A 55575-nucleotide genomic window follows, 5' to 3' on the forward strand; every position below is an offset into this window, starting at 1 on the left:
CGAGCAGGGCGCTATTCGTCCTCGGACAGCCCATATCCTGCAGCCACGCTCGCGGTCCTAAGCTCGGCCGTCGTCGCAGTGCTGGCATTTGTACGCCAGTGATTTCCGCTCGTCCAATGACAGAAGCCCATTCTTGTCTGTGCTGATCGCGATAAACTCCTGGCACTTCATCGGCGCAAGGTCATGGCGTGATCAGAGAAATCAAAACCTTCATCAGCGTCGCACGACGCGGTTCGTTCGCGGCGGCCGGACAAGAGGTGGGGCTGAGCCCATCGGCGGTGAGTGCGCAGATTCGCACCCTGGAAGACGGCCTGGGCGTGAAGTTGTTCGAGCGTTCTGGCCGCGCGATTTCGCTCAATCCGGCAGGCCAGCGGGCCGTTCCGCTCGCCGAGGAGATGCTGCAACTCTATTCCCGGATGGGCACGCCGGATGCCGACAACGACTTTCGCGGCGCATTGCGCATTGGTGCGATTGGCACGGCGCAGACCGGGATCCTGCCGCAGGTGCTGGTGGCGCTGAAGGACCGTGCGCCGTTCATCGAGGCCAGTGTGGTGCCCGGCGTGTCGCTGCATCTGCTGAGCCTGGTGGATTCGGGCGATCTGGACCTGGCGATCATGATCACGCCTCCTTTTGCATTGCCCAAGGACCTGCGCGCTGAAGTCATAGCCCGTGAACCCTTCGTGCTGATCACGCCCCCGGACGTGGAGGGCGACGACCCCCTGATGTTGCTGCAAGACCATCCATTCATTCGTTACGACCGGAATTCTTTCGGTGGTCGCTCAGTGACGCGCTTCCTCCGTGAGCACCGGTTGCAGGTCCGCCAAACGCTGGAACTGGATGAACTGGATGCCATTGTCAAAATGGTGGGCAGCGGATTGGGTGTCGCTCTGGTGCCGATGGCAGGGGTGTGGCTTGAAAACAGCTCGGCGGTGCGAATGCTGCCATTGGGCGAACGGGTGTTTTTCCGCGAGATCGTTTTGCTGAGCCGCTACGCACATCGCGAAGCACCGCTTTTTCGTCTTTTCAGGACGTGTGTCATGGATGCGATGGCGAGCCTCAGGCCTGCGCACCCATCCATTGACGTCGGCGAATGAAGCGCCAAGGCTGCCGATGCAACGAAATTATCGTTGCTCAGCCCTCAGGATATCCGCTTTCCATCCACCGCTTTTGCGACAAGAATCACTGCACACAACCATTGGCAGGATCCTACCGTGAGTCTTTCTCCCTTCCATCTCGCTATTCCCGTGTACGACCTTGCCGCGGCCCGGCATTTCTACGGCGAGGTCTTCGGACTGTCCGAGGGCCGGTCGAGCGCTCAGTGGGTAGACTTCGATTTCTATGGCCATCAGTTGGTCATCCACGAGCACCCACAGACCGCGTCCCAGGCGTCGGCGCACTCGAATGCGGTCGACGGGCACGACGTGCCTGTACCGCACTTCGGCGTGGTGTTGAAGTGGGATGAATGGGAGGCGTTGGCGGAGCGGCTGCGCGCCCGACAGACCCCATTCGTGATCGAACCCTATGTGCGTTTCAAGGGGCAGGTCGGGGAGCAGGCGACCATGTTTCTGTTCGACCCTTGCGGCAATGCGCTGGAATTCAAGGCCTTCAAGGACATCGGGCAACTGTTTGCCAAGTAGGGGCGTGACAGGTCGTTGCTAGCGCAGAACCGCCAGTCTCAGCGGACGTTGTCGCTGAGAAATGCTTTGACGATGGATTTGGCGGCTGGGTTGACCTTAAGGTTACCCAGCTCCTTGGCGGTGAACCATCGGCAATCGGCGATTTCGTTACGTGGGGCCGGGGTCGCCATGAAGGTGACCGAGACCTCGAAAACGTGGTGAAGCACCTCGCCACCTTCGAAGCGGGTAACGAAGTCCAACTCCTCCAGGATCAACCCGGTCTCCTCGCGCAACTCTCGCGCTGCGGCTTGGGCAGGCGATTCATTGGCCTCGACTTTGCCGCCCGGCAGTGTCCAGCGAGACTTGGGTTTGCGCACGTACAGAATGTGGTTATCCCGTCGGCAAATGACTGTGGCGCGTTCTTTCATTGGATGTCCCTCCACCGTACAACCTGTGAGATGCGCGTGCCGGAGCGATCGTCACGCGGATGTCACAAAAGCTTCATATAAGGCTTCGAAGCACTAACGGTGCCAATGTTCCCCAGCCCTCGAATTGAGGGCTCATTTTCTTCCGGATGACCCCAAGCTTAGCGAACCGCACGGTAGAGAACGCTGCAATACCGTTACGGTTTCTTGACCGTCGATTTCTCATGGGGGGCGCTGTTCGCGTCCACCGGGACGCGTGGGGCACTTGTCTTTGACTTGGGTGAAATCTTCTCTGCCGAGCCTGGCGGGTCGGGCACAGCGGATCGCTTTTCGTAGCCTTGAGCATCCCCGCCATTGCCTCCGGCCGGAGAAGAAGGGTTCACACCCGGCGGCAACGCTGAGCCTTCCACGTCGCCCGCGGCCATGGCTGTGCTTGATATCAACGCGTAGGTGCTAACCAGGACGGCTGCGGTCAGCAAACGCTTGAGTGTGTGAGTGCGCATGATCGATCTCCGTTAGTAGCGATGGTGACAAAGTCACTGTCGTCAAATCTTGGGCACCGGTCGGGAAAGTAATGTGCCCCTGCAGTGACGAGTGGCTCGGCTCCAATGCTGACGCATGTGCGCTCAGTTGTGGCGCACCGCGCACAACCCTGGGGCTTCGTGACACGCCATGGGGTAAACGGTAGCGCAACCGGGTACGGCTACGCGGTTACAAGAACCGGCCGAGGATTGCTAGCCCCTTGATATTGCTGGCCTTTCGCTGTGTGTTGCGTTCTGGCCATTCTGTGGCACACTTTCTGCTGTCTATTCCGCTGTTACATACACGTTTCCGCTATAGCGGAATATTACATCATCTCGGCGGAGTTCATTCCATGAAGCGCGGACCCTCTTTCTTGAAAGCCTGTGCATTCGTTCTGGTAGCAGCAGGGCTGGCAGCCACTGCCCAGGCGGCGGACAGCAAGCTCGACAGCGTATTGCAGCGTGGTCATTTGGTGGTCGGCACCGGCAGCACCAATGCGCCTTGGCATTTCCAGGGGGCCGATGGCAAATTGCAGGGCTTCGATATCGACATCGCACGCATCGTCGCCAAAGGCTTGTTCAACGACCCCAATAAAGTGGAGTTCGTGGTGCAGTCTTCCGATGCGCGGATTCCCAACCTGCTGACCGACAAGGTCGACATGAGCTGTCAGTTCATCACGGTCACCGCCAGCCGCGCCCAACAGGTGGCGTTTACCCTGCCGTACTACCGCGAAGGTGTGGCACTGCTGCTGCCTGCCAACAGCAAATACCAGGAAATCGACGATCTCAAAGCGGCGGGCGACGGCGTCACTGTCGCGGTGCTGCAAAACGTGTATGCCGAAGAGCTGGTTCATCAGGCCCTGCCCAAAGCCAAGGTCGATCAATATGACAGCGTCGACTTGATGTACCAGGCCATCAATTCCGGGCGTGCCGACGCGGCCGCTACTGATCAGTCTTCGGTCAAATACCTGATGGTGCAGAACCCAGGCCGCTACCGCTCTCCAGCCTTCGCCTGGAGCCCGCAAACCTACGCCTGCGCGGTCAAGCGCGGCGATCAGGACTGGCTGAACTTCGTTAACACTGCCTTGCATGAAGCCATGACCGGTGTTGAGTTCCCGACCTACGCAGAGTCGTTCAAGAAGTGGTTCGGCGTTGAGTTGCCGACGCCACAGATCGGTTTCCCGATGGAATACAAGTGATCCGCGTGGCGGGCTCGACATCCGCTGCTTGCTGATCGCGGCTGCCACTGAATTGACGGGGGCGGTGAAGGCCACGGCGCCTTCCTGCCTCAGGTGCCCTTGACCATGAATTATCAGTTGAACTTTGCAGCAGTCTGGCGGGACTTCCCCAGCCTGCTGGCGGGACTGGGATTAGGGCTTGAATTGGCCCTGGTCTCCATCGCCATCGGCTGCGTGATCGGCCTGATGGCTGCGTTTGCGATGCTGTCGAAATACCGCGCGTTGCGCGTCGTGTCGTCGGTGTACGTCACGGTGGTCCGCAATACGCCCATCCTGGTGTTGATCCTGCTGATCTACTTTGCCATGCCGACACTGGGCCTGCGCCTGGACAAAATCCCTTCGTTCATTGTCACCCTGTCGCTGTACGCAGGGGCGTATCTGACCGAGGTGTTCCGTGCAGGGTTGCTCAGCATCCACAAGGGCCAGCGCGAGGCCGGGCTGGCGATCGGCCTGGGCGAGTGGCAGGTGCGGGCTTACATCATCGTGCCGGTGATGCTGCGCAACGTACTGCCCGCGCTCTCCAACAACTTCATCTCGTTGTTCAAAGACACCTCGCTGGCTGCGGCTATCGCGGTTCCCGAGCTGACTTATTACGCGCGCAAAATCAACGTCGAGAGCTACCGGGTCATCGAAACCTGGCTGGTGACTACGGCGTTGTATGTCGCGGCTTGTTACCTCATCGCCATGCTCTTGCGCTACCTCGAACAGCGCTTGGCGATTCGCCGCTAGGAGGGCTGGGGCATGTACCAACAACCCACATGGCTACAGGAGTTGTGGATTGCGCGGGAGGCGCTGTGGAATGGATTTCTGACCAGCGTGCAGTGCGCCGGGCTGGCGATTGTCTGCGGCACGGTGATTGGCGTGTTCGCCGGGTTGATCCTGACCTATGGCAAATGGTGGGCGCGCCTGCCGTTTCGCGCCTACGTCGACCTGATTCGCGGCACCCCTGTGTTCGTGCTGGTGCTGGCCTGCTTTTACATGGCTCCGGCACTGGGCTGGCAGATCTCGGCCTTCAATGCGGGAGCGTTGGGCCTGACCTTGTTCTGCGGCTCCCACGTGGCGGAAATCGTCCGCGGCGCGTTGCAGGCCATTCCGCGTGGTCAACTGGAAGCGGGCAAGGCCATCGGCCTGACGTTCGGCCAGTCGCTGAGCTACGTCTTGCTGCCTCAGGCGCTGCGCCAGATGCTTCCGACCTGGGTCAACTCGTCCACCGAGATCGTCAAGGCCTCGACTCTGCTGTCGGTGATTGGCGTGGCTGAATTGCTGCTCAGTACCCAGCAGGTGATCGCGCGCAATTTCATGACCTTGCAGTTTTACCTGTTCGCAGGCTTTCTCTTCTTCGTCATCAACTACGCCATCGAGCTTCTCGGGCGGCGCATCGAAAAACGGGTGGCTTTGCCATGACACAGATTCAAACCGCGACCGTCGCCCCGGCCCTGCTGAGCATCGAAGGGCTGCACAAATCCTATGGCCCTGTAGAAGTGTTGAAGGGCGTTGACCTGAAAATGAACAAGGGCAACGTGGTGACCCTGATCGGCTCAAGTGGCTCGGGCAAGACCACGCTGTTGCGTTGCGTGAACCTGCTGGAAGAGTTTCAGGGCGGCCACATTCGCCTGGAAGGCCAGGACATCGGCTACAGCGAGGTCAATGGCAAGCGGGTGCGACATCCCGAAAAAGTCATCGCCCAGCACCGCGCGATGACCGGCATGGCGTTTCAGCAATTCAACCTGTTTCCGCACCTGACCGCCCTGCAGAACGTGACCCTGGGGCTGCTCAAGGTCAAGAAACTGCCCAAGGACCAGGCCATCGCGCTGGCGGAAAAATGGCTCGAGCGAGTCGGTTTGCTCGAGCGCCGCAATCACTATCCGGGCCAGTTGTCCGGCGGCCAGCAGCAGCGCGTCGCCATCGCCCGTGCCATTGCCATGAACCCGAGCCTGATGCTGTTCGACGAAGTCACTTCGGCACTGGATCCGGAGTTGGTCGGCGAAGTGCTCAGCGTGATCAAGGGGTTGGCCGAGGAGGGTATGACCATGCTGCTGGTCACTCATGAAATGCGTTTTGCGTACGAAGTTTCGGACCAGATCGTGTTCATGAATCAAGGCCGCATCGAGGAGCAAGGCCCGCCCAAAACCCTGTTCGAGCAGCCAAAGTCGGCTCGGCTCGCAGAATTTTTGAAGAACATCCGTTTCTGAACGCTCAACCAAGGAGTTATGACATGAGCATTACCCGTTACGGCGCCGGTAGCACCGCAGGTGGCGGCCAGCCACGTCCGTTCGCTCGCGCTGTAGAGGCTGACGGCTGGCTGCATGTGTCCGGCCAGGTGCCCGCTGAGAACGGCGAGATCATCGTCGGGGGCATCGTCGAGCAGACCCACAAGACCATGCAGAACCTGATTGCGATCCTCGATGAAGCCGGTTACGGCCTCGAAGATGTGGTTCGGGTCGGTGTCTGGTTGGAAGATCCCCGGGATTTCTGGAGTTTCAATAAGGTGTTCGGTGAGTATTTCAAACCGGAGCACGCCCCGGCGCGGGCCTGTGTGCAAGCGAGCATGATGGTGGACTGCAAGGTCGAGATCGACTGCATCGCTTACAAGAAAAAGTCGCTTTAAGCCTCGAGCCCGCCGCGTGGTTGGCCACTTGCGGCTCAACGCGTGCGGCTTGAAACTGTCGCCCTCTTTTTCTAGGCGTGAGGTGCTCTTCGCCCCACGCCACTCAGCTCGGAACTGCTGCTATGACAGAAGACACCATCAAACGCCGGGCCCGAGGTTTAGACCGGGCGTTCGATATTCTGGATTTCCTCAAGGTGACGGGCTCGCCGTTGCGCCCCAACGAAATCGCCAGTGGTATCGGCAGCCCGAAATCGACGGTGTATGAGCTGGTCGCTTCATTGCTGGAACGGCGCATTCTGGAAAACGTCGGCAAGGACGGCCACGTCTACCTGGGGCGGCAGTTGTACTTCCTGGGGCAGGCGCACCTTCGGCATTTCGATTTCACCCGCGAGGCGGAAATCAGTCTGGGAGAAATCGTCGAGCAGACTCGCGAAACCGCGCAGATGTGTCTGCTCAACGGCCGCAAATACACGGTCGCCCTGATGAAAGAGGGCGCCCGGCACTTCCGCATTTCCTCGGACGTCGGCGAAGACGCGCCCATTCCCTGGACCGCTTCCGGCCGCCTGCTGCTGGGCCACCTGACCGATCAGGCGATCATCGACTTGATCGACCCTGACGACTTCATCCTGCCAGATGGCCAGCGGCTGGCAGTGGACACGTTCATTCAGGAAATCCGCAAGGCCCATGAAGATGGCTTTTTTTCCTTCAACAGCATTGCCGACACCTTTACCCACTGTTTCGCCGCCCCCGTGCGTGACAAGCAGGGCATCTGTATCGCCACGCTGTGCATCGTCGCCCCGCGGGCCGATGCCACGGCCCATTACGAGCATTACCGGCGCGTACTGATCGACAGTGCGAACGGCCTGGCTCGCAGGGTCAACGATTAACGGTTCGTTACTTCGAACAGAACACGCATTCAGGAGAACATTCATGCACATCGCCGCCCTCGAAAAAGGCGCCGCCCAACCGGGCGATCAACTGGTCCGTGACGTCAGCCTGCCGGCGCTGGTCATCCACGATGCGGCACTGGAACACAACCTGCGCTGGATGCAGAAGTTCGTCAACGACAGCGGCGCCGAACTCGCGCCCCATGGCAAGACCAGCATGGTGCCGGTCCTGTTTCGCCGTCAGCTCGATCACGGGGCCTGGGGCATGACCCTGGCGAGTGCGACGCAGACCCGGGCGGCCTACGTCAATGGTGTGCGGCGCGTGCTGATGGCCAACCAACTGGTTGGGGCGCCGAACATGGCTATCATCGCTGAGATGCTCGCCGACGCCACCTTTGACTTCCACTGCATGGTCGATCATCCGGACAACGTCGAAGCCTTAGGTCAATTCTTCGCCACTAAAGGCGTGCAGCTCAATGTGATGATCGAGTACGGCGTGGTGGGCGGTCGTTGCGGTTGCCGCAGTGAGGCCGAGGTCATGGCCCTGGCAGACGCCATTGCGGCGCAACCCGCCCTCAAACTGACCGGTATAGAGGGTTACGAAGGCGTGATCCATGGCGACAAGGCCATTGCCGGGATCCGTGCATTCGCGGCGTCGTTGGTGAAGCTGGCCATCGACCTTCAGGACAAGGGCGCGTTTGCGCTGGCGCGTCCGATCGTCACCGCTTCCGGGTCGGCCTGGTACGACCTGATCGCTGAGGAATTCGACAGGCAGGACGTGCGCGAGCGCTTTCTTGCCGTGCTGCGGCCCGGCAGTTATGTGGTGCATGACCACGGCATCTACAAGCAAGCGCAATGCTGCGTGCTCGACCGCCGACAGGACTTGAGCGAAGGCTTGCAGCCGGCGCTGGAAGTCTGGGCACATGTGCAATCACTGCCAGAGCCGGGCTTTGCCGTCATCGCCATGGGCAAGCGTGACGTCGCTTTCGACGCAGGCATGCCCAATCCGATCAAACGCTACCGGGCCGGTGTGGTGCCGGCGCAGGGCGATGATGTCAGCGCCTGCACAGTGACCGCAGTGATGGACCAGCACGCGTTCATGACCGTCGCCGAGGGCTGCGAGCTGAAGGTGGGGGATATTATTTCCTTCGGCACCTCGCATCCGTGCCTGACCTTCGACAAGTGGCGCACCGGTTGCCTGGTGGGCGACGACCTGGGCGTCATCGAAACCTTCAGCACCTGTTTCTGACGAGAGCCCGCCATGAGCGAATTGATCCGTCACGACCACCCGCGTATCGCCTTGATCGGCGAATGCATGATTGAGTTGCAGCAGTCCGCCGATGGAACCCTCAAGCAGAGTTTCGGCGGTGACACGCTGAACACAGCGATCTACCTGTCGCGGCTGCTGGGGCCGCAGGCGCGTGTGGATTATGTCACCGCGTTGGGCGATGACAGTTTCAGCGACGCGATGTGCGCGGTCTGGGCCGAGGAGGGCATCGGTCTGAGCCAGGTCCAACGCCTGCCCGGGCGCTTGCCCGGCCTGTACTGCATCCAGACCGACGCCCAAGGTGAGCGGCGTTTTCTGTACTGGCGCAACGAAGCGGCCGTGCGGGAGTGCTTCACCACGCCGTCCGCTGATGCGGTCCTCACTGCATTGCTCGATTACGACGTGCTGTATTTTAGCGGCATCACGCTGGCGGTGCTGGGGGAGGTGGGGCGCGCACGGCTGTTGTCCGCGCTGGGCGACGCCCGGGATCGCGGCGCCAGGGTCGTGTTTGACAATAACTACCGCCCGCGTCTGTGGCGGAGCGTCGATCAGGCCCGGCAGGCCTATCGGGCGATCCTGCACGAGGTCGATGTGGCGTTGCTGACCGAGGAGGATGAGCAGGCGCTGTTCGGCTATGTCGAGAGTGAGCAGATCATGCAGGCCTATGCTCGCCAGACGGAAGTGGTCATCAAACGTGGCGCCCGCAGTTGCTGGGTGCGCCTGGGTACGCATCGCCACGAGGTGCTTGCGCACCCGGTGGAACGGGTCATCGACACCACCGCGGCGGGGGATTCGTTCAGCGCGGGCTATCTGGCACAGCGTCTTCGAGGAGGCTCTGCCGAAGAGGCGGCCGAAGCAGGCCATCGCTTGGCCAGCCGCGTCATCCAGCATCCGGGAGCGGTGATTCCCAAGGCGGCCATGCCGGATTGAAATGCCTTATCGTCGGTGGCGAGCTGGGAAAGGTCGACATCGGCGCTAGGTTGATTCGCTTTGTTGCGCTATTTTGGTGCGATTGACAGGTCCTCCCTGGACCCAGTCGGTCGTTCGAAAGCGCTTCGACCCATGTGCACCCGCAGTTGCAAGGATGCCGGGCGAGCCGTCGTGAGCACAGGTGCTCAACGAAGCTCGACCTGCCAACGCAGTTTCACAGTCAAACAACAAAGAGAGTCGACCCATGAAACATGAACCCTTGTCCCGGTCGCTGATTGCGATCGCGTTCACCCTCGGTTGTTCCTCCTCGTATGCGGCCTCCGTCGCCCCGGTCGCTGCCGAAAACGGCATGGTGGTCACTGCACAGCATTTGGCTACCCATGTGGGGGTCGATGTGCTCAAGGCCGGGGGTAATGCCGTGGATGCAGCAGTTGCCGTGGGTTATGCCCTGGCAGTGGTGTACCCCGCCGCGGGCAATTTGGGTGGCGGCGGGTTCATGACCATCCAGTCGGCAGACGGACGCAAGACGTTTCTCGATTTCCGGGAAAAGGCCCCACTGGCTGCGACAGCCAACATGTACCTGGACAAGGACGGCAATGTGGTGCCAGACCTGAGCGCCAAAGGCCATTTGGCGGTGGGCGTGCCCGGGACTGTCTCCGGGATGGAGCTGGCGCTGAGTCGATACGGCACCCAAAAGCGGTCGCAGGTGATGGCCCCGGCGATACGCCTCGCCGAGAACGGGTTCGCGCTGAAGCAGGGCGACATCGACTTGTTGCACACGGCGACCGACGAATTCAAGGCTGACAAGGACATGGCCCCGATTTTTCTCAACAAAGGCGAACCGATGCGAGTCGGTGACATGCTCGTGCAGAAGGACCTGGCAAAAACCCTTAAGGAGATTTCCGAAAAGGGCACTGACGGCTTCTACAAGGGTTGGGTGGCCAAGGCCATCGTCGATTCCAGCAAAGCGGGCAAGGGCATCATCGAGCAGGCCGATCTGGACCGGTACAAGACCCGCGAATTGGCGCCCATCGAATGCGACTACCGCGGGTATCACGTCGTGTCGGCGCCGCCACCCAGCTCGGGCGGTGTGGTCATCTGCGAGATCATGAACATTCTCGAAGGCTACCCGATGAAAGCGTTGGGCTATCACTCTGCCCAAGGTCTGCATTACCAGATCGAAGCGATGCGCCACGCTTACGTCGACCGCAACAGTTACCTGGGCGATCCGGATTTTGTGAACAACCCGATCGCCCACTTGCTGGACCGCGATTACGCCGCCAAGCTGCGCGCCGCCATCGAGCCACAGAAGGCAGGCGATTCCCAGGCCATCAAGCCCGGCGTCGCACCCCACGAGGGCAATAACACCACGCATTATTCCATCGTCGATAAATGGGGTAACGCAGTGTCGGTGACCTACACCCTCAACGACTGGTTCGGTGCCGGTGTCATGGCCAGCAAGACCGGCGTGATTCTCAACGACGAGATGGATGATTTCACGGCCAAGGTCGGAGTTCCCAACATGTACGGCCTGGTGCAGGGTGAAGCCAATGCCATCGCGCCGGGCAAGACGCCGCTCTCTTCCATGAGCCCGACCATCGTCACCAAGGACGGCAAGGCGGTGATGGTGGTGGGCACGCCGGGTGGCAGTCGGATCATCACCGCCACCTTGCTGACCATGCTCAATGTGATCGACTACGGCATGAACATTCAGGAAGCCGTCGATGCGCCGCGCTTCCACCAGCAATGGATGCCGGAGACCACCAACCTGGAGAAATTCGCGGTCAGCCCCGACACGCAAAAGATTCTGGAAAGCTGGGGCCATAAATTTGCCACCCCCCAGGACGCCAACCACCTCGCTGCCATCCTGGTGGGCGCGCCGTCTCTCGGCGGCAAGCCGGTAGGCAACAACCGCTTCTACGGTGCGAACGATCCACGGCGCAATACGGGACTGGCGCTGGGCTATTGAAACGCTGAGGCGCTCCGGGGCAGGGGGGATCCGCTGCTCCGGTTCGACGCCGGGTCCGGCGATCATTGGAGGGCCAAAACGGATGTGAGTACGGATGCGAAGTGTTATGTTATAACTAAGTTAAACATCATGCTTCGAGCTCGTATTGCCTCATGACCACCTCGCTTCCCGACGTCGCTTCCTCCGAACCGTCCTACACCTCGCTGCCCCTCGATTGGGTCGGTATGCAAGGCATCGACATTCCCTTGAACCTGGACGAACCGGGTATTGCTCACCTGGTGCATGCCTTGGCCGATCTGCAGGTGGACCTGCCTGTCCCGCAGATCAAGGGCATCCACATGTCTCGGCTGTACACCTTACTCGACCGCTTCGCCGAGCATCAGGCGGTCAGCCCGGCAAGTCTCGCCGCGCTACTGGAATTGATGGTGGCCAGCCATGCGGACTGCCATTCGACTCGGGCGCGATTGCGCCTGGCATTCCAGTTGCTGTGCAAACGCCCCGCACTGGTGACGGAGGGCCTGAGTGGCTGGAAGTCCTACCCGGTGACGGTCGATGCGCAGTGGCAGCAGGGCGCTCTGACGCTGGAGGTCAGCGTCGATGTGACGTATTCGTCGACCTGCCCCTGTTCGGCGGCGCTGTCTCGTCAACTCCTGGAACAGGCTTTCGTCGCACAATTCGGTGCGGGCCCCGTGGACAGCGGACAAGTGGCGCAGTGGATTGGCCAGCACGGCTCATACGCGACGCCCCACAGCCAACGCAGCGTGGCGCGGGTTCAGGTGCCGGTGCATCCGCAGGCAGACCGCCTGGGTTTGCTCCCGCTGATCGAGCTGATCGAAGACGCGCTGGGCACCCCTGTACAAACGGCGGTGAAACGCGCCGATGAGCAAGCCTTCGCGCGGCTCAATGGGCAGCACCTGATGTACGTCGAAGATGCGGTACGCAAGGTGCAACAGGCCGTGAGCGGCAAGTTCCCCGTCAGCCACGTCTCGGTCGTTCACCGAGAGAGTCTGCACCCTCACGATGCCGTGGCTTCCTCTTCCACGCGCCCGGTGCGCAACGTTCAACCTGACGCAAAGGGGCGCTGGGCATGACGTCCGTATCATTACCGCCTGTCGACGCCCCGCTGAACCTGGTGCATCAGGCTCGCTTGCAGTCCATCGACGCGCTGCGTGGGTTGATCATCCTCTTCATGTTGCTGGACCACGTGCGGGAGACGTTTTTTCTACATCATCAGGTGACGGATCCGATGGACGTCACCACCACCAGCGTCGCGCTGTTTCTCAGCCGCACGTTGGCGCATTTCTGTGCGCCGCTGTTCGTTTTTCTGACGGGGCTCTCGGCCTTCCTATACGGAGAACGCCATCGGAGCACGGCTGAGGTGGCGCGCTTTCTGTTCGTTCGTGGATGGGTGTTGGTCGTGCTGGAGTTGACGCTGGTCAATTTCGCCTGGACGTTCGAGCTGCCGCCCTCGGTGATCTACTTGCAGGTGATCTGGGCAATCGGTCTGAGCATGTTGGCGCTGTCGGTGCTGGTGATGCTGCCTCGCGGCTCGGTGGCCATCATTGGCATTGCCATTCTTGCCGGTCACAACCTGCTGGACAGCCTCCACTTCGGCCCGGACAGTTGGATGCACATTCCATGGGCAATCCTGCACGATCGTGGTTGGATCGAGATCACCGAGGGACTGCGTCTGCGCACGTCGTATCCCGTGTTGCCGTGGATCGGTGTCATCGCGGTGGGCTACGCGGCTGGGCCCTGGTTCGCCAGAGGCGTCGCGCCGCAAGTCCGCGAAATCAACCTGATCGCCTGGGGTTTCGGGTTGTTGGCGGCGTTTCTGGTACTGCGCAGCTTCAACGGCTACGGGGAAAAGCCATGGGCCCCAGGGGACACCACGACCCAGACGCTGATGAGCATCTTCAACATCACCAAATACCCCCCGTCGCTGCTATTCATTTGCCTGACCCTAGGGGTGGGCCTGTTGATGCTCGCGTGGCTGGAGCGCGGGAGCGAACGCCGCTGGTTGAAACCGCTGGTCATCTTCGGGGCTGCGCCGATGTTCTTTTACCTGCTGCACCTTTACGTCCTGAAGGTGCTGTACCTGATCGCGGTGGCCATCTGGGGGACGACCCAAGGCCGCTATTTTGGCTTCGACTCGGTGGCGGCGTTGTGGCTGTGCGCAGCAGGGCTGACGGTCGCGCTGTTCCCCGCGGTTCGCTGGTTCGCTGCGCTGAAAGCACGACGTCGGGACATCGCCTGGCTGAAATATTTTTGAAAGGGGGCGCCCGGTGAGCCGGGCGCACGGCAACCCGCAGGACTAACGACGCTGAAGGCTGCGCTCCATGCGTGCCAGGGCTTCCTCGAGCATGGAGCGTGGGCAGCCGAAGTTCAGGCGCACGAACTGGCCACACTCGGCGCCGAATTCCAGACCATCACTGAGTGCGACGCGGGCGTGCTTCAGGAAAAACTGCTGGGGATGCTCGATGTCCAGTGCCGAACAGTCCAGCCAGGCAAGGTAGGTGCTCTGCGGGAGGTTCATGCGAATGCCCGGGAAACGGGTCTGGAGAGTTTGCGCCAGGTAGTCGCGATTGCCCTGCAGGTAGGCGTTGACCTGCGCCAGCCAATCGGCACCCAGCCGGTAAGCGGCTTCGGTGGCTTCCAGTCCCAGCGCGTTGACGCTGTCTACCAGGCCCAGGCGACCGTTATTGAAACGTTCTCTAAGGGCCGCGTTCTGCACCACGGCGAACGCCGTTTTCAGCCCAGCGATGTTCCAGGCCTTGCTGGCAGACATCAGGGTGATCGTGCGCTCTGCGATCTCGGCGCTCAGCGATGCGATTGGGGTATGTCGACGCCCGTCGAACAGGATATCGGCATGAATTTCATCGGAGACGATCAGCACGTCCCGCTGCACGCAGGCCTCACCGATGGCGCGCAACTCCTCAGGTTCGAAGACTTTGCCCAGCGGGTTGTGCGGGTTGCTCAGCAGCAAGGCTCGGGAACGAGCCAGGCCACGCTGCAAGGCCTCAAGATCGGTAGGGTATTCGCCGTTGGCATCAGCCCGAAATGGCAGGTCGACGCGCGGCAACTTCCAGTGTGCCGGGGCGTGCAGCAGCGGTGAATAGTTTGGCGTCTGCACCAGCACGCCACCGCCAGCCGGCACCAGTGTGTTCAGCGCCATGTTTACGCCGGGCTCGACGCCGGGCAGAAAGACCAGATCCTCAGGCTCGATGACCCAGTCGTAGTGGCGAGCGAGATGGTCCACCAAGGTCTGGCGCAAACTGTCCTGCGCGACGCAATAGCCGAGCAGGGGATGCTCCAGGCGGTTTCTCAGCGCCATCACGATCGGTTCGGCCACCGGGAAATCCATGTCAGCCACCCACATGGGCAACACGTCTTCCGGGTATTGGCTCCACTTCTTGCTGCCGGTGTTCAGGCGCTGGTAAACGCTGTTCAGGTCCATGCCGAAAACGGTCTCGAAAAAAAGAGCCGCGATTGTGCCAGAGACCGTCCGGCAACATCACCCATTTGCTGCGTCCGCCTTACCAGAATGGGCTCGAAGTGCTGTTCAGCCGCTCACTGATCACGGCAATGGCCTTTTCAACGTCGGCGACCTCGGTGTAACGGCCCAGGCTCAGTCTCAGGCTGCTGCCGGCCAGCTCTGGCGACAGTCCCATCGCCAGGAGCACGTGGGACGCGCCGCTGTGGGCAGAGTTGCACGCCGAAGTGGAGGACACCGCCAGGTCGCTGGCCAGGCTCAGGGCATTGAAGCCGGGCTTGGCGACGCACAGGTTCAGGGTGTGCGGAATGCGTTGGCGGGCGTCGCCGTTGAGGCTGACCCCAGGCAGTTGCAGCAGCCCCGTGCGCAAGCGATCCGACAGCGCGCCAATCCGCTCGACCTCCGCCTGCATTTCGGCACTGGCCAAGGCATACGCGGCACCCATCCCGACGATCTGGTGCGTGGCCAGGGTCCCGGAACGCAAGCCCTGTTCGTGCCCGCCACCGTGAATCTGGGCGTCCAACATGCCCCGCGCCCGATCCCCCACATACAGTGCACCGATGCCTTTGGGACCGTAGATTTTGTGCGCTGAAAACGACATCAGATCGACCGGCAGCGCGTTCAGGTCTATCGCCACCTTGCCTGCGCCCTGTGCCGCGTCGACGTGAAAGAGTGCGCCGCGCTCACGGACCGACTGCCCGATGGCTGCAATGTCGGTCAACGTGCCCAACTCATTGTTCACCAGCATGAGTGACACGAGAAGCGTGTCGTCCCTCAGCGCCTGGCGGACCGCCTCGGGCTGGATCAGCCCCTGCGCATCGGGGTCGAGCCAAGTGACCGGGAAGCCTGCCAATTCCAGTTGACGCACGGTGTCCACCACCGCCTTGTGTTCGATGCGGCTCGTGATCAGGTGCCGCCGGGCGCCTGTTGCGCGCTGCGCGATCCCTTTGATGGCCAGGTTATTGGACTCGGTGGCCCCGGACGTCCAGATGATGTCGTCGGCCCCGCAGCCAACCAGTTCGGCGACCTGCCGACGGGCGAGCTCTACAGACTGACGCGCCAGGGTCCCGTAGGCGTGAGAGTTGGACGCCGGGTTGCCGAAGGTCCCGTCTCGCCCCAGGCAACTGACCATGGCGTGAATGACGCGGTCATCGACTGGGGTCGTGGCGGCGTAATCGAAATAACAAGGAAGTGTGCTCATGGGAGAGAAATCCGCGCTGTCCGTAATGGAGAAAATCTTACGGCGGTCTGGCCGAAAAAAAATTGATTAATCCACGCTGATTAGCCAGCTAGTTAGAATAATTTCCTCTTTGTAGGCATGATCTGGGAATATCATTCCGCTTGAAGCGCTTGTCTCGCTTCGGCAGCTCGCGTCTCAGCGCTCACTCCTTCGAGGTTTCAAGGGTCATGGACAAATTCGATCAAGCCATCCTCGGCATCCTGCAGGCCGACTGCACACGCGCTATCGCCGACATCGCTGACAGTGTCGGGCTGGGCAGCACGGCCTGCTGGCGCCGCGTACAAAAACTCGAAGAGCAGGGGATGATTCGGGGGCGCGTCGCGTTGCTGGAGCCCGCGTTGCTGAATGTCGCGGTAACGGTCTTCGCCGCGATACGTACCAACCAGCACAATGCCCAATGGCTGGAACGCTTCCACGACCTCATGGAAACCCTGCCCGAAGTGGTGGAATGCTATCGCATGGCGGGAGATACGGATTACATGTTACGTATCGTCGTGCCGGACATCGCTGGCTACGACGCGGTGTACAAGAAACTGATCCGCCTGGCGGGCATTACCGACATCAGCTCCAGCTTCGCCATGGAGCGAATCAAATCCACCACCCAATTACCGCTGAGCTACGCCCCGTGAGGCGCGCGGCGAGGCAAAAAAAAAACGGCAACTCTGGGTTGCCGTTTTTTGATCCGGGCGGAGCGCGCCGTTAAAAGCGCGCCTTGTCGATCCACTCCAGCGATGTGCGCCAGATGCAGATCCCCAGAAAATACGCCGACATCGCCAGCCACAGGCTGAGCACCCATGAGCCGTTGTAGGGGTGATTGAGCACCAACAGAAAGCTGCACAGAAACCACACGGTGGTCACCGCGATATTGATCGGCATGAACCGCCGCACCCGGAAAGGGTGGAGAAACTTCATTCGGGTCACGGTAAGCAGCGCCAGGCAGATGACCGTGATGAACGTCAACCACGGCGCCGGTGAGAGTATGTACACACAGAGCGCGACCACGTTCCACGCCGCCGGGAAGCCTTGGAAGTAGTTGTCCTTGCTCTTCATCTCGGTATTGCAGAAACAGAACAGCGAGGACACGAGAATGATGGAAATGGTCAGCAGCAGCGTGTAATCCGGCAGTGGGATGTAGCGGTAGATGAACAGTGCCGGGATGAAGACATAGGTCAGGTAGTCGATGACCAGATCCAACACCGAGCCGTCGAAGTGCGGCAGCACGGACTGCACATTGACCTTGCGCGCCAGGGAGCCATCCAGCCCGTCCACGATCAGCGCGATGCCCAGCCACAGCAGGCAGGCCTTGGGCTGATTGTCGAACAGGGCGATGGTCGCCAGAAAGGCGAGGACGACGCCAGTGGCCGTGAAACCATGGGCGCCCCATGCTTTGAGCCAGGCAATACGTTGAATCGGGATCATGGACGGTCCTTCTGGAAATGAAGCCAGTCAGGTCGACGTCACCGCAGAGTGCCCTCGACCTGACCACAGGTGCAACTATCGACCGGCTGTGGGTCGATAAGGTTCACGTTAGACCCTTACACGGTAGCAGGCATGGGCCGGTTGGTGGACGGATTTTCTGCCGTCAGGAAGCGTCATCACGCGCACACTTCAAGCGGTCATTGGTCGGGTCGTGGCCAAAGCAGGCGATATGCTGGCCCCTCAGCAGATGCCGAATCGGCAGAATTCCAGCTTCGTCAGTAGGTTAGGCAAGGAACTGCATGCGATTTATCACCGGCTTTCTGATGTTTGCGTTATTGGCAGGTGGCTCAGGTAGCGTTTGGGCCAGGGATTTGAGCAAGCAGGAAAGAGACCTGTGCACTTGGGGGGCGGGTATCGCCGCCACGGCGCAGCAATACAAACTGGCCGGGCTGACGTTGTACGGTGCGCGAAACAAGTTGCAGGCCCGACGGTTTCCCCAACAATGGATGCGAATCAGCGCGCTGGGCATTACCGAACAGACCTACGACAGTCCGTCGCGTCTGCGACCGGAGAGCGTTCGGCAGGTGTATTACGAGGGGTGCACTCGCCATGAGTTGGCGCGGCGATAGGCGGGACGGCGCCAACGAGGTCGAAGCGAGCGGGTTTGGCGCCATGGGGCACGTGTGTCTGGCCCCCATGACGCCCAGCTTCTCTCAGTGCGGCGCCCGAGGGATGGTTTTCAGCAGGTCGGCAGGGCTGATATGACCGACGACCGGAGCGCTGCCAGGCTGCGGCAGATTGAGGATGTGCGGCTTCATCTTGCCGATGATGTGCATCTCGCACGGCTTGCAGTCGAATTTCAGCGTCAGGACTTCATCGCCGTGAATCAATTGCATCGGTGCGACCTTGGTGCGCACACCCGTGACCCCCTTGGCCTGTTTCGGGCATAGGTTGAACGAGAAGCGCAGGCAGTGTTTGGTGATCATCACGGGCACTTCGCCCGCTTCCTCATGGGCCTCGTAGGCGGCGTCTATCAGCTTGACGCCATGACGGTGATAGAAATCTCGGGCTTTCTGGTTATAGACGTTGGCCAGAAACGACAGGTGCGCCTCGGGATACACCGGCGGCGGGCTGGTCTCAGCCTTGCGGCCGCCACGAGGGTGAGCGGCGACACGCGCTTCGGTCAGGGCTTCGATGACTTCGCGGCGCAGGGCCTTGAGTTGCGAGTTCGGAATGAAGAAGGCCTGTGGCGCGTCGAGCTTGACGTCAAGGGCGTGGTACTGGGTGGTGCCGAGCTGGCAGAGCAGGTCACGCAGTTGCTCCAGCGCCTGTTCCGGTTTGTTGGCGACGCCGAACGGGCCGTTCAGGAACACGCTGGCGCGGATACCTTCTTCGCTGATGGCGGTCAGGTCCAGTCGTTGCTCACGCAACTGAACCTGCCATGACAGCCCGACGCGGCGCTCCGCCGACGTTTTCAGCAGCGCCTGCTGCCAATTGTGGTCGAGGTTGCGGTTCAGCGGATGATTGGGGCGGGCCTTGTAGAGGTCGGCTGGCATTTCATTCGGCTCGACGCGATAGCGGTAGCGTTTCTCGCCGTCTTCCTCGAACTCGCCTTTGGGTTCGGCGATGTTCGCGCGAAAGCCCACCACTTCCCGCTTGATCAGCACGTTGAGGCCGTCGCCGTTGGTCAGCGGATCATGGGTGACGACCTGCAGATCACGCTTGCCCACCTTTTCCACGACGCCCACCGGCAGCCCGGTGAAGGTTGGGGTATCGAAGGCGCCGATGTCGATCTTGCGGTCGGTGACGAAGTAATCGGTGCTGCCACGGTGGAACGTCTTTTCCGGATCGGGCAGGAAGAAATGCGCCGTGCGCCCACTGGAGGCGCGAGCCAGGTCCGGGCGGTCTTCGAGGACATCGTCCAGGCGCTGACGGTAATAGGCGGTGATGTTTTTCACATAGCCCATGTCTTTGTAGCGGCCCTCGATCTTGAACGACCGCACCCCGGCTTCGACCAGGGCGCGGATGTTGGCGCTCTGGTTGTTGTCTTTCATCGACAGCAGGTGTTTTTCATAGGCGATCACCCGGCCCTGATCGTCCTTGAGGGTGTACGGCAAGCGGCAGGCCTGGGAGCAATCGCCGCGGTTGGCGCTACGGCCGGTCTGGGCATGGGAAATGTTGCACTGGCCGGAAAACGCCACGCACAGCGCGCCGTGAATGAAGAATTCGATGGCGGCGTCGGTGGCGTCGGCGATGGCGCGGATTTCCGACAAGTTGAGCTCGCGAGCAAGAACCAGCTGGGAAAAGCCGGCCTGATCGAGAAATTGGGCGCGTTCCAGGGTGCGGATATCGGTTTGCGTGCTGGCATGCAGTTCGATGGGAGGAATGTCCAGTTCCATCACACCCAGGTCTTGCACAATCAGGGCGTCGACGCCTGCATCGTAGAGCTCGTGAATGAGCTTGCGCGCCGGCTCCAGTTCCTGGTCGTGCAGGATGGTGTTGATCGTTGTGAACACCCGTGCGTGGTAGCGATGGGCGAATTCGACCAGCCCGGCAATGTCACGGACCTCGTTGGCGGCATTGTGGCGGGCGCCGAAGCTCGGGCCGCCGATGTAAATGGCGTCAGCGCCATGCAGAATGGCCTCGCGCGCGATGTCGACGTCGCGGGCAGGGCTGAGCAATTCCAGGTGATGCTTGGGTAGGGACATGGCGTTCTAGTAGGTCTTCACGGTCAAGGCGCGCATTGTAGCGGCGAAACGTGTGACCGGCACCCCTGAGCTGCCCGATGGGCGAAGACTCCCGGTGCAAAAGCAGCCGGTGGGAATCGAAGACCTGCCCGCAGGCCTTCGATCGGTACTGCGTTCAGCGGGTGGCTGCCATGGCCGTCACTTCGACCCGCATGCCTTCGACCGCCAGCGCCGCGACGCCGACCGCTGCCCGCACTGGCCAGGGCTTGGCGAAAAAGCGCTTGTAGACGTCGTTGAATGCGGCGCGGTCGGCCATGTCGGTCAGGTAGATGGTCAGGTGCATCACCCGGTCCAGCGAACTGCCTGCACGTTCCAGGGCATCCTTCAGTGCGCGCAGCGTGCATTCGCTTTGCACGGTGATGTCTCCCAGCTCCAGGCTACCGTCCGGGCGGGTAGGCACCTGGGTCGAAACCATGATGCCGCCGAAAGTGGCCACGTCGGAGGAAATGGAGTCTGCGTCGGGATCGGGGGTAAAAACAACGTCTTGAGTGGACATAAGCATCTCTTGCAGGGAAGGGAATCTGCGGCGCGCCCTTATGGAGCGACACGGCGCCACCATCATACCGAGGTTGGACTGTCCTGCCGACCGACGGGGCGTGCACAGGGCCCGCCTGATTTCCCGCAGTCACTGATCGCACACGCGGATAGCCAAAGGCTTACACGCAGTTCAGCAAAGCGTCCGTTTACAGGGCTCAGCCATCGGAATAGATTGGATCCATCGACTGAGGCGCAGGGAACGCTTCAGAGGTCAGGGACGATCTGCCATTCGCCGGGAACGCTGCCGACAGGACGTTGGAATGGTTTTGATAGAAAAGAACCCGCTTCGGCGGGTTTTTTATTTTTGTCAGGCCTGCGGGCTGCGCTTCTGGGCACACGCGTGGCCTGAAGTATCGAAGGCCAGCTCAGGCGCCATGCCGTGATGTGTGTCGGTGAGGCGTGCAAGGATTTCAGCTTTGCCGCGGCGTCGATCGGCCCCTGCCTCGTCACTGGCAGCGTCCTGACAATCCGTGGATCCACCCCCCCCGGTTCGGGAAAGCGCTGCGTCGGAAAACCTCATTGCGGCCCCTATGACCTTCTGATATACCGGCTCCGTAGCTGTTAAGACATCGAGACAGCGTGATGGGCTCGAGGTCCTCAACGTGAACAAACCGTCAAATTCCCAGCTCTCGGTGGAAGAGCTCAATGCTATCGCCGAGATCGAGGCGACCACCAATATCTTGAAGCTGATCGTGCGCCTGACCGGTCTGCGGTTCGCCGCAATCGTGAAGTTCTGCGAAAACGACTGGGTCGCCTGCAGCGTCAACGACGAAATTTGCCTGGGTATCAAGGATAGGGAAAACTTCCCCCTAGAATATTCAATGTGCAGCAACCTGCTGGCGGACCCTTCCAACCTGGTAGTGGGTTGCGTCAGCCAAAGCCCGGCTCACAAAGGCAATGTGGCCTCTCAGCGCTATGGTTTCGAGAGTTCGATCTCGATACCCATCTTTCTTCGCGACAACAGCCTGTTCGGCTCGCTCTGCGTGCTCGATCCAGAAGCCAACCGGCTAGAAGAGCGCGAGGCGATCGATGTGTTGGTGATTTTTGCGAAGCTGGTGGGCAGTATCTTCCAGTGGCACTACGACCATGCCAACGTCCATCGGCATGCCGAAGCGGACATGGTCGTCTAAGCCCGCTTGCACAGACCGCCTGAGGGTGGTCTGTGCCTTCCCACGTGCCGCAACGTCAAAGCGCGACGGGCTCAACGCCCATCACTTGGCCGCTCGGCTTACTCTTTAACGTCCATGAACTCCCTGGCCCAGTTCACATAGCTCTCGGGGAGTGTGTACGTGTGCGTCAGCTCGGTGGCGCTGAGGTTCTCCGTGCTGTGGGTCACTTTGCGCTGGGCGCGCAGGCTGTCATACGTGGCTTTGATCGCCGCGAAATAGGCGCCGTGCCCGGCCACCACGACGCGTACGCCCAGCTTCGCCAGCCGCGCGTAATCACGCAGGTCGGGGTTGCCGTAGGTCACCAGCATCAGCGGAACGGTGAGCTTCTCGGAAATCTGCTCCAAGTGCTCGAAATCCTTGATGCCCACCATGCAGATGCCGTCCGCTCCCGCCTTTTCGTAAGCCTGGGTGCGCTCGATGATGTGCTCGACCGACAGCACACCCGCGTTGGTGCGGGCAATGATCGACAATTCCGGGTCGACGCGCGCCTCAAGCGCGGCCTTGACCTTGCCGATCCCTTCCTCGATGGAAATCAGGTCAGTGGATTTGCGCCCGAATTGTGCGGGCAGCAGCGTGTCTTCGATGGTCAGCGCTGCGACACCGGCCCGTTCCAGCTCTTCGACGGTGCGCATGACATTCAGTGCATTGCCGTAGCCGTGGTCGGCGTCGGCGATGAAGGGCAACTGGGCGACCCGTCCGATACGGGTGGCCTGCTCGACGAATTCGCTGAGGGTGATCAGGGCGAAATCCGGCGCGGCCAGCACCTGCAGTGAGGCCACGGAGCCGCCCAGAATGCCGACTTCAAACCCAAGGTCAGCCGCAATGCGTGCGGACATCGGGTCGAACACGGAGGCGGTTTCGACGCACGCGTCGGCAGTGAGCAATTCGCGGAATTTACGGCGCAGAGCGGTGTGGGACATTCTGGACATGCTGTTTCCTGAGATGGGTCGTCATCGAGACTGACGATCTACGCCTTTCATTAAAGCGGCGAGACTAACATGCGGAATATTCCGAAGTTATGTCGTTTTGGCATGCCCCATGCGCCAAGTACATAAAGCGCGCTGGGTGCTATCCCGTTGAGCATCGCCCGCCTTGGTCGCACTAAAAATGTGCAAGACGGCCGGCATTTTGATGGGAATTCGACAACCTCATTACCCTCCAGGCACGCCCATGATCGGTGAAGCCAGGCCCGACCGCGAGCCATTCGGCAAGACGCGGGCAGCTCGAGTACCCCCGAGGTTTCAGGACTGCACGGGTGGCCATCGCCACTGCGGCTCGGACAGGTGCAACGCGAAAAAATCCGACAGCGCTCTGATCTTCGCTGGCCGACTGCGGGCCGAAGGCGTGACGAAAAACAGACCCCCGCGGGCCATGCTCCAGTCGGGCAGCAGTACCTCAAGCCGACCGTCCGCGAGGTATTCACTGGCGATGAATTCCGGCATTTCAGCAATTGCCAGCCCCTCCAGCAACACCGGTATCAGCGCGTCGGAATTGGTGACCCGCAGCGGGCCAGTGGGCATGACGTCTTCCTCCGAGCCATCGGTGTGCGTAAAGCGCCAGACCTGGCTGCGCGCGCGGTAGGCATAGCTCAGGCAGGTACGGCTGGCAAGCTCCCGGGGATGGGAAGGATGGCCGTGCTCCGCGAGGTAGCCGGGCGAAGCCACGGCAAGCTGGCGGACCGCGCACAGGCGGCGAGCGACGAGCGAGGAGTCAGGCATCACGGCGATTCGGAGCGCGGCATCGAACCCGTCGGCGATCAGGTCTACCGAAGCGTCGGACAGGTGCAGATCCACCGTGATTTCAGGGTACTGACGCAAGAGCTTTGGCAACAGGGGCGCGACCCAGCGCAGGCCGAAGGCCATCGGCACGGCAAGGCGCACCTGCCCGCGAGGTTGGACGGACAGATCCTGCGCCTCGCTTTCCAGTTCTTCGGCCTGGCGGTAAATGTCACTGGCCTTCGCCACCATGCTCGATCCGAATTCGGTCAGCGCCAATTGGCGTGAGGTGCGGTTGAACAATCGTCCGCCCAGCCGCTCCTCAAGCCGCGCCACGGCGCGGGACACCGTGGGCACCGAGACACCCATCACCCGGGCAGCGGCGGCGAACGAGCCTTCTTCCGCTACTTTGGCAAACATCGCCAGGCCTTCGAAATCGGGAAGTCTGCTCATCTCAGTTCTGCAAGGGGGAGTTGCACGAGATTCTATTTTGCAAGGGGTCAGGCGTCGATGCGCGTGGCTGCTTTTTATGATGGCCTGCAGGCGTCGCATGCCACAGCCATGGCACGCGACGCGTCTGCTTGATTTCGGCGGGCAGTGGGGCGCCAGGCACCTCAGGTGCGGAATTGCAGCACCAGCCCGTTGAGCCCCACCGCCAGTTGCGCCAACTCGCCGCTGGCCGCCGAGGTCTGGTTCGCTCCGGCGGAGGTCTGCAGCGAAAGATCGCGGATGCGGGTGAGGTTGCGGTCCACCTCGCGGGCAACCTGGGCTTGCTCTTCAGTCGCGGAGGCAATGCTGACATTGCGTTCGTTGATCTGCCCTATGGCCTGGGTGATCTGTTCCAGCGCCCGCCCGGCGGCTTCGGCGACATCCAGGCTGGCGCGTGCCCGGTCGCTGCTCTGGTCCATGGCCGTGACGGCCTTGTCAGCGCCGCCTTGAATGGAACTGATCATTTTCTCGATCTCGGCGGTGGACTGTTGAGTGCGGTGGGCCAATGCGCGCACTTCGTCGGCAACCACAGCAAAACCTCGGCCGGCCTCACCGGCGCGAGCCGCTTCGATGGCAGCGTTGAGCGCCAGCAGGTTGGTCTGGTCGGCGATCCCCCGTATCACGTCCAGCACGCCACTGATGTTTTGCACCTCACTGGCCAGGCCATTGATTTCGCCGGCGGTCGCAGTGACGGCCTGATGCAGTTCATGGATCGCGCCGAGGGTTTCGTCGACGCGCTGCCGACCGTGTTCCGCCGATTCGCTGGATTCGCGGGCGGCAGCCGAAGCCAGTGCGGCGTTATGGGCGACTTCTTCGACCGCGGCGGTCATTTGGTTGATGGCCGTGGCGGCCTGGTTGATTTCATCGCTTTGACGTTGGATACCGCGCACCGAGTCCTCGGTCACGGCGTTCATTTCCTCGGATGTCGAGGCGAGCTGGCTCGAAGAGTGGCCAAGGTTGGCCACGGTGCGGCGCAAATTGTCCTGCATCACCGACAGCGCCTGGAGCAGCCGACCGGGTTCATCGGCGCCGTCGAGTTTGATCGGCTGGCTGAGGTCGTTGTTGGCAATCTGCTCGGCCACCGCCAGGGCCCGGGCAATCGGCGCCACCAGGCTGCGGGTGAACAGGGCGGCCAGCGCGACGGTGGCCACGAGCGCGACCAGAATGGCCGCGATGGTCACGGCGCGTGCCTGCTCGTAGCTTTCATTGGCCTCGATGTCCGAATTTTCCATCTTGAGAACGGCCAACTGCGAAATGGTGGCGATATCGCTGGTCAGCAAGTCCGCAGCGCGGCTCTGCTCACCCGACGGTTGGGTCATCGCAATCAGGATGTCCTCTCGGTTCTGCGCCGCTGCTTCCAGGTACCGCGAATGCACCGCCAGGTAGGCGACCATGTCCGCTTCCATCTTGCGATAGGCTTCCAGGCCGCGCTCGGTGACCAGCAGAGGTTTGAGCCGCTTCACGTCCTTTTCCAGGTCTTCACGCCCTTGGGCGATCCGCTTACGCGCGCTCTCTGCACTGTCGGCCGTATGGGCGGCGCGCAGACCGGTGTTGCCAAGGCGGATCATCAGCAGATCGGCCTTGATATCGGCAACGGTCATGAGGCTTGGCAATACATTGCTTTGCAGCGAATCGCGAGCGTCCTTCAAGCGCGCTGCCTGCATAAGCGAAAACAGGCCCACAGCGGAAATCAACAGGGCGAAAAAGCCGAAGCAGGCTAACGAGCGCGGAGCAATGTTCAGGCGTCTGAAATTCATACGGTTTGCCATCTGACGGAATGATGGCGCCATGATATCGTCATGCGGGGCCTTGCTAAAGGCATTTCGGCATTCTTCTTGGCTGAAATGTCCCATATGGCTCGATGTTGGGCTATTTCCAAGGCGCCGTTCGCCCTGGTTAGCTGTTGAGGTAACGGCAGGCCGCGAGTGCAACTTAGGCGTGGGGCGGAGCAGGGTAGACAAACCGTACGGGTGTGCTGCTACATTGGCGCGATCCTAGGCAGGGCGCCGATTTCATGGGTAAGGATGCAGTCCCCCAACGGTAAGCGGTGGATCAATGCTCGAATCTCTCGCGAACATCAGGTTGGACCTGGAAAAAACGGCCGTCCATTTCGAAGAATTGTCTCAGGCGTTGGCTGGCCATCTCGTGTTCAGCAGCCACCGCGCGCTGAATATTCCGACCGACGACATCCCAAGCAAGATCAAATCCATCGACTCGGTGGCCGAAGTGCTGAGAGCCGCCGCCGCGAGAATGGGGAGCCCTGGCCCCTGACACCGTGCGCTACGGGTTGGCCGTGACTTTCAACAGTACGCGGGACAATTTGTCGATTGAATACGGCTTGTGCAGCAGCTCGAATCCATCGGTTCCGTAGCGGGTCAGAATGTGGCTGTAACCGGAGGTGAGTACCACCGGCAGACTCGGATACCGTGCGCGCAGCGTTTGCGCCAGTTCGACCCCGGTGACGCCCGGCATGACGACGTCGGAAAACACCACGTCGAATCGCTCGGCGTCGCTGTCGATCAGCTCCAGGGCTGCTGCGGCGGTGCGCGCCAGGGTCGGCCGGAACCCCAGTTCGGTAAGGGCCTGGATGGCGAAGTCGCCCACGTCGCCGTTATCTTCCACCACCAACACCTGCTTGCCTTGACCCTCTTCCAGCGACACGCCGGGTGAGTCGGTTTCCGCCGCCCGCGCCTCGCCGGCCACCCGGGGCAGGTAGAGGGTAAAGGTGGTTCCTTTGCCGATTTCGCTGGCGACTGCAATTTCACCACCGGATTGTTTGGCGAAGCCGAAGACCTGGCTCAAGCCCAGTCCGGTGCCTTCCCCCACGCCTTTGGTGGTGTAGAACGGCTCGAAAATCCGCTCCAGCTGGGTGGCCGGAATGCCCGATCCTGTGTCGGTAATCGAGACCGCGACGAAGGGCCCGGCTACCGCACTGTGTTCGCGAATCGCCGGGAGCGACTCGACAGCACGCACCGCGATCGACAGTTGGCCTTCGCCCTGCATGGCATCCCGCGCGTTGGCCGCCATATTGATCAGAGCCGTGTCGAATTGGCTCGGATCGGCGTTGACATGACACGGCGTGGGGTCGAGATCGATGAGGGTCTGGATCCGCGCGCCCGTCAGGCTGCTCATCATGGCGCTGATGGCCCGCACGTTGTCGCAGACGCTGAACACCTCCGGTTGTAACGCTTGTCGACGTGCGAAGGCGAGCAACTGGCCGGTCAGCCGGGCGGCACGATCGACGGTTTCCGAAATGGCGGTGACGTAACGTTGCCGACGCTCCTCGGTCAGGGTAGGGCGCATCAGCAGGTCGGTGGACGAGCGGATGACCGTCAGCAGGTTATTGAAGTCGTGCGCAACGCCGCCGGTGAGTTGGCCGACGGCTTCCATCTTCTGCGATTGGCGCAGGGCTTCCGCTTGTTCTCGCTCGACCGTGACGTGGCGTCCCGCCGCATAGACCCGGCTGTCTTCGAAGGTGCCGGTCCAACTGAACCACTTGTACGTGCCGTTCTTGTGGCGCAACCGGTACTCATACGGCACTTCCAGTGGCGCGTGGAAGATGCCCTCGAAGGCGGCAGTGGCGGCCCCGAGGTCGTCCGGGTGGGTGTATTCGGCAAAGGTCTTGCCGACCAGTTCGTGCTCCAGCCAGCCCAGTTGTTCCGTCCAGCGAGCATTGACCTCCAGCAGTGTGCCGTCGGGTGCCGCGATCACCAGCAGTTCCTGGGACAAGCCCCAGGCGCGATCACGCTCACGGGTGCGGGCAGCCAACGTCGCCGCCTGTTCTTTTTCCAGGGTCATGTCCCGCGCACTGCAGTAGATCCTTGCGCCTTCCAGCACAGCCACCCAGGCGAACCAGCGGTAGCTGCCATCGCGGTGTCGATAGCGATTCTCGAACCGGGACACCGGGCGGCCCCTGGCGGCCTGACTCAGGGCCGCCCGGGTCGCTTGCAGGTCATCGGCATGCACCAGGGTCAGCACGTTGATCTGCAGTTCCTCAGGCGACCAGCCCAGCGCAATGGTCCAGGCCGGGTTGGCGGCCTCGATGGTCCCGTCGGGGCTGATCACCGATAACAGGTCCGGGCTCAACAACCAAGTCCGGCTGCGCTCCGTCGCGCGCTCGTTGACCTTGGCTTCGAGTTCCGAGCTCAAATCGCGCAATGCGTCCTGACTGCGTCGCAGCCGAACGTCCGAGCGATGCCGTTCGATGACCAGCGCGACGGTTTGGGCGATGAGGGCAATGGCCTCGATGTCGCTTGCGGTGGGGGCGCGTGGCTCGGCGTAATAGACTGCGAAGGTGCCCACCACTGTGCCGTCTGCCGCCATGATTGGCGTCGACCAGCAGGAGCGCAAACCATGAGACACCGCCAAGTGCGCATAGCCGTCCCAGAGGGGATCGGTGGCGATGTCGTTGACGTAAACCGGTTGTCGGCGGGCGGCTGCGGTACCGCACGAGCCTATGCCCTCGCCAATGGCGATACCGTGGATCGCCTCGTTATACCGGCTCGGCAGACTCGGGGCGGCGCCATGCAGCATGTATTGCCCATCCTCGCTGAGCAGCAGCACGGACGCCATCATGTTGTCGCTCTGGGCCTCCACCGCGAGGAGCAGATCGCTCAAGACTTCGCTCAGTGAAAGCCCTGCCGCCAATTGGCCCAGCACTTTGCGTTCGCGCTCGATGAGTGCGACGGGAGAATACTGTCCACCCAGCAGACTGAGGTCGATGGAGGGTGAGGTGCCTGGCTGGTCATGCACGACTGATTACGCTCGACAGAAAAGATGATCGGATACTGGTCGCGCTCGGCGGCCTGATGGGCACCATCGAACGCCGGTGACCTGTTTACGGTGCCCCTTCAAGAACGGGCGCCAGGTTTGACCCGTTTCAACCGGCGAAGTGCCAGCGTGTGAAGGTACTGGCTGACCGCATCGTGGTGGGGAGCACTGATGTGATTACAGTCCAGCAGCCCCAGCAGATAACCTTCGGCCATCGCGTGGTAACGCGACACACTTTCCCGGGTGGTGCTGGTGTCGAGCTTGTGGATCAAGCCGTCGAGCCGGGCCCGGTGTTCCAGGGCCAGCCAACCGTCTTGCGGGGGTAGACCGGCGTCATCGGCGGTGTCGCCAACGCCATGGGTGTCATTCGAGGGCAAGGGCATGCAGAGTTCCGTGACAGATCGGCCATTCACCGGGAGGCACACGCAGCGCCCATTCGCGCCCACGCACACCGGAGTCTATTCCAAACCTGACCGGTCCGCCCCCTGTTCGTTCAAAGACGGTGCTCGCGCCGGTACTGCCCGGGCGATTTGCCATGAACTCGCTTGAAGGCAACGCCGAAGGCCGCGTCGGACAGATAGCCCAAGGACGCCGCCACCGCCCCGACGCTGTCGCCTTCGACGGTCAAACGTGTCGCTGCGACCTGCATGCGCCAACGGGTCGCATATTCGACGGGCGATTGGCCGACCTTTGCCTTGAACGACGCAGCGAAGCTGGAGCGAGACTGGCACGCCAGCGCGGCCATCTGTTCCAGCGTCCAGGCACGCTCGGGGGTGCTGTGGACCGCACGCAGCACGGCAGCGATCGCCGGGTCGCGTAAACCCGCCAGCCATGCCAGGTCGGTTGCGTCGGCGGTGCGAATGTGATGACGCAGCGCATGCACGAAGATCAGCCGCAGCAGGTCATTGCACAGCGCCACGGCGCCGGGTTGCGCCGATTGCCACTCTCTGTCCAGTTCGTCCAGCAGCCAGGCGAAGGAGGACGCGCCATGGGACTGCGCTCCGATGCAAACGGCCGCTGGCAGCAGGTTCAACAAGTCGAGCGCGGCCGGGTTGCTCAATGAAACGCTGCCGCCGAGGATTTCCAGGTCATCGCCGACCCCATAGCGGGCCGACAGGCCGGAACCGTCGAACACGTCCGACGCGTTGATCGCTTCGACGTCCGGCGCGCTGGCCAATACGAACGGCGTGCGGACGATGACAAAGCAGTCGCCAGCGCTCATCTGCCGAGGGGGGAGGCCGTCGACACACAACCAGCACTGCCCTCGCCGTACGACGTTGAACTTCAGTTCGATCGGCCTGAACCGCAGTGCCCAGCGACCTCCCGCCCTCAAACGCACGGAACACGCCGCGCGCAGGTGAGACAAGGCGAGCACGTCTGAAAGCGGGTCGGACAGGGGTTGTTGGATGATCACGATAGAAAAACGGACTATTTGAACTGTTTCGTCCGATGAGCGTAGAGAAAAATGCAGGCTTCCGCTACCCACCGAGAACCTGTTCATGAAAACGCCACAGCAACCTGTTTCATCACCCTTCAATGCGGCCAGTACCGCCATGGATGTCATGGCGGGCGTCGACCTGACCGGGCACCTGGCCATTGTGACAGGCGGTTATTCGGGGCTGGGACGCGTCACCGCGGTCAGCCTGGCGGCGGCGGGGGCCCGGGTCCTGGTTCCGGCTCGGGACACCCGCAAAGCCCAGGCGGCTCTGGCGGGCATTCCCGGCATCGAAATCTGGCCAATGGACCTCATGGACGCGCAATCCATTCAAGCGTTCTGCAGCCAGATCGTCCGCCGGGGCCAGCCGGTGTCTTTACTGATTCATTGCGCCGGCCTCATGGCGTCGCCACTCAAGCGAGACGCGCAAGGGCATGAGGCGCAGTTCTCGACCAATCACCTCGGCCACTTTCGACTGACCTGTGGCCTCTGGCCGGTGCTGACCGCCGCAGGGAGCGCGCGCGTGATCGCAGTGTCGTCGAGGGGCCATCAGTTGGCGGGGATCGATTTCGATGACATTGATTTCCGCCACCGCCCCTATGACAAATGGTTGGCTTACGGGCAGTCGAAGACAGCCAACGTGCTGTTCGCCGTGGCGTTGGACGAACGGGGGAAAGCGCGCGGCGTGCGTACATTTTCGCTGCACCCCGGCCAGATCCTCACGGATCTGGGGCGACACCTGAGCCCGGAAGAGATCGCTGCATTCGATGTGTTCGATGAACACGGGCAGCAGAGGATCGAGCCGGAACGAGGCTCAAGACCTTGGAGCAGGGCGCTGCGACCGGGCTGTGGTGCGCCACCAGCGCAGCACTGGACGCAAAGGGCGGTGTGTATTGCGAGGATTGCAACATCGCGCCGCTGAACACCCGGAAGCAGGGACGTCGCGGCGTTGCCGACTGGGCCGTGGACGCCGACGCGGCGCAGCGGTTGTGGAGCCTGTCCGAAGCGTGGACGGGGTTGAGTCTGTGAAAAGCGCGCAGAGGGCACCTGCCGGCGTGCAAATCCATACGGCAAGTTTGCAAGGAAACGTGTAAAACGTGCGCATCCCGAGAAGACGCGCGCCCATGACTGCCTTTCACCTCAAGCTGTTGATCACCCCCTTGCTGATGCTCTCCATTTCGTTGGCCGCGAAACGTTGGGGCACCCACATCGGCGGTCTGCTGTCAGGGCTGCCAGTGACGTCGGCGTCGATCATGCTGTTTTTGGGGCTGGAACAGGGGCCGACCTTCGTTGGCGCGGCAGCGCCGGGCGCACTGGCGGGCGTCGCGGCCATCCAGGCGGCCTACTTGTTCTATTTTGCCGTGAGCGCCAGAACGTCGGTGGTCGGTGGCTGCGTGCTCGCCTTGGGCGTCTACGCACTCGTGGCGTGGCTGATGAACCGCTGGGCAGGGCCGATGGCTGCCGTGGCGATCACGTTGTTTCTGGTCGCGATGATCGTCAGCATCACGGCGCCCGTCCGCAACCCGGGGACGGGCCGCTACGTCCCGACGCCGCGCTGGATCATCCCCATGCGCATGCTCACGGCCACCGCATTGCTGCTCGCGATCACGGCAACGGCCCAATGGGCGGGGCCAGTGGTCAGTGGCTTTCTCGCTCCGATCCCGGTCATCGCCTGGCCACTCGCGGTGTTCGCCCATGTGCAGGGTGGGCGGCATGAGTTGGCCGCCATTGTGCGGGGCAATGCCATCGGCGCCATTGGCGTGATCGGCTTTTACCTCACGCTGCAGGCGCTGGTCCTGCAATGGGGCGTTGTGCTGACCGTCGGCGCAGGCGTTGTGTTGGCCGTTGCGTTGACCGCGTTCGTGGCGAAAGTCGCGCCCAAGTAACCTCTGCGCGCGGTGAAAACGGCTGCGTGATCCAACAGGGGACCCGCCGCCTGGCAGGGGCCGCTTGACGCTGCGCTGCTGTCAGCTCAATTGCTGCTCCACAGTCTTGCTCAGCGGCGAGACAGCCGTGCCGGTGTGCAGGGTGTCCGCCGGTTCGATGAGCACGATCCAGCATTCTTCTTCAGCCACCGGGTTATGCAACACACCGCGGGGCACGACGTGCATCGATCCGGCGGGCAATTCAACCGTCCGGCCCCCCTCGTACTCGATCTTCAGGTGCCCTTTGACGACGTAGAACAGTTCGTCCTGGGTTTCGTGATCGTGCCAGACCAATTGCCCCAGCACCTTGGCCACTTTGACGTACTGGTCGTTGATCCGGGCGACGACTTTGGGTGACCAGTGCTCGGACAGGGCCTCGAAACTGCGGTGAAGATCGAACGATTCGGGAAACAGAGGGGCAGGCATATTGAGATCCATGTGAGGCGGATGGAGGCATCGCCGGGGTTGCCAACGGCAAGTTCAGATGATGCCGGGGGAATCGGGACGGCAACGGAGCGAACGTTCCGAGCCGATAACCTACCGATACAATGTCGATTACAAAATCGAATATCCTTAATGCCTGACATTACCGATGGTAATCCCGCCCATGATCCGCAACCTTGATCTCACGCTGGTCCGCACCTTCGTCGCAGTTGCCGACCACCGCAGCATGACGGTCGCTGCCAACCTTTTGTTCATGACCCAGGGAGCGGTGAGCCAGCAGGTCAAACGTCTCGAAGAGCACCTTGGCTGTGTGTTGCTGCTGCGCAAGCCAAGGCACTTGGAATTGACCCACCAGGGCGAGTTGTTTCGGGCCAAGGCTCGCCGCTTATTGCAATTGAACGACGAGATTTGGGCCGACACGGTGGGAGGCCCACAGCGAGGGCATCTGCGGGTAGGGGCGCCCCCGGACCTGATCACAGCAATGGCGCCAGCATTGAAGGCTTTCACGGCGTCGCATCCGCGGGTGGAACTGTCGTTGAAATGCGCCGCATCGCCTGAGCTGCACGAGGACATTGAAAACGGCCACCTCGACTTCGCATTGATTGAATACGTGGCGAGTCACTCTCAGGGCGAGGTCATCCGCACCGAGCCGCTGTTGTGGGTGGGCAGCGCTGACAGCGATATCTGGAAAACCAGACCGCTGCCATTGTCGCTGGTGGACGAGCGCTGCGTGTTTCGTCCCGTGGTGCTGGGGGCGTTGGCCAAAGAGGGTATCGTCTGGCGCACCGTGTTCGAGAACCGCAGCTTCGAGGCGACGGCCTCTACCGTGCGCGCGGGGCTGGCCATCACCGCGTGGCTGGCCTCGACCGTGCCGGATGATTTGGTGACGCTAGGGGCGGCGGCGGGACTGCCCACATTGCCGGAGTTCGCCGTGTGCGTGCGGGTATCGGCCACTGCACAACCCGTCGCCGAGGCATTCCGGGCGAGTCTGCTGGCCGCGATGGACATACCGATCAGCGCTGCATGACGCCCCCGAGGTCTGGTAATTTACGCACCGCAGTGGCGCCTCGCCCTCGCACTCTCCAGGGGCGACCCACCCATCACTCCGAGCGAGGGAGCAGAGATGAGCATTGAGCTCTACACCTACGACACACCCAATGGCCGCAAGATCAGCGTTGCACTCGAAGAATTCGGGTTGCCGTATCAGGTCCGGATCGTGGATCTGGGACGAGGCCAGCAATTCGAGGCTGATTTCCTGGCGATCAGCCCCAATAACAAAATTCCCGCGATACTCGATCCGGACGGTCCGGGGGCGCAGCCGATCACGGTCTTCGAATCCGGCGCGATCCTGCTGTATCTGGCGGAAAAGACCGGACGCTTCCTCCCGCGGGACCTGGCCGAACGGGTTGCCGTCTACGAATGGCTGATGTGGCAAGTGGGCGGTTTTGGCCCGGCGCCGGGCCAAGTCCACCACTTTCTACAGCTTCCCGAAAGCGAAGCCCGGGACTACGGCGTCAAGCGTTTCAGCACTGAAACCCATCGCCTGTACCGGGTGCTCGATGCGCGCCTGGCAGCCCGCGAATACGTGGCGACCTCAGGTGAGCCCTCCATAGCGGATTTCGCGATTCTGGGCTGGGCTTGGCGTCACGAACGGCACCGCGTCTCGTTTGCCGATCTGCCCCATGTTGCCGCCTGGTATGAGCGGATGATGAGTCGTCCTGCGGTACAGCGAGGATTCGCGGTCAAACTGGCGTAAACGGAGCCGTCGCATCTTCGCGTCTCACGCTCAGGGGCATCAGCCCGTCAGGTAGTCCAACACGCCGTAGAACAGGGCGGCCCAGCCAAGGGCGGTGCCAAAAAAGCAGACAGCGATCGACCCATTGCTCATTGCAGCACTGCTCCGAAAGAGAAACATGATTGATGTCATTTTGATACAGGAGTTCAGTCGCGTTATCACCCGCACGGCGAGCTTCGTTCTTTCAGCAGGATCGCGCAGAAGGACGCAGAGAAAGATCGAACTGATCCTCGTCGCCACGCTCTCAGGGATACAACGAAGCGAAGCGCTGGTCGCTCATGAAGGGATGACGCCATGACCGAGTCCGTGACCGAGTCCGTGACCGATGAACTGCCCTCAGATGAGCGCCTCAAGAGGGAAATGCATGACCGCGAATACCCGGTCGACGAAGATATCGCGCTGCAGCGCAAGATTTGGCGCTTCGAGCGAATAGGTTGGTACGGACTGCTGGCCGTCGTCGTGCTGACACTATTGGGCCTGTTTTCCCACGGGCCATTGAGTTCGACACAGGTCAGTAGCGCCCGCCACGACCTGGAGGTGAGTTACGAACGGTTTCACCGCAATGGCGCGACCAACACGTTGATCATCCGCAGCCATGGCCAGCCCGGAGCCGTGCATGTGCTCGTCATCGCGCCATCGTTGCTCGAAGGCTTCAGTGTCGACAGCCTGCAGCCGCAGCCTGTTCATTCATCCGGCTCCAGTACCGGGCTGCGCTTGACGGTGCAGGCCGATGCCCAAGGCGAAAGCGTCACTTACCTGGGTTTGCGCGCGGACGGCATCGGCCTGTATTCCAGCACCCTTCGCATCGACGGCGGGGGTGAGGTACTGCTCAAGCAATTCATTTATCCCTAGGCGCTCGAATTCATCCCTTTCACGGGCGGCTACAACTTGCACAGAGGTCATGACATGGACGCAGTGCTGCGCGCGGCGGCGATCTATCTGGCGTTAATGGTGTTGTTCAGAATCTCGGGACGGCGAGCGCTGGGAGAGCTGACATCGTTCGATTTTGTGTTGCTGATGATCATCGGCGAAGCGACACAGCAGGCATTGCTGGGCGACGACTTTTCCGTGACTAATGCCGTGTTGGTGATCGTCACGCTGATTGCCATCGACGTCGGCTTTTCGCTGGCCAAGCGTCGGTCGAAGCGGTTGGGCAAGTTGATCGACGGCGGGCCGACCATCGTCGTGGAGAACGGGGAATTCCTGCGCCATCGCATGCATGAAGCCCGCATCGAAGAAGACGATATCCTGCAGGCGGCGAGGCTGGAACAAGGGCTGGAAACCGTCGCGCAGATCAAATACGCAATTATCGAGCGCAACGGCAAGATTTCAATTATCAAGGCATGACGTATGTTCCCCGTGTTCATCCTGCCTACAAGCGCTCGGAAGTGGTCTGAGGTTTAAGTTCATCCCCAACTCAACGCTGAGGCAGCACAGTGCGCTTCCGACGAATAATACGTGCACGCACTCTTTCAGCGCTCATCCCGGGCGCACCTTTAAGTTCGCTGCACCGCTCATGAAAATGTTTTAACGGCGCGCAACATCGTGAACTACCATGGAGTGCCTGAGACAGTTTTTAAGTTGTAGCTAGTTGCCACTACTGATAAAACGGATAATGCCCGATGACGCTGAATCAATCGAAACATGCTGTCAGCAGCACTTCGATTCGCCTTGGGGACGCCGGCAGTACTGTCGAAGACAGTGAGCTCAGGTTTCGAGCCTTGGTCGCAGCGAGCAGTACCACGGTATTTCGCATGAGCCCAGATTGGCAGGTCATGCGCGAATTGACAGGAGGGGAACGGCTGGAAGCGGTCGGCCAGCCAGACCGCTCTTGGCTGGACACTTACCTGTTTCAGGACGACCACAGCTATGTGCTTGCCGCCATTGACCAGGCGATCGCTCGACGTACGGTGTTCGAACTCGAGCATCGGATCCGCCTTCCGAACGATGAGGTGGGTTGGGCCTTGACACGTGCTGTACCGATATTCAATCAAGGGGGGGAGATCATCGAGTGGTTCGGGGCGTCCAGCGATGTGCGGGCGCGCCATAGTGCCGAGGAACAACTGCGGCGCTTCAATTCCCGGCTTGAAGTGCAAGTCCAGGCCGGCTCCCGCGATCTGATGGCGGCCGAGGCGCAGCTTCGGCAAATGCAGAAGCTGGAGGCGCTCGGTCAATTGACCGGCGGGGTGGCCCACGATTTCAATAACCTGCTGACGATCATCCGCAACTCGGCCGAGCTGTTGGGGCGCGCCGGTCTGTCCGATGACCGGCAAAAACAGTACCTCACCGGCATTCTCGACACAGCGGACCGCGCGGCTCGGTTGACGGGGCAGTTGTTGCGATACGCCAGGAAGCAGGCCCTCAAGCCGGAAGTATTCTCCGTGGCTCAGCGGGTCGAGCATCTCGTCGAAATGCTTCGAACCGTCGTCGGTGAACAGGTGACGATTGAGACGATCCACCCACCCGAGCCTTGTTTTGTGGAAGCTGATCTGAATCAGTTCGAGACCGCATTGCTCAATCTGGTGATCAATGCCCGGGATGCGATGCAGGAAGAGGGGACCATCACCGTCACGGTCGCCTCCCAGGACTGCGGCGGTGCTGGGAGCCCAGCTGCGCGGGTCCTCATTTGCGTCGCTGACGAAGGACGCGGTATTGAGCAGGATGATCTCAAACGTATCTTCGAGCCCTTCTTTACCACTAAAGAAACCGGCAAAGGCACGGGGCTGGGGCTGTCGCAGGTGATCGGTTTCGCACGGCAGTCGGGCGGCGAGGTGAGCGTCGACAGCCGGGTCGGCGAGGGGGCCACGTTCACGGTTTCGCTGCCTTCGGCGAAAGCGCCCCGTTCAATGCCTCTGCAGTTCGCGAGACACGCCACGCCGGCAACCAAGCGACAGATACTGGTCGTAGAGGATAATCCAGAGGTCGGCGAGTTTACCGTCTGCCTGCTCAAGGACCTGGGTTTTGGGGCACAACTTGCTTCTAACGCTGCCGAAGCCCTAGCGCTTCTGGACTCGGCAGCCCAGGACATCGATCTTGTCCTGTCGGATGTAGTGATGCCGGGCATGGGAGGACTTGAGCTGGGGGAGCTGCTCGCACTGCGCTGGCCCGGCAAACCGTTGATTTTGACCAGTGGCTACAGTCAAGCGGTGAGCGAGGACGCGCTCAGCAAATATCCGATGTTGAACAAGCCTTACTCGATCAACGAACTTCTCGGAACGATCAATAAAGTACTTCAGTTGTCGAGTGATAATTAGCATCATTCCGCCGGTATATGGCTCTTTGCCCCTTAATGAACTTCGGGCACCGTCTCGCTTTTTTCTGATCATTCCCTGCGAGTGCACTGGCCTGCAGTGCCGCTGTATCGCTATGAACATTGCTATTCATTTGAATGGCGTCTTATGAGGCAGCCATTTCAACGAGTGGTGTCCGCCGCTTATCAAAGGGCAGATTTTTAAAAACAATCAGGAATACGCCGCCCGTCCGTTAACTGTATGAAACAACGAACAGCCCATTAATCAGCGCAGTCATTAAAACACTTGCTGGCCGTTTCGGTGTTGTTCGCGAGGCGATCGCCCCGCGGGGGAATCGCCGTTCCGTTCTTTTGTTCCAGGTATCAGGCGTGTGGAGCGCCAACGGATATCGAAGCCTTGGGAAGTCAATTCAATGCAACCGACGCAGCACTACCGAATCGATTACCTCTTCCATGGAAAGTCGGCATGGTTTTACCTCTGTGCCCCCAGGATGGATAACGCTGAAGCCTGGCACTGGGCTGCCGTGGACGCTGGCATGGCGGACATTCCCAAGTACCGCTACGACAAGGTGCCCAAGGTGTCGAAGCCCAAGGCTGAACGGCTCGGTATCGAGCAGGTGGTGTGGAAACCCGCATAAGGGAGGCGACAAGGCCGCGCGAGGTGCCTCCGCCGAGCTGAATCAGCGAACCTTTTCCTCCGGCTCGTTTCGTAACGTTTAGAAACAACTAACGAGATCGAGGGGCGCGGCACATGGACCTGATTCACCGAACGGCACATTATCGACCTTACAAATCGGCGGCAGGCGGGTGGGGGTCGGCCCGTTCGGTAATGAACATCCTGTGGCGGGAGCAGGCCTTGGTGCCTGCAACGCAGGCACTTCTGAAGCAAAACAAGCCCAAGGGCTTCGCTTGTGTGAGTTGCGCCTGGGCCAAACCGGGTGACCCCCATGCGTTGGAGTTTTGCGAAAACGGCGCCAAGGCGACGGCTTGGGAGCTCACATCGCGACGAACCGACCCCGGGTTCTTTCAGCGGTATACCCTGTCCGAATTGCGCACCTGGTCCGACTACGCCCTCGAGCAGCACGGCCGGCTAACGCACCCGCTGCGTTACGACCCTGCAACGGACCGTTATGTGCAGACGCCTTGGCAAGACGCGCTGGAAGCGATTGGCGCGCAATTGACCCCTCTGGTTCCGGACGAGGTGGTGTTCTACGCCTCAGGGCGTGCGTCGCTGGAGACCTCGTTCGTCTACCAATTGTTCGCTCGGGCCTATGGCACCAACAACCTGCCCGACAGTTCGAACATGTGCCACGAGAGCACGTCGGTCGGTCTGCAGGAAAGCATTGGCGTGCCGGTGGGCACCGTGACGCTGGCCGATTTCGAGCACACCGATTGCCTGTTTTTCTTCGGGCAGAACGTGGGCAGCAACAGCCCGCGCATGCTGCATCCCTTGCAGGAAGCGCGCAAGCGCAAGGTTCCGATCATCACCTTCAACCCCATTCGCGAGCGCGGGCTGGAACGCTTCGTCAACCCGCAATCCCCGACCGAGATGCTCGGCCCTGCGTCCACCGTCATCAGCACGCAGTACCATCAAGTCGCCATCGGCGGCGATACCGCAGCAGTCATGGGCATCGCCAAAGCACTGCTGGCCATGGACGAACACGCCCGGCAAGCGGGCGCGCCCGCGGTCATCGATCATGGTTTCATCGCCGAGCACACGGACGGCTTCGGTGAGTTCATGAATCGGGTCAACCAGTCTGCCTGGCCTGAACTTGAGCGCCGCTCCGGGCTCAGCCGCAGTGCGATGGAGGCCGCGGCCACCGTCTACGCCCGCAGTGAGCGGGTGATGATCGTTTACGGCATGGGCATGACCCAGCATCGGCACGGCGTGGAAAACGTCCAGATGCTGGTCAACCTGCTGTTGCTGCGCGGCAACATCGGCAAGCCCGGGGCGGGCATTTGCCCTGTGCGCGGCCACTCCAACGTGCAGGGTCAGAGGACGGTGGGTATCACTGAAGATCCCGCCAAGGTGCCTGCCGACAAGATCGAGTCGCTGTTTGGCTTCAAGGTGCCTGCGCACAAAGGGCTGGCCACCGTCGACGTCTGCGAGGGCGTGCTCAGCGGTCGCGTGAAGGCGTTCATCGGCCTGGGCGGCAACTTTCTGCGCGCGGTGCCGGATACGTCGCGGATGGAGCCAGCGTGGGAGGCTCTCACGCTGAATGTGCAGATCGCCACCAAGCTCAACCGCACGCATCTGTTCCCAGGCCAACAAGCCTGGCTGTTGCCGTGCCTGGGGCGCATCGAGGTCGATCGGCAATTGGGGGTGGAGCAGGTTTATACCACCGAAGACAGCACCGGATGCATTCGCGCCTGGCGCGGCAGTGCCGAGCCGGCCAGCGAACAGTTGAAATCGGAAACGGCGATCATCACGGAACTGGCCGAAGCCACGCTCGGAGATCGCGTGCGCGTCCCGTGGCTGCATTGGCGCAACGACTATGCGCTGATTCGTCAGGCGATCAGCGATGTCTACCCAGACATCTTCCACGACTTCGAGACGCGCATGTGGGAGCAGGGCGGGTTTCACCGGCCTCTGGGCGCGGCGCAGCGGCAATGGGCAACGCCGTCGGGCAAGGCCCTGTTCATTACCCCCAAAGGGCTGGACGAAGACGACGATGTCAGCGCTAGCGAGGCGGACCACGATGTCATCCAATTGATGACGTTGCGCAGCAACGACCAGTTCAACACGACTGTGTATGGCTATGAGGACCGCTTTCGAGGCGTCAAGGGCACTCGCAGCGTGGTGTTCGTCAACCGTAACGACATCGTGCGCCTGGGTTTCGCACCCGGAGAGTGGGTGCGGCTGGTCACCGCGATCGACACCGACGTGCGCCGCGAAGCCGGTCCGTTTCAGATCATCGCCTATGACATCCCGACAGGGTGCGCGGGGGCCTATTACCCAGAGTGCAATGCGCTTATCCCGCTGGCGCATCACGCCGAGCGCAGCAAAGTGCCCGCCGCCAAGTCGGTACCGATCCGGCTGATACGGGCTGAACCCGATGCGCAGGCGCGCGAGCGTGCCGTGCCTGAAACGGATCAGGTCGTCTGAGGGTGGGTCGTGGAACTCGCTGACTCGGCCCTCCTGGCCGCCCGTGGGCAGTTTGCACTGTCCATTGGCTTCCACTCCGTGCTGGAGGGGATCGGGCTGGCTGATTCCTGATGGCGCTGAAGGCGCTGGAAATGGGTTGGCGATGGCGGAGGCAATGCGCCTTATCGGGACGTGTATCGCTTGTCCAAGGTATTTGCTCCGACTGTCGCCAACGCCACTAAGCTCGGGGCGCATGGCGTGGGTGCTGACTTGACCGCTCCCTAAATGACCAGCGAACAATCGAAGGCGGGATTGCCTCTTGCCGAAGCTGGGCTCCGTGAAACTTGGGTCGAGACAGAGGGCTGCCGACAGCAGCGACAGCCCGCGATGGGTCGAACGTCGGGTGATCAGCCTTTGCTGTGCTCTTCGGAAGTCGGCGGTTCGGCGATACCGCGTGGGCCTGCAATACCCCAGATGACCAGTCCGACGACGGGAAACACCAGGATCAATACCGTCCACCCGATTTTGGTGCCGGAGGTCTTGGAAGAGCGCCAGACGCTGGCGATTGCCCACAGGTCGACCAGCAGCACGATGATCGAGATACCGATTGAAAATACGCTTTCCATGTCCCATTCCTCAGCTTGACGTTGATTGGCTTGGCCTCAGGGCCCTTGTGGGGTGGAGCAAATCCAGGGCGAGTGAGTTCACTTTGATGCTGCGGTCAGGGATCAACGGTGCGACCTGGCAGGCCGTCGTCCTGCGTGGCTTCGGCCAGGGTGGTCAGCGTCTGTTCCATGTCGCCGATGGCGGTCTCCAACTGGTGGAAGCTCAGCATGAGGCTTTGTCGGGTATCCACCGTCTGGTGGCCGCTAAGCTGCTTCGTTTCGGCCAGCTGCTGGCCTTCCAGGGTCTGGATCGAGCTTCGCAGAGCCCGCAGCAGTTCAGCAATGTCGCGCAAGGTGTCACGGCTTGACTGGCTCATGAGCGGCTCCGTATCAGCGCTTCTGTTCCGACGACGGCTGATCGGGCTGTTGCATCTGCAAGGATGGCTTGGATTGATCCTTCGCCTTGTCGCGGTTGTGGTCGTTGTCGAAACAGCCAGAAAAGCTCAACACACAGCAAAGCCCTGTCACGGTGAAAATGATTTTTCCCAGCCGGGCGGTGGCTGATGCCCGATTTGAACGGCTCATGTTCATGATTGCTCTCCACTCTAAAAAAGACGCGCGGTCGCGCATGCTTCATGGGATTGGCTGAAAACGGCGCATGTTTCCAGCAACCCCTTGGAAAGTGATGGGCGGTTGAGTTGTCGAGCGATTTGCACACAGTGCAGCCCACCCGGCGCATCAAGCCGTGGGCTGCGTGTCGAGACGGTCGGGAGGGACGATATTCGCCCCGAACGCCCACGTGGCAGGTCAGGTCTCGCGATGCGGGGAGGGCGCGCTATCTGCCATTTGGGTGGCAATCTGGCGATGGCGCTGCACCACTTCGCTGATGACGAACGCCATCAGTTTTTCCACGAACCCAGGATCCAGGCCCGCTTCTTCGGCCAGCGCGGTCAGCCGCTCGTACTGGCGCCGTTCCCGATCATCGTCAACGGCCGGAAGATGATGCGTAGCCTTGAGCACTCCCACTTGATCCGTGCAGTGAAAGCGCTCGGCAAGCATATGAATGAGCGCCGCATCGATGTTATCGATCGTCTGCCGGAACATCGTCAGTTGGTGGGTAACGTCAGGTGTGCTCATGAATTCCTCATCGAAACGGTTGGCAGCGCCTCGCGGTCCAGGGGGCCGCACGGGTGTGCGGTTCCCTTGAGTGGCGTATGCCAGGACTGCTGTACAGCGGAAAGACAGCGGGCATCCATACGCCCAAATGTCCGAATCTTTTACAACCTACTAGAAGGTAGGCCTAACCGCAACCGCGATCGAAACCACCGTTGAGGCTTCTGGACCGGGCTTTTTACAAGGGATGCAGCGATTAACAGACCTGATGACGTCATAGGGATCGGCTTGACTGTGACCCTACTAGAAGGTAGGTTGCGCCGTGTTGTGCGGTGTTAACGAGAAGTTGAAGTCATCGGACTGTCAGGCAGGTAAACCCGCCCCCCGATGTACGCATCCGATCACCGGAAACGCTTAACGAATACAAAAATCAGGCGAAACGGGAGAGCGGTCATGAAGCTGAGATACATGGCAGGGGTTGTAGGGCTGTGCTGCTCTATGGCATGTCTGGCGGACCTGCGGCCGCAGTCAGCGGCGCAACTGTGCACCGCATTGAACGACACGCAACTGCGCGCCAATGAATGGACCGTGCGCAAAGATGGCCAGGAAGGTTGCAGCAGTGGCGCGAGGCCCGTGAAGGCCGATCGGGTCGATGGCAACACGATCTCGTTTTCCGCAGAGGGGGCCGAAGGCATACCCCGTCGCGTCAAGTTGGTGCTGAATGTGGTCCTGCCGTCGGACGAGGACGCCGCGCGACGAGAACTGATCAAGGCCACCAAACGCCTGTCGGTGCGTGCACTGGGCCTGTCCATCCCCCATGCGTTCGACGAGGCGATCCTCAAAGGCACGCCGATCAACCTGGCAGTGGGCGACGGCCATGCAAGCCTGACTCGAACGGTGCTCAATAAACAGAACTATGTCTTGTCGGTGGTGATGGAATGAACGACGGCCCAAAGCGCTGATCTGGGCATTTGTCAGCAGGCCGTTCAGACAGACAGCGACCTACGGCTGCTGATAGGAATAGGCAAGACTTGCAGACAATTCCCCATGGGCAGCGCTGTCGGAGTGATTGACACTGAGGCCTCACCCATCATGAGGATTCTGTCATGAGCGACGTTAAAACCTTGTTCATCACCGGCATCAGCAGCGGCTTTGGCAAAGCGCTGGCCGCCGAGGCCTTGGCGGCCGGGCACCGGGTCATCGGCACTGTCCGCCATCAGGGCGCCCTGCAAGCGTTCGAAGCGCTGTCACCGGAACGGGCCCATGGGGTCATTCTGGACGTCACTGATTTCGAGCGGATCGATGGCGTGATCGCCGAAGTCGAGGAGCGTCACGGGCCGGTGGATGTGCTGGTCAACAACGCAGGGTATGGCCACGAGGGGATATTCGAGGAGTCTTCCCTCGAAGAAATGCGTCGCCAGTTCGACGTCAATGTGTTCGGGGCGGTTGCGGTCACCAAGGCGTTCGTGCCGTATTTCCGTCGGCGACGCCAGGGCCACATCATCAACATCACCTCCATGGGCGGCACCATCACGATGCCCGGTATCGCTTACTATTGCGGCAGCAAGTTCGCGCTGGAAGGCATCTCCGACACGCTGAGCAAAGAGTTGGCGCCGTTCAACATCTTCGTCACCGCTGTGGCGCCAGGCTCTTTCCGCACCGACTGGGCAGGTCGGTCGATGCAGCGCACGCCTCGCAGCATTGCCGATTACGACGCCAGCTTCGATCCGGTGCGCAAAGCGCGGGAGGAAAAAAGCGGCAAGCAGTTGGGCGATCCGAGGAAAGCGGCGCAGGTAATGCTGATGCTCATCGCCAGCGCTCAACCACCGGCGCATTTACTGCTGGGCAGTGATGCCTTGGGCTTGGTGCGTGGCAAACTGCAGCAGGCCTTGAAAGACATCGAGCAGTGGGAAACGCTGACCCGCTCGACAGACACCGAGCCTGGCCAATAGAGCTTGGCCGATAAGAGGATTGATCATGGACGCCGCCGCGCGGACCCGACGCATGGTCCAGTTGATGGAGCAACTGGCGCCGCTGGAAGGCTACAACCTGAGCGCTCTGGACGACGTTCGTTTCCTGCGTTCCAACCGCCCGCTGAATCGAACGCCGGTGCTGTACGAGCCCGGCATCGTGATTCTGTGCCAGGGTCGCAAGCGCGGTTACCTGGGCGACGATGTCTACCTGTATGACGCGCAGCATTGCCTGGTGGTGTCCGTGCCGGTGCCGTTCACGATGGAAACCGACGCCACCGAACAGGAGCCGATGCTGGCCGTGTACATGCGCCTGGATTTCAAACTGGCCGGTGAGTTGTTGCTGGAAATCGACGAAACCTTTGGCCCCACCTCCGCGCAGCCGAGGGGCATGTACTCCTCGGCGATGGACGAAGGGCTGCGTGACTCGACGCTGCGTTTTCTCGAGGCCATGAACCATCCGGTCGAGGCGAGGATTCTCGGCCCTTCGCTGGTCCGGGAAATCTATTACCGCATCATTGCCGGCGAGCAGGGCGGTTCCATGCGAGCAGCGCTGAGTCGGCACGGGCATTTCGGTAAGGTGACACGCGCCATCCGCAAGATCCATAGCTGCTATCAAGAACCGTTGAACGTGGAAGCCCTGGCTCAGGAAGCCAGCATGAGCGTGCCCAATTTCCACCTGCATTTCAGGAACGTGACGGACTCTTCCCCCATGCAGTACCTCAAATCGACTCGGCTCCACCAGGCGCGCTTGCTCATGCTGCGTAACGATGTGTCGGCTGCCGCCGCCGCGTTCGATGTGGGGTATGAAAGTCCGTCGCAATTCAGTCGAGAGTTCAAGCGCTTTTTCGGACGTACACCCCAGGCGGAGATTGCGTGGATGAAAGCGACCTACGCGTTGCCGGAGCCCAGCACGCCTTCGCTGTTCGTTTCTTCGCACTGAGGCCAAGGCAAGCCTTGCCAAGTCGGTACACTGGCTGAGTCAGCGGGGCTCGTCATCGGCACCCCGGGCACTGTCGTCTCGTGGCGAACACCCGAAGAACGCTTTGTAGGCCCGGCTGAACGCTGCTTCGGACTCATAGCCAATCGCGAATCCGACTTCTCCGACGCGGCTGTGCCCCTGCAGCAACATGCTCTTGGCCAGCGACAGACGCCATTCGTTCTGATAGCGCAACGGCGGTCGCCCCACCAGGGCGTTGAAACGTTCGCAAAAGTTGGAGCGAGACATGCCCGCCACCTTGGCCAGCGCCTCGATACTCCACTGTCGGCCGGGCGTGTCATGGATGGCTTTCAACGCTTGGGCGATTCTCGGATCCGACAATGCCTTGAGCCAGCCGGACGCCGCTTTCTGATGAACCCAGGTGCGCAGAATGCGTATGACCACCAGGTCGATGAGGCGCGACACCATCAACGCTCCGCCTGGGTGGACGTTACCGGCCTCCAGCAGCATGAAGTGCAGAATACCTTCGGACCACGCGGCGGCGTCTTCGCGGGGGATCAAGATCGTCAGGGGCAGGGCGAAGACCATCGCTTCGAAGCTGCTGGCATCGAACCAGAAACGGCACACCACCACCTCTGCTGGTTCAGCGCCCACCGTCAGGCTCAATGCGTTGGGCGGGTGAGGGAGGAGCAGGACGTCCCCCGGCTGCAAGGTCATCTGGTGTTCACCCCTGTCGTGAACGTCCAGCCTGCCTTGGCGCAGCATGCACACGTGGGCACTTTTTTCATCCAGCACCAGCGCCTCGGCAGCACTTAGCGTCAGGGAATAGACGTGGTCGCCGGTGAGGCGGATCTTGGCCAGCACTTGGGACAGCAGATCTGCCTGGGCAAAGCCCTCAAGCTGCATTTCCGGATGAATGATCAAATTTTCCATGGAATCCATCATGTTCGCCGAAGGCTGCCCTCACTAAGCTGAGGCTGCAAGCATAGCGTGTTGTCGCGTTCGAATCAGATACCCCGTACACGACCACCACCCCATGCACTATGCCTTTCATCCAATCAACCGGAACCGCGTACCATGTTCGGAATTTCACCCCTCGGCTGGGTCCATACCATCGGCAGCCTACCTGCCATTCCACTGGCCGCTTACATGTTCGTGCGCCATGGGCGCATCGTCCCTCGCTCGACGCCCGGGTTGCTTTACCTGCTGTTCATGGTGATCGGTGCCGTGACGGTGTTTCTGGTGGCCAAGCAACCACCCAGCAACTTCATCGGTGTCATCACGCTCGCGCTGCTGGCGGCAGGGTATGGCATAGGACGGCTGGGATGGAAATCCCGCGCTGTGGTGTACATTGAAACCATCCTGTTAAGCGTGACGGCCTTCTTTTTGATGGTGCCCACCGTCTCTGAAACCCTGCGTCGAGTTCCCGATGGTCACCCGCTGGTCACCGATCTGCATGCGCCGCTGTTGATCGGTGCGCAAGGCGTTATCTTTCTGACGTTGGTCGTGGGTGTTTCGGCCCAGGTGTACGCCTTGAGAAAGGGGCGGTTGGTGCGCTGAACGTGGTCGGCGTCTCGACCCAGAGGCGCAACGAGCCGAAGCCATGCATCATTGCTGACTCGTAAAGCTCACCTGGAAGAGTTTTATACGGCGTAAGGCTCACAGAAATGAGCCTTACGCTTGATTACCTTTCCAAAACGTCCTGGCTCGAACTTATGAGAGAGAAACCGTGCCAACGGCTCATGAGGTGTTGAGCCTTTGCGCGGGCACCGACCATTGCCCTTCATTCCGCGACGGTCAACCGAGGCCCGACCTGGACGGGTTCGCCCCGTCTGCTCGGCAGTTGCCGACGCGAGGCGCTGCCGATCAACGTCGCCCTGTGCGCGTGCTGACGTCCACCCACACGGCCAGCACCAGAATGCTGCCCTTGACGATCATCTGCCAGTAGCTGTCGACGTCGAGCATGGACATGCCATTGTCCAGGCTGGTAATGACCAGCGCACCAAGGAGGGCACCGTAGACGGTCCCGGACCCACCGCGCATCGAGGTGCCGCCGATGAAGCAGGCGGCAATGGCGTCGAGCTCGCCCATGTTGCCGGCCGAAGGTGAGCCGGCGGCCAGGCGCGCCGTGTTGACCACCCCGGCCAGCGCGCACATCAGGCCCATGATCGCGAAGATCCACAACTTGACCGCTTGAACGTTGATGCCGGACAGGCGCGTCGCTTCCATGTTGCTGCCCACCGCATAGACGCGTCGTCCGAACACGGTTTGACTGGCCACGTAGCTGAACACCCCCAGTAAGAACAACAGCAGCAAGACCGGCACGGGAATGCCGTCGTAGCTGTTGAGCGTCTGGACGAAGCCTGCGAGCACTGCGCCGATCACGGCCACGCGGATGATGTCGCGCACGAGCGAATGCGCCGCCAGGCCGTGAAGGGCGCGATTGCGCCGCTGTTTCCACGTCAGGAAAAGCGTCAGGGCAAACAGCAGCACCCCCAGCGCAGTGCCCGTAGTGTGAGGCAAATAGCCTTGACCGATGTAGACGAGTTCGGGCGAGACAGGGGCGATGGTGGTACCCCCTGTGATCCCCAGCAGGACACCGCGAAACGCCAACATGCCGCCCAGGCCGACGATGAAGGAGGGGATGCGCAGATAGGCCGCCATGTAGCCGTTGGCAAGCCCGATCAACAACCCGCATAACGCGACCACGCTCAAGTTCGCCAGCAGTGGCACGTGATAAACCACATCGAGAATCGCCGCCAGACCGCCGAGCAGGCCGAGCAAGGAGCCGACGGACAGGTCGATCTCGCCGCTGATGATGACCAGCACCATGCCGCAAGCGAGGATGCCGGTGATCGACATTTGGCGCAGCAGGTTGGAGAGGTTGCGCGGGGTCAGGAAACCGCCCTCGGTTTGCCAACTGAAAAACAGCCAGATCACCACCACGGCAAACACCAGTGCGAGCATTTTGTAGCGGGTGAACACTTGCTTGACCTGATTCATTTACGCGGATTTCCGATCATTATTGTTATGGCCGCCAGGCTGGCTGAGGGCAGCAGCGAGCACCTGTTCCTGGGTAAGTCCATGGTTGACGAAATCGCCCCGCAACTGACCTTCCCCGATGACCAGCACCCGGTCGGACACCCCGAGCACCTCGGCCAGTTCCGAGGACACCATGATGATCGCCACACCGGCGGCAGCCAGCGCCCCCATTAGCTTGTAGATCTCGTATTTGGCACCGACATCGACTCCACGGGTGGGCTCGTCGAGAATCAGCACCCGAGGCTGGGTCAGCAGCATCTTCGCCAACACCGCTTTTTGCTGATTGCCTCCGGACAGGCTGGTGATCGGCAGGATGGGGCTTGCGGTCTTGAGTTGCAGGCGCGAGATTTCACGATCGATGCTGCCCAGTTCCGCCTCCGCGTCGATCCGCGTCATCTTTGCGTAACTGTCCAGTACCGCAAGCGTGATGTTCTGGCCGACCCCCAGATCCGGAATGATGCCTTGGCGCTTGCGGTCCTCGGGCACTAGGCACACACCGGCGCGAATGGATTTGAGCGGCGTGCGGGTGTCGATGGGTCGGCCGTCTAGCCAGACCTCGCCCTCGTAGCGGCCGGGGTAAGCACCGAAGAGGGCGGTGACCAGTTCGGTGCGGCCTGCGCCCACTAGCCCAGCGATCCCGAGAATCTCACCCCGCTTGAGGGCGAACGACACATCGTCGACGCGCTTGCGCCGAGGATTGTCGACGTCGTAACAAGTGATGTGGCGGGCCTCGAAAATCACTTCTCCTATGTCGTGGGGCTCGGAGGGATAGAGGTTGTTCATTTCTCGGCCGACCATTTGGGAAATGATCTGGGGGATGTTCATGTCGGCCATCGCGGTGGTCGCGATGTGTTTTCCATCCCGGATGACGGAAATGGTGTCGCACACGGCGGCCACCTCATCGAGCTTGTGGGAGATGTAGACACAGGCGACCCCCTTGGCCTTGAGGTCATGGATGATGTCCAGCAGCACCTCGATTTCCGAACGGCTCAATGCCGAAGAGGGCTCATCGAGGATCAGCAATCGGGCCTTCTTGTTCAGCGCCTTGGCGATTTCCACCAGTTGCTGATAGCCGCCGCCGTACTGTGAGACCGGCAGCGACACATTCATATCGGGGACCTTCAATTCGCGCATCAGGGCCTCGGCACGGTGGATCATCGCCGGGTAATTCATCCGGCCGCCGGGCAGCGTCAGTTCATGGCCCATGAAAATGTTTTCTGCGACGGACAAGTCCGGAACCAGCGTCAGTTCCTGATGAATGATGACGATTCCAGCCGCTTCCGTTTCACTGATCGACTGTGCCTTGAGAGGGTGGCCGTCCCAAAGGATCTCGCCGTCCCACGTGCCATGGGGATAGACCGCCGAAAGGATTTTCATCAACGTGGACTTGCCCGCACCGTTTTCACCGCACAGGCCCACGCATTCGCCAGGCTTGACCTTCAGGTCAATGCCGTTGAGCGCTTTGACACCGCCAAAGGTTTTGACGATGCCGTTCATTTGCAACAGGTAGTCGGACATGACGAAGGCTCGTATGACTGGGGTCGGACATCGTTAAGCCGAAGGGGGCGGGCTGGGCGAGGGAAGCCCGGCGCAGATCGGCGCGGCCGGCTACACCATCCAACCCGCTCTCATCGCTTCGATCAGTTCCCGTTCATCTGCGCCTGGGTATAGAAGCCGTCCTTTTCCAGCAGATCGACGTTCGCCTTGGTCAGGGCCGTAGGGGTGAGCAGAATCGTGTCGACTTTCTTGCTGCCGTTGTCGTACTGCGAGCTGTAGGCGGGCTTCTCGTTGCGTGCCAGTTGCACCGAAAGCTTCGCGGCTTCGGAGGCGATGAGCTTCAACGGTTTGTAGACGGTCATGGTTTGAGTGCCAGCGATCACGCGTTTGACGGCTGCCAGGTCAGCGTCCTGGCCCGAAATCGGCACCTTGCCTGCCAACTGTTGAGCCGCCAGCGCCTGGATCGCGCCGCCTGCGGTGGCGTCGTTCGACGCGACGATGGCGTCGATTTTGTTGTCGTTGCGAGTCAATGCGTTTTCAACGATGCTCAGCGCTTCAGTCGGGTTCCACTCTTTGACCCACTGCTGGCCAACGATTTTGACATCGCCCTTGTCGATCGCGGGCTGCAGCACTTTCATCTGGCCTTCGCGCAGCACCTTGGCGTTGTTATCGGTGGGCGCGCCGCCCAGCAGGAAGTAGTTGCCCTTGGGGGCTGCCTGCAACACGCCGCCGGCCTGCATTTCGCCAACCTTTTCGTTATCGAAGGAGATGTACGCGTCAATGTCCGCGTTGAGGATCAGGCGATCGTACGACACGACTTTGATCCCGGCTTTCTTCGCTTCGGCCACGGCGTTGGTCAGGACCGTCGCGTTGAACGGCACGATCACGATGACGTCGACGCCCCGGGAAATCAGGTTTTCGATCTGTGAGATCTGTTTCTGCTCGTTGGCATCGGCGGACTGAACGAACACTTTGGCGTCCATTTTCTCAGCCGCCGCGACGAAGTAATCGCGGTCGCGGGACCAGCGTTCCAGGCGCAGGTCATCGATGGAAAAACCGATTTTGGGGTGGGCAGGGTCCGCCATCACTGGCAGGGACAGCAGTGCAAGGGCAGAGGCCAACAACGTACGTTTCAGGTTCTTCATAGCGGGGCGTCCTTTTATTCTTGTTTGAAGAAACGGCCTGACGATCAGTATCGGGCTGGTAAAACTGTAGAGAATCGGCAGCCGCCGCGAGCACAGATTTGTCGCTGAAATGTCACAGCCGGCAGGTGATCGCGGTCGACCGGTTCGATCAGCGGTAAATGAACCGGTTTACAACGTTTTCCAGCATTTCCTGCCGGCCGCTGACGGGCTGTGGGTTCAGTTGATGGTCGAACGCGTGCGCGGCCAATGACTCAAGGTTGAATTCCCCGGCCAGCACCGATTGCCCGAACGGCTGCTGCCACCCGGCGTAGCGCTGGTCCTTGAAACGCTGCAACTGATCGTTCTGAACCAGCGCGGCGGCGCGTTCCAGCGCCAAGGCGAGCACGTCCATGGCGCCGACATGGCCGTGGAACAGATCCACCTCATCGAGGCTCTGGCGACGGACCTTGGAGTCGAAGTTGAACCCGCCATGCTTGAAACCACCGACCTTGAGAATCTCGTAGATGGCCAGCGTCATCTCTTCGACGCTGTTGGGGAATTGATCGGTGTCCCAGCCGTTTTGCGGATCGCCGCGGTTGGCATCGATGCTGCCAAAAATACCCAGTGAGATCGCCGTGGCGATCTCGTGGTGAAAACTATGCCCGGCCAGGGTGGCGTGGTTGGCCTCGATATTGACCTTGATTTCCCGTTCCAGGCCAAACTGCTGAAGGAAACCGAACACGGTGGCACTGTCGTAGTCGTACTGGTGCTTGGTCGGCTCCTGCGGTTTGGGCTCGATCAGCAGATCACCGGTGAAGCCGATCTTGTGCTTGTGCTCCACGACCATGCGCATGAAACGGCCCAGTTGTTCGCGCTCACGCTTGAGGTCCGTATTGAGCAAGGTCTCATAGCCTTCGCGGCCACCCCACAACACGTAGTTGGCCCCTTTCAGGCGATGGGTGGCGTTCATGGCACTGAACACTTGTGCGGCTGCCCAGGCAAAGACTTCGGGGTTCGGATTGCTCGCCGCACCCGCGGCAAATCGAGGATGGCTGAAGCAGTTGGCGGTGCCCCATAACAGCTTGATGCCGCTTTCGTCCTGATGCCGCTCCAGGTGATCGACCATCTGCGCGAAGTGATTGCGATAGTCGCGCAGAGACCCGCCTTCCGGGGCGACGTCCGTGTCATGAAAGCTGTAATAGTCGATGCCCAGCTTGGAGAAGAACTCAAAGGCGGCTGCCGCCTTGCCGATGGCCAGTTCCATCGGATCGCCTGGGTGCTGCCACGGCCGCTTGAAAGTGCCAGCACCGAACATATCGACGCCCGGCCAGACGAAGCTGTGCCAGTAGCAGGCGGCCATCCTCAGGTGTTCGCGCATCGGCTTGCCGAGGATGAGTTTGTCGGGGTTGTAGTGGCGGAAGGCAAGGGGCGAATCGCTGTCCGGGCCTTCGTAGCGGATCGGCTCGACATCGGGGAAGTACGGCATGACCATGTCCTTGTTGTTCTTGGCGGTGACTCGATACTAGCAACGGCACTCCCGGGCCTGATTATGAAAAGCACCAACACAGGGTGCGATTTTGCGTATTGAGCTTCGTCGACCAGGCGCCTAGTCTGTGAGCATCGCCCCTGCCGGAACGGGCTTCGAACCTGCCTGAAAACAATGAAAACTGTACCGCCTGTGCATCGAATCGCCTTGCTGTTCAACGGCAGCAAGATCTACGACCGCGGCATCATCAGCGGCATCGGCAACTACCTGAGCAGCACCCGGGCTTCCTGGGACCTGTTTCTGGAAGAAGACTTTCTCTGCCGCCTGAAGGGAATCGAGCGCTGGCAGGGGGACGGGATCATTGCCGACTTTGACGACCCGCTGATCGGTGAGGCCCTGGCCGACATCCATTTGCCGGTGGTTGCCGTGGGCGGGTCTTACCAGGACAAGCGCGCGTACCCCAAGACGATCCCCTACGTTGCCACCGACAACACTGCGTTGATGACCTTGGCCTACACGCATTTGATCGAGGCGGGTTTGCAGCGCTTTGCCTGTTTCAGCCTGCCTGAAGCGCAGGCCAATCGTTGGGCACAGGAGCGGGAGAAGGCGTTTCGCACGCTCATGGAACGCGATGGTCTGCACACCGAAATCTACCGTGGCATGGGAACCAGCGCGCCGCTGTGGGACAGCGCCGTCGAACAGTTGATCGCCTGGTTGCAGGGCCTGCCCAAGCCCATCGGCATCATCGCAGTCAGTGACGCCCGGGCGCGCCAACTGCTGCAAGCCTGCCTGACGGCCGGGATTGCGGTCCCCGAGCAGGTGGCGCTGATCGGCATCGACAATGACCCGCTGACCCGCAGCCTCACCCGCGTTCCGCTGAGCTCGGTCATCCAGGGCACGGAAACCATGGGCCGCACTGCCGCTCGACTGCTGCACCAGATGCTCCACGGCATGCCCTCGACGGGGACACAGATCCTGATTCCCCCTGATGCGGTCAATGTGCAGGTCTCCAGCCTGCACCAACCGTTGGGCAACCCCTACGTCATGCAGGCGCTGCTGTTCATCCGCCAGTACGCCTGTCAGGGCATCAAGACCGATCAGGTGGCGGCCTTCGTCGGTGTATCGCGTTCATCATTGGAGTCGCACTTCCGAACGGCGCGTGGCTGCTCGGTGCATGACGAAATCCTGCGTTTCAAACTGGCTGCTGCCACCCGTAGCCTGACAGACACCGACTCGGCAATCGCCGACGTCGCACGCACCTGTGGCTTCAAATCCGCCCAGTATTTGCATACGGTGTTTCGACGGGAGTTCGGCTGTACGCCTCGGGAGTATCAGCAGGGGGCACGGTAGGGGCTCGGCAGGCTCGTTGGGCCTGTCAGAATGCAGATCGAGCAAGCCCGCGTTCTTGCGCTCCCTTTCCAGGCGGCTATCCGGCCGCAGTGTCGCTGGCAAGAACGCCTTGGTACATGAACGTCTATCTCTTTGATCAAGTAGGCCGAACATGCTGTATGTGGTCATGCTCGGGGGCAAACACCCCAGGGCAAAAATCGAGGTCCACGATGTGGCCTTTGTCGTCGCCGACACGCTAGACGATGCCTACCCTCAGTTGCGGCGGGAGTGGTTCGGGGACAGCCATGGCTTGCATATCGACGCCTGGATGGCGGTCGACGGCGTGGATCAATGGAAGGTCGAACTCAGCGCGCTGGCCCCCGCGCCAGGTTCGCCACGCCTGTATTTCATCAACTTGGGCGGGTACGACACGCGCCTGTTCGGCGAGGCCCACCACTACATCCTGGTGGTCGCGCACAACAAACGCGAAGCGATCGCCAAAGGCAAGCAGCACAGGCTGGCCGGGTGGTCCCAAGCGCATACCGATGCGGTGATGGATGTCGACGATTGCCTGCCCATCGATGCAGTCGCCGGGCGATACGTGCACTTGGTGGAAGGGCCTCATCGTGGGGTCACCTACCGTAATGACTACATCGTCATTTCAGCGTGACGTGGGAAGTGCGGTCAGCCCCGGCTTCAGTCGCGGCCTTTGCCCGTTGGAGCCCGCAAGGCTGCCGGGGGTCGGGCCTGTCGAAATGGGTCATCGGCTGTGACCCCGCTTTGCTGTTGATCCAGCAACACCTGACGCACAGTTGGCTTTGAAAACAAACAGTTATCGAACAGCGGTTCTCTCTGATACACCCGGTTTCAGCGGTTTTCGTCTGTGGCACAAAGCCTGCAATTCCCCCTGACAAACATCCCGACGCTTTCGTGAGTGTCGCAGCGAATTGTCAGGAGTCACCATGCCCACCGCCGTTTCCCCTCAGCCTCGCGTCGTGACCGATACGCCCGTCACCGCTGCACACGCTGATGTCGTGCTGCAATTCCAGCGCGTGAGCAAACGCTATAAAACGCGCTCGGGCAGCGCACCGCAGGACGCGGTCAGTCAGGTCGATCTCAGTGTGCAACGGGGTGAAGTGCTGTGCCTGATGGGCACGTCGGGCAGCGGCAAGTCGACCCTGCTGCGGCACATCAACCGTCTGATCGAACCCTCCGATGGCACGGTGTTGCTCGATGGCGCCGACATCAGTCAGCTCAGTGCAACGGCGCTGCGTGACGTGCGTTCGCGGCGGATCGGCATGGTCTTCCAACATTTCGGGCTGTTGCCTCACCGCAGTGTTCGCGACAACGTTGCGCTGCCGCTGGAGCTGCGCGGTGAGGCCGAACACCTGCGCCGTGCCGCTGCGGACGAGCAATTGCGGGCCGTCGGCCTGGACGGCTGGGGCGATCATTTCCCCGCTGAGCTGTCCGGCGGAATGCAGCAGCGGGTAGGGTT

The 55575-nt window shown here is 61.1% G+C and carries 57 protein-coding genes (1 of these 57 only partly in view); 34 read left to right on the forward strand and 23 right to left on the reverse strand.

The window, feature by feature from the left end; genetic code table 11:
- The first annotated feature begins 188 nt into the window (after positions 1-188).
- Together DBP26_RS24500 and DBP26_RS24505 are read left to right on the forward strand one after the other, a co-directional pair.
- Entirely contained in the window at positions 189-1094 is a 906-nt protein-coding gene (locus tag DBP26_RS24500; protein ID WP_108240172.1) for a LysR family transcriptional regulator, read from the forward strand.
- A 117-nt stretch (positions 1095-1211) separates the two neighbouring features.
- Positions 1212-1637, forward strand: coding sequence for a VOC family protein (locus tag DBP26_RS24505; protein WP_108240173.1), 426 nt, complete (start codon positions 1212-1214; stop codon positions 1635-1637).
- 38 nt (positions 1638-1675) lie between these two features.
- On the opposite strand, the gene DBP26_RS24510 is transcribed toward DBP26_RS24505, so the two are convergent.
- Both DBP26_RS24510 and DBP26_RS24515 read right to left on the reverse strand, forming a co-directional pair.
- Positions 1676-2044 (reverse strand): NUDIX hydrolase, encoded by a 369-nt coding sequence (locus DBP26_RS24510; protein ID WP_108240174.1) that lies wholly within the window; start codon positions 2042-2044, stop codon positions 1676-1678.
- A gap of 194 nt (positions 2045-2238) precedes the next feature.
- Positions 2239-2544: a hypothetical protein gene (locus tag DBP26_RS24515; protein ID WP_108240175.1), complete on the reverse strand. Its 306-nt coding sequence runs from the start codon at positions 2542-2544 to the stop codon at positions 2239-2241.
- 371 nt (positions 2545-2915) lie between these two features.
- Here DBP26_RS24515 and DBP26_RS24520 point away from each other — a divergent pair, with 371 nt between their 5' ends.
- The 11 genes from DBP26_RS24520 (at position 2916) to DBP26_RS24570 (ending at position 13733) form a co-directional block, all read left to right on the forward strand.
- Complete coding sequence (locus DBP26_RS24520; RefSeq protein ID WP_108240176.1) at positions 2916-3761, forward strand: transporter substrate-binding domain-containing protein; 846 nt, start codon at positions 2916-2918, stop codon at positions 3759-3761.
- Between the two features lie 105 nt (positions 3762-3866).
- Positions 3867-4529 (forward strand): amino acid ABC transporter permease, encoded by a 663-nt coding sequence (locus tag DBP26_RS24525; RefSeq protein WP_108240177.1) that lies wholly within the window; start codon positions 3867-3869, stop codon positions 4527-4529.
- Positions 4530-4541: 12 nt separating this feature from the next.
- A complete protein-coding gene (locus tag DBP26_RS24530) occupies positions 4542-5204 on the forward strand; it encodes an amino acid ABC transporter permease (RefSeq protein ID WP_108240178.1) in 663 nt (220 codons plus the stop codon).
- The gene (locus DBP26_RS24535) at positions 5201-5992 is read left to right on the forward strand and encodes an amino acid ABC transporter ATP-binding protein (RefSeq protein ID WP_108240179.1); all 792 of its coding nucleotides are present in this window, start codon (positions 5201-5203) and stop codon (positions 5990-5992) included. Before DBP26_RS24530 ends, DBP26_RS24535 begins: the two co-directional genes overlap by 4 nt.
- Before the next feature lie 23 nt (positions 5993-6015).
- Entirely contained in the window at positions 6016-6408 is a 393-nt protein-coding gene (locus tag DBP26_RS24540; RefSeq protein WP_108240180.1) for a RidA family protein, read from the forward strand.
- A gap of 122 nt (positions 6409-6530) precedes the next feature.
- Positions 6531-7295 carry an IclR family transcriptional regulator gene (locus DBP26_RS24545; protein WP_108240181.1) on the forward strand — a complete coding sequence of 255 codons (765 nt, stop codon included), beginning with the start codon at positions 6531-6533 and terminating at the stop codon, positions 7293-7295.
- Between the two features lie 43 nt (positions 7296-7338).
- Positions 7339-8544 carry an amino acid deaminase gene (locus tag DBP26_RS24550; RefSeq protein WP_108240182.1) on the forward strand — a complete coding sequence of 402 codons (1206 nt, stop codon included), beginning with the start codon at positions 7339-7341 and terminating at the stop codon, positions 8542-8544.
- 12 nt (positions 8545-8556) lie between these two features.
- Positions 8557-9492 carry a sugar kinase gene (locus DBP26_RS24555; protein ID WP_108240183.1) on the forward strand — a complete coding sequence of 312 codons (936 nt, stop codon included), beginning with the start codon at positions 8557-8559 and terminating at the stop codon, positions 9490-9492.
- 244 nt (positions 9493-9736) lie between these two features.
- Entirely contained in the window at positions 9737-11461 is a 1725-nt protein-coding gene (gene ggt, locus DBP26_RS24560; protein WP_108240184.1) for a gamma-glutamyltransferase, read from the forward strand.
- A gap of 152 nt (positions 11462-11613) precedes the next feature.
- On the forward strand, positions 11614-12552 hold the full coding sequence (gene folE2 / locus DBP26_RS24565; protein WP_108240185.1) for a GTP cyclohydrolase FolE2: 939 nt from the start codon (positions 11614-11616) through the stop codon (positions 12550-12552).
- A complete protein-coding gene (locus DBP26_RS24570) occupies positions 12549-13733 on the forward strand; it encodes a DUF1624 domain-containing protein (protein WP_108240186.1) in 1185 nt (394 codons plus the stop codon). The genes folE2 and DBP26_RS24570 overlap by 4 nt, the downstream gene beginning before the upstream one ends.
- Positions 13734-13775: 42 nt before the next feature.
- On the opposite strand, the gene DBP26_RS24575 is transcribed toward DBP26_RS24570, so the two are convergent.
- Complete coding sequence (locus DBP26_RS24575) at positions 13776-14918, reverse strand: MalY/PatB family protein (RefSeq protein ID WP_108240187.1); 1143 nt, start codon at positions 14916-14918, stop codon at positions 13776-13778.
- Positions 14919-14997: 79 nt separating this feature from the next.
- A complete protein-coding gene (locus DBP26_RS24580) occupies positions 14998-16155 on the reverse strand; it encodes an aminotransferase class V-fold PLP-dependent enzyme (RefSeq protein ID WP_108240188.1) in 1158 nt (385 codons plus the stop codon).
- Between the two features lie 206 nt (positions 16156-16361).
- Between DBP26_RS24580 and DBP26_RS24585 the strand changes: the two genes are divergently transcribed.
- The gene (locus DBP26_RS24585) at positions 16362-16823 is read left to right on the forward strand and encodes an Lrp/AsnC family transcriptional regulator (RefSeq protein WP_108240189.1); all 462 of its coding nucleotides are present in this window, start codon (positions 16362-16364) and stop codon (positions 16821-16823) included.
- A gap of 70 nt (positions 16824-16893) precedes the next feature.
- Here the strand turns inward: DBP26_RS24585 and pcsA are convergent, their stop codons facing one another.
- Positions 16894-17613: a phosphatidylcholine synthase gene (gene pcsA / locus DBP26_RS24590; RefSeq protein ID WP_108240190.1), complete on the reverse strand. Its 720-nt coding sequence runs from the start codon at positions 17611-17613 to the stop codon at positions 16894-16896.
- Positions 17614-17936: 323 nt separating this feature from the next.
- Between pcsA and DBP26_RS24595 the strand changes: the two genes are divergently transcribed.
- Complete coding sequence (locus DBP26_RS24595; RefSeq protein ID WP_108240225.1) at positions 17937-18242, forward strand: hypothetical protein; 306 nt, start codon at positions 17937-17939, stop codon at positions 18240-18242.
- An 84-nt stretch (positions 18243-18326) separates the two neighbouring features.
- On the opposite strand, the gene DBP26_RS24600 is transcribed toward DBP26_RS24595, so the two are convergent.
- Together DBP26_RS24600 and DBP26_RS24605 are read right to left on the reverse strand one after the other, a co-directional pair.
- Positions 18327-20321 (reverse strand): U32 family peptidase, encoded by a 1995-nt coding sequence (locus DBP26_RS24600; RefSeq protein WP_108240191.1) that lies wholly within the window; start codon positions 20319-20321, stop codon positions 18327-18329.
- A 154-nt stretch (positions 20322-20475) separates the two neighbouring features.
- Positions 20476-20856 (reverse strand): RidA family protein, encoded by a 381-nt coding sequence (locus tag DBP26_RS24605; protein ID WP_108240192.1) that lies wholly within the window; start codon positions 20854-20856, stop codon positions 20476-20478.
- Positions 20857-21499: 643 nt separating this feature from the next.
- Between DBP26_RS24605 and DBP26_RS24610 the strand changes: the two genes are divergently transcribed.
- Positions 21500-22027, forward strand: coding sequence for a GAF domain-containing protein (locus DBP26_RS24610; protein ID WP_108240193.1), 528 nt, complete (start codon positions 21500-21502; stop codon positions 22025-22027).
- Positions 22028-22125: 98 nt separating this feature from the next.
- Here the strand turns inward: DBP26_RS24610 and DBP26_RS24615 are convergent, their stop codons facing one another.
- From DBP26_RS24615 to DBP26_RS24625, 3 genes are all read right to left on the reverse strand, one after another.
- On the reverse strand, positions 22126-22995 hold the full coding sequence (locus DBP26_RS24615; protein ID WP_108240194.1) for an oxaloacetate decarboxylase: 870 nt from the start codon (positions 22993-22995) through the stop codon (positions 22126-22128).
- Between the two features lie 312 nt (positions 22996-23307).
- A complete protein-coding gene (locus DBP26_RS24620) occupies positions 23308-24234 on the reverse strand; it encodes a LysR family transcriptional regulator (RefSeq protein ID WP_108240195.1) in 927 nt (308 codons plus the stop codon).
- Between the two features lie 161 nt (positions 24235-24395).
- Positions 24396-26027 (reverse strand): methyl-accepting chemotaxis protein, encoded by a 1632-nt coding sequence (locus DBP26_RS24625; protein WP_108240226.1) that lies wholly within the window; start codon positions 26025-26027, stop codon positions 24396-24398.
- A 298-nt stretch (positions 26028-26325) separates the two neighbouring features.
- Between DBP26_RS24625 and DBP26_RS24630 the strand changes: the two genes are divergently transcribed.
- Positions 26326-26541: a hypothetical protein gene (locus DBP26_RS24630; protein WP_108240196.1), complete on the forward strand. Its 216-nt coding sequence runs from the start codon at positions 26326-26328 to the stop codon at positions 26539-26541.
- A gap of 9 nt (positions 26542-26550) precedes the next feature.
- Here DBP26_RS24630 and DBP26_RS24635 read toward each other — a convergent pair whose 3' ends face one another.
- From DBP26_RS24635 to DBP26_RS24645, 3 genes are all read right to left on the reverse strand, one after another.
- The gene (locus tag DBP26_RS24635; protein WP_108240197.1) at positions 26551-29022 is read right to left on the reverse strand and encodes a PAS domain-containing protein; all 2472 of its coding nucleotides are present in this window, start codon (positions 29020-29022) and stop codon (positions 26551-26553) included.
- A 98-nt stretch (positions 29023-29120) separates the two neighbouring features.
- Complete coding sequence (locus DBP26_RS24640; protein WP_108240198.1) at positions 29121-29423, reverse strand: hypothetical protein; 303 nt, start codon at positions 29421-29423, stop codon at positions 29121-29123.
- Between the two features lie 110 nt (positions 29424-29533).
- Positions 29534-30454, reverse strand: a complete 921-nt coding sequence (locus DBP26_RS24645; RefSeq protein ID WP_256600715.1) for an AraC family transcriptional regulator — start codon at positions 30452-30454, stop codon at positions 29534-29536.
- 85 nt (positions 30455-30539) lie between these two features.
- On the opposite strand from DBP26_RS24645, the gene DBP26_RS24650 reads away from it, so the two are divergent.
- Positions 30540-31397, forward strand: coding sequence for an SDR family NAD(P)-dependent oxidoreductase (locus DBP26_RS24650; RefSeq protein ID WP_349254557.1), 858 nt, complete (start codon positions 30540-30542; stop codon positions 31395-31397).
- Between the two features lie 202 nt (positions 31398-31599).
- Positions 31600-32361, forward strand: coding sequence for a hypothetical protein (locus DBP26_RS24655; protein WP_108240200.1), 762 nt, complete (start codon positions 31600-31602; stop codon positions 32359-32361).
- Positions 32362-32442: 81 nt separating this feature from the next.
- On the opposite strand, the gene DBP26_RS24660 is transcribed toward DBP26_RS24655, so the two are convergent.
- A complete protein-coding gene (locus DBP26_RS24660; protein ID WP_108240201.1) occupies positions 32443-32826 on the reverse strand; it encodes a cupin domain-containing protein in 384 nt (127 codons plus the stop codon).
- Between the two features lie 181 nt (positions 32827-33007).
- Here DBP26_RS24660 and DBP26_RS24665 point away from each other — a divergent pair, with 181 nt between their 5' ends.
- From DBP26_RS24665 to DBP26_RS24700, 8 genes are all read left to right on the forward strand, one after another.
- Positions 33008-33871: a LysR substrate-binding domain-containing protein gene (locus DBP26_RS24665; protein ID WP_108240202.1), complete on the forward strand. Its 864-nt coding sequence runs from the start codon at positions 33008-33010 to the stop codon at positions 33869-33871.
- Between the two features lie 96 nt (positions 33872-33967).
- A complete protein-coding gene (locus DBP26_RS24670; protein ID WP_108240203.1) occupies positions 33968-34600 on the forward strand; it encodes a glutathione binding-like protein in 633 nt (210 codons plus the stop codon).
- Between the two features lie 157 nt (positions 34601-34757).
- Positions 34758-34937: a hypothetical protein gene (locus tag DBP26_RS24675; RefSeq protein WP_108240204.1), complete on the forward strand. Its 180-nt coding sequence runs from the start codon at positions 34758-34760 to the stop codon at positions 34935-34937.
- The gene (locus DBP26_RS24680) at positions 34934-35491 is read left to right on the forward strand and encodes a hypothetical protein (RefSeq protein ID WP_256600712.1); all 558 of its coding nucleotides are present in this window, start codon (positions 34934-34936) and stop codon (positions 35489-35491) included. Before DBP26_RS24675 ends, DBP26_RS24680 begins: the two co-directional genes overlap by 4 nt.
- A 54-nt stretch (positions 35492-35545) precedes the next feature.
- Complete coding sequence (locus tag DBP26_RS24685) at positions 35546-35986, forward strand: YetF domain-containing protein (RefSeq protein WP_108240205.1); 441 nt, start codon at positions 35546-35548, stop codon at positions 35984-35986.
- 275 nt (positions 35987-36261) lie between these two features.
- Positions 36262-37893, forward strand: a complete 1632-nt coding sequence (locus DBP26_RS24690) for an ATP-binding protein (RefSeq protein WP_108240206.1) — start codon at positions 36262-36264, stop codon at positions 37891-37893.
- A 409-nt stretch (positions 37894-38302) separates the two neighbouring features.
- The gene (locus DBP26_RS24695) at positions 38303-38527 is read left to right on the forward strand and encodes a DUF6555 family protein (protein ID WP_108240207.1); all 225 of its coding nucleotides are present in this window, start codon (positions 38303-38305) and stop codon (positions 38525-38527) included.
- 113 nt (positions 38528-38640) lie between these two features.
- Positions 38641-40995, forward strand: coding sequence for an FdhF/YdeP family oxidoreductase (locus tag DBP26_RS24700; RefSeq protein WP_108240208.1), 2355 nt, complete (start codon positions 38641-38643; stop codon positions 40993-40995).
- Between the two features lie 386 nt (positions 40996-41381).
- Here DBP26_RS24700 and DBP26_RS24705 read toward each other — a convergent pair whose 3' ends face one another.
- From DBP26_RS24705 to DBP26_RS24720, 4 genes are all read right to left on the reverse strand, one after another.
- A complete protein-coding gene (locus tag DBP26_RS24705) occupies positions 41382-41600 on the reverse strand; it encodes a PLD nuclease N-terminal domain-containing protein (RefSeq protein ID WP_108240209.1) in 219 nt (72 codons plus the stop codon).
- 95 nt (positions 41601-41695) lie between these two features.
- Positions 41696-41956, reverse strand: coding sequence for a hypothetical protein (locus DBP26_RS24710; protein ID WP_108240210.1), 261 nt, complete (start codon positions 41954-41956; stop codon positions 41696-41698).
- Positions 41957-41969: 13 nt separating this feature from the next.
- Positions 41970-42164, reverse strand: a complete 195-nt coding sequence (locus tag DBP26_RS24715; protein ID WP_146749644.1) for a hypothetical protein — start codon at positions 42162-42164, stop codon at positions 41970-41972.
- A 222-nt stretch (positions 42165-42386) separates the two neighbouring features.
- Positions 42387-42716, reverse strand: a complete 330-nt coding sequence (locus tag DBP26_RS24720) for a chorismate mutase (protein WP_108240212.1) — start codon at positions 42714-42716, stop codon at positions 42387-42389.
- Between the two features lie 429 nt (positions 42717-43145).
- Here DBP26_RS24720 and DBP26_RS24725 point away from each other — a divergent pair, with 429 nt between their 5' ends.
- The 3 genes from DBP26_RS24725 (at position 43146) to DBP26_RS24735 (ending at position 45605) form a co-directional block, all read left to right on the forward strand.
- The gene (locus tag DBP26_RS24725; protein ID WP_146749643.1) at positions 43146-43634 is read left to right on the forward strand and encodes a DUF6030 family protein; all 489 of its coding nucleotides are present in this window, start codon (positions 43146-43148) and stop codon (positions 43632-43634) included.
- A gap of 164 nt (positions 43635-43798) precedes the next feature.
- Positions 43799-44644, forward strand: a complete 846-nt coding sequence (locus tag DBP26_RS24730) for an oxidoreductase (RefSeq protein ID WP_108240214.1) — start codon at positions 43799-43801, stop codon at positions 44642-44644.
- Between the two features lie 25 nt (positions 44645-44669).
- The gene (locus DBP26_RS24735) at positions 44670-45605 is read left to right on the forward strand and encodes an AraC family transcriptional regulator (RefSeq protein ID WP_108240215.1); all 936 of its coding nucleotides are present in this window, start codon (positions 44670-44672) and stop codon (positions 45603-45605) included.
- Positions 45606-45644: 39 nt separating this feature from the next.
- On the opposite strand, the gene DBP26_RS24740 is transcribed toward DBP26_RS24735, so the two are convergent.
- Positions 45645-46535, reverse strand: coding sequence for an AraC family transcriptional regulator (locus DBP26_RS24740; RefSeq protein WP_256600707.1), 891 nt, complete (start codon positions 46533-46535; stop codon positions 45645-45647).
- A 144-nt stretch (positions 46536-46679) separates the two neighbouring features.
- On the opposite strand from DBP26_RS24740, the gene DBP26_RS24745 reads away from it, so the two are divergent.
- Positions 46680-47162 carry a hypothetical protein gene (locus DBP26_RS24745; protein ID WP_108240217.1) on the forward strand — a complete coding sequence of 161 codons (483 nt, stop codon included), beginning with the start codon at positions 46680-46682 and terminating at the stop codon, positions 47160-47162.
- 306 nt (positions 47163-47468) lie between these two features.
- Here DBP26_RS24745 and DBP26_RS24750 read toward each other — a convergent pair whose 3' ends face one another.
- The 4 genes from DBP26_RS24750 to xylA all read right to left on the reverse strand — a co-directional run bounded on the left by DBP26_RS24750 (position 47469) and on the right by xylA (position 52751).
- A complete protein-coding gene (locus tag DBP26_RS24750) occupies positions 47469-48605 on the reverse strand; it encodes a sugar ABC transporter permease (protein WP_108240218.1) in 1137 nt (378 codons plus the stop codon).
- A complete protein-coding gene (gene xylG, locus DBP26_RS24755) occupies positions 48606-50162 on the reverse strand; it encodes a D-xylose ABC transporter ATP-binding protein (RefSeq protein ID WP_108240219.1) in 1557 nt (518 codons plus the stop codon).
- A 122-nt stretch (positions 50163-50284) separates the two neighbouring features.
- The gene (gene xylF / locus DBP26_RS24760; protein WP_108240220.1) at positions 50285-51286 is read right to left on the reverse strand and encodes a D-xylose ABC transporter substrate-binding protein; all 1002 of its coding nucleotides are present in this window, start codon (positions 51284-51286) and stop codon (positions 50285-50287) included.
- A 148-nt stretch (positions 51287-51434) separates the two neighbouring features.
- Positions 51435-52751, reverse strand: coding sequence for a xylose isomerase (gene xylA / locus DBP26_RS24765; RefSeq protein ID WP_108240221.1), 1317 nt, complete (start codon positions 52749-52751; stop codon positions 51435-51437).
- A gap of 174 nt (positions 52752-52925) precedes the next feature.
- Between xylA and DBP26_RS24770 the strand changes: the two genes are divergently transcribed.
- The 3 genes from DBP26_RS24770 to DBP26_RS24780 all read left to right on the forward strand — a co-directional run.
- The gene (locus DBP26_RS24770) at positions 52926-54101 is read left to right on the forward strand and encodes a DNA-binding transcriptional regulator (RefSeq protein ID WP_108240222.1); all 1176 of its coding nucleotides are present in this window, start codon (positions 52926-52928) and stop codon (positions 54099-54101) included.
- A 151-nt stretch (positions 54102-54252) separates the two neighbouring features.
- Positions 54253-54750 carry a DUF1543 domain-containing protein gene (locus DBP26_RS24775; protein ID WP_108240223.1) on the forward strand — a complete coding sequence of 166 codons (498 nt, stop codon included), beginning with the start codon at positions 54253-54255 and terminating at the stop codon, positions 54748-54750.
- 292 nt (positions 54751-55042) lie between these two features.
- Positions 55043-55575, forward strand: part of the annotated coding region (locus DBP26_RS24780; RefSeq protein ID WP_108240224.1) for an ATP-binding cassette domain-containing protein (this coding region is incomplete at its 3' end). The annotated region continues 1356 nt past the right edge of the window; 533 of its 1889 annotated nt are in view.

Source organism: Pseudomonas sp. RIT409, from assembly GCF_003052515.2.
Lineage (GTDB): Bacteria > Pseudomonadota > Gammaproteobacteria > Pseudomonadales > Pseudomonadaceae > Aquipseudomonas.

What these genes read in the sequence shown, in the direction of transcription:
- DBP26_RS24510 (WP_108240174.1), bottom strand. Translation starts at nt 2,044, where the DNA reads ATGAAAGAACGCGCCACAGTCATTTGCCGACGGGATAACCACATTCTG.
- DBP26_RS24515 (WP_108240175.1), bottom strand. Translation starts at nt 2,544, where the DNA reads ATGCGCACTCACACACTCAAGCGTTTGCTGACCGCAGCCGTCCTGGTT.
- DBP26_RS24520 (WP_108240176.1), top strand. Translation starts at nt 2,916, where the DNA reads ATGAAGCGCGGACCCTCTTTCTTGAAAGCCTGTGCATTCGTTCTGGTA.
- DBP26_RS24525 (WP_108240177.1), top strand. Translation starts at nt 3,867, where the DNA reads ATGAATTATCAGTTGAACTTTGCAGCAGTCTGGCGGGACTTCCCCAGC.
- DBP26_RS24530 (WP_108240178.1), top strand. Translation starts at nt 4,542, where the DNA reads ATGTACCAACAACCCACATGGCTACAGGAGTTGTGGATTGCGCGGGAG.
- DBP26_RS24535 (WP_108240179.1), top strand. Translation starts at nt 5,201, where the DNA reads ATGACACAGATTCAAACCGCGACCGTCGCCCCGGCCCTGCTGAGCATC.
- DBP26_RS24540 (WP_108240180.1), top strand. Translation starts at nt 6,016, where the DNA reads ATGAGCATTACCCGTTACGGCGCCGGTAGCACCGCAGGTGGCGGCCAG.
- DBP26_RS24545 (WP_108240181.1), top strand. Translation starts at nt 6,531, where the DNA reads ATGACAGAAGACACCATCAAACGCCGGGCCCGAGGTTTAGACCGGGCG.
- DBP26_RS24550 (WP_108240182.1), top strand. Translation starts at nt 7,339, where the DNA reads ATGCACATCGCCGCCCTCGAAAAAGGCGCCGCCCAACCGGGCGATCAA.
- DBP26_RS24555 (WP_108240183.1), top strand. Translation starts at nt 8,557, where the DNA reads ATGAGCGAATTGATCCGTCACGACCACCCGCGTATCGCCTTGATCGGC.
- ggt (WP_108240184.1), top strand. Translation starts at nt 9,737, where the DNA reads ATGAAACATGAACCCTTGTCCCGGTCGCTGATTGCGATCGCGTTCACC.
- folE2 (WP_108240185.1), top strand. Translation starts at nt 11,614, where the DNA reads ATGACCACCTCGCTTCCCGACGTCGCTTCCTCCGAACCGTCCTACACC.
- DBP26_RS24570 (WP_108240186.1), top strand. Translation starts at nt 12,549, where the DNA reads ATGACGTCCGTATCATTACCGCCTGTCGACGCCCCGCTGAACCTGGTG.
- DBP26_RS24575 (WP_108240187.1), bottom strand. Translation starts at nt 14,918, where the DNA reads ATGGACCTGAACAGCGTTTACCAGCGCCTGAACACCGGCAGCAAGAAG.
- DBP26_RS24580 (WP_108240188.1), bottom strand. Translation starts at nt 16,155, where the DNA reads ATGAGCACACTTCCTTGTTATTTCGATTACGCCGCCACGACCCCAGTC.
- DBP26_RS24585 (WP_108240189.1), top strand. Translation starts at nt 16,362, where the DNA reads ATGGACAAATTCGATCAAGCCATCCTCGGCATCCTGCAGGCCGACTGC.
- pcsA (WP_108240190.1), bottom strand. Translation starts at nt 17,613, where the DNA reads ATGATCCCGATTCAACGTATTGCCTGGCTCAAAGCATGGGGCGCCCAT.
- DBP26_RS24595 (WP_108240225.1), top strand. Translation starts at nt 17,937, where the DNA reads ATGTTTGCGTTATTGGCAGGTGGCTCAGGTAGCGTTTGGGCCAGGGAT.
- DBP26_RS24600 (WP_108240191.1), bottom strand. Translation starts at nt 20,321, where the DNA reads ATGTCCCTACCCAAGCATCACCTGGAATTGCTCAGCCCTGCCCGCGAC.
- DBP26_RS24605 (WP_108240192.1), bottom strand. Translation starts at nt 20,856, where the DNA reads ATGTCCACTCAAGACGTTGTTTTTACCCCCGATCCCGACGCAGACTCC.
- DBP26_RS24615 (WP_108240194.1), bottom strand. Translation starts at nt 22,995, where the DNA reads ATGTCCAGAATGTCCCACACCGCTCTGCGCCGTAAATTCCGCGAATTG.
- DBP26_RS24620 (WP_108240195.1), bottom strand. Translation starts at nt 24,234, where the DNA reads ATGAGCAGACTTCCCGATTTCGAAGGCCTGGCGATGTTTGCCAAAGTA.
- DBP26_RS24625 (WP_108240226.1), bottom strand. Translation starts at nt 26,027, where the DNA reads ATGAATTTCAGACGCCTGAACATTGCTCCGCGCTCGTTAGCCTGCTTC.
- DBP26_RS24630 (WP_108240196.1), top strand. Translation starts at nt 26,326, where the DNA reads ATGCTCGAATCTCTCGCGAACATCAGGTTGGACCTGGAAAAAACGGCC.
- DBP26_RS24640 (WP_108240198.1), bottom strand. Translation starts at nt 29,423, where the DNA reads ATGCCCTTGCCCTCGAATGACACCCATGGCGTTGGCGACACCGCCGAT.
- DBP26_RS24650 (WP_349254557.1), top strand. Translation starts at nt 30,540, where the DNA reads ATGAAAACGCCACAGCAACCTGTTTCATCACCCTTCAATGCGGCCAGT.
- DBP26_RS24655 (WP_108240200.1), top strand. Translation starts at nt 31,600, where the DNA reads ATGACTGCCTTTCACCTCAAGCTGTTGATCACCCCCTTGCTGATGCTC.
- DBP26_RS24660 (WP_108240201.1), bottom strand. Translation starts at nt 32,826, where the DNA reads ATGCCTGCCCCTCTGTTTCCCGAATCGTTCGATCTTCACCGCAGTTTC.
- DBP26_RS24665 (WP_108240202.1), top strand. Translation starts at nt 33,008, where the DNA reads ATGATCCGCAACCTTGATCTCACGCTGGTCCGCACCTTCGTCGCAGTT.
- DBP26_RS24670 (WP_108240203.1), top strand. Translation starts at nt 33,968, where the DNA reads ATGAGCATTGAGCTCTACACCTACGACACACCCAATGGCCGCAAGATC.
- DBP26_RS24675 (WP_108240204.1), top strand. Translation starts at nt 34,758, where the DNA reads ATGATTGATGTCATTTTGATACAGGAGTTCAGTCGCGTTATCACCCGC.
- DBP26_RS24680 (WP_256600712.1), top strand. Translation starts at nt 34,934, where the DNA reads ATGACCGAGTCCGTGACCGAGTCCGTGACCGATGAACTGCCCTCAGAT.
- DBP26_RS24685 (WP_108240205.1), top strand. Translation starts at nt 35,546, where the DNA reads ATGGACGCAGTGCTGCGCGCGGCGGCGATCTATCTGGCGTTAATGGTG.
- DBP26_RS24690 (WP_108240206.1), top strand. Translation starts at nt 36,262, where the DNA reads ATGACGCTGAATCAATCGAAACATGCTGTCAGCAGCACTTCGATTCGC.
- DBP26_RS24695 (WP_108240207.1), top strand. Translation starts at nt 38,303, where the DNA reads ATGCAACCGACGCAGCACTACCGAATCGATTACCTCTTCCATGGAAAG.
- DBP26_RS24700 (WP_108240208.1), top strand. Translation starts at nt 38,641, where the DNA reads ATGGACCTGATTCACCGAACGGCACATTATCGACCTTACAAATCGGCG.
- DBP26_RS24705 (WP_108240209.1), bottom strand. Translation starts at nt 41,600, where the DNA reads ATGGAAAGCGTATTTTCAATCGGTATCTCGATCATCGTGCTGCTGGTC.
- DBP26_RS24710 (WP_108240210.1), bottom strand. Translation starts at nt 41,956, where the DNA reads ATGAGCCAGTCAAGCCGTGACACCTTGCGCGACATTGCTGAACTGCTG.
- DBP26_RS24715 (WP_146749644.1), bottom strand. Translation starts at nt 42,164, where the DNA reads ATGAGCCGTTCAAATCGGGCATCAGCCACCGCCCGGCTGGGAAAAATC.
- DBP26_RS24720 (WP_108240212.1), bottom strand. Translation starts at nt 42,716, where the DNA reads ATGAGCACACCTGACGTTACCCACCAACTGACGATGTTCCGGCAGACG.
- DBP26_RS24725 (WP_146749643.1), top strand. Translation starts at nt 43,146, where the DNA reads ATGAAGCTGAGATACATGGCAGGGGTTGTAGGGCTGTGCTGCTCTATG.
- DBP26_RS24730 (WP_108240214.1), top strand. Translation starts at nt 43,799, where the DNA reads ATGAGCGACGTTAAAACCTTGTTCATCACCGGCATCAGCAGCGGCTTT.
- DBP26_RS24735 (WP_108240215.1), top strand. Translation starts at nt 44,670, where the DNA reads ATGGACGCCGCCGCGCGGACCCGACGCATGGTCCAGTTGATGGAGCAA.
- DBP26_RS24740 (WP_256600707.1), bottom strand. Translation starts at nt 46,535, where the DNA reads ATGGAAAATTTGATCATTCATCCGGAAATGCAGCTTGAGGGCTTTGCC.
- DBP26_RS24745 (WP_108240217.1), top strand. Translation starts at nt 46,680, where the DNA reads ATGTTCGGAATTTCACCCCTCGGCTGGGTCCATACCATCGGCAGCCTA.
- DBP26_RS24750 (WP_108240218.1), bottom strand. Translation starts at nt 48,605, where the DNA reads ATGAATCAGGTCAAGCAAGTGTTCACCCGCTACAAAATGCTCGCACTG.
- xylG (WP_108240219.1), bottom strand. Translation starts at nt 50,162, where the DNA reads ATGTCCGACTACCTGTTGCAAATGAACGGCATCGTCAAAACCTTTGGC.
- xylF (WP_108240220.1), bottom strand. Translation starts at nt 51,286, where the DNA reads ATGAAGAACCTGAAACGTACGTTGTTGGCCTCTGCCCTTGCACTGCTG.
- xylA (WP_108240221.1), bottom strand. Translation starts at nt 52,751, where the DNA reads ATGCCGTACTTCCCCGATGTCGAGCCGATCCGCTACGAAGGCCCGGAC.
- DBP26_RS24770 (WP_108240222.1), top strand. Translation starts at nt 52,926, where the DNA reads ATGAAAACTGTACCGCCTGTGCATCGAATCGCCTTGCTGTTCAACGGC.
- DBP26_RS24775 (WP_108240223.1), top strand. Translation starts at nt 54,253, where the DNA reads ATGCTGTATGTGGTCATGCTCGGGGGCAAACACCCCAGGGCAAAAATC.